At 63.9% G+C, this 57,671-nt stretch carries 47 protein-coding genes and 1 pseudogene (1 of these 48 cut by a window edge); 34 read left to right on the top strand and 14 right to left on the bottom strand.

Annotated features, from left to right (window positions below; genetic code table 11):
• From aceF to msrA, 3 genes are all read left to right on the top strand, one after another.
• Positions 1-151, top strand: the end of a protein-coding gene (aceF, locus tag C4K38_RS02580; RefSeq protein ID WP_053277154.1) for a dihydrolipoyllysine-residue acetyltransferase. The gene continues 1,784 nt to the left of window position 1, outside the view; only the last 151 of its 1,935 coding nucleotides appear in the window; its start codon lies off the left edge, out of view; the stop codon is at positions 149-151.
• Positions 152-461: 310 nt separating this feature from the next.
• Positions 462-3,155: a putative bifunctional diguanylate cyclase/phosphodiesterase gene (locus C4K38_RS02575; RefSeq protein WP_053277153.1), complete on the top strand. Its 2,694-nt coding sequence runs from the start codon at positions 462-464 to the stop codon at positions 3,153-3,155.
• A gap of 73 nt (positions 3,156-3,228) precedes the next feature.
• Entirely contained in the window at positions 3,229-3,876 is a 648-nt protein-coding gene (msrA, locus tag C4K38_RS02570) for a peptide-methionine (S)-S-oxide reductase MsrA (protein ID WP_007926804.1), read from the top strand.
• A 48-nt stretch (positions 3,877-3,924) separates the two neighbouring features.
• Here msrA and C4K38_RS02565 read toward each other — a convergent pair whose 3' ends face one another.
• Both C4K38_RS02565 and putP read right to left on the bottom strand, forming a co-directional pair.
• Positions 3,925-4,761 (bottom strand): 23S rRNA (adenine(2030)-N(6))-methyltransferase RlmJ, encoded by an 837-nt coding sequence (locus C4K38_RS02565; protein WP_053268078.1) that lies wholly within the window; start codon positions 4,759-4,761, stop codon positions 3,925-3,927.
• Between the two features lie 161 nt (positions 4,762-4,922).
• Positions 4,923-6,407, bottom strand: coding sequence for a sodium/proline symporter PutP (gene putP, locus C4K38_RS02560; RefSeq protein ID WP_053277152.1), 1,485 nt, complete (start codon positions 6,405-6,407; stop codon positions 4,923-4,925).
• 461 nt (positions 6,408-6,868) lie between these two features.
• Here putP and putA point away from each other — a divergent pair, with 461 nt between their 5' ends.
• Both putA and C4K38_RS02550 read left to right on the top strand, forming a co-directional pair.
• Positions 6,869-10,822 carry a trifunctional transcriptional regulator/proline dehydrogenase/L-glutamate gamma-semialdehyde dehydrogenase gene (gene putA / locus C4K38_RS02555; protein WP_053277151.1) on the top strand — a complete coding sequence of 1,318 codons (3,954 nt, stop codon included), beginning with the start codon at positions 6,869-6,871 and terminating at the stop codon, positions 10,820-10,822.
• Positions 10,823-11,058: 236 nt separating this feature from the next.
• Complete coding sequence (locus tag C4K38_RS02550) at positions 11,059-12,861, top strand: acyl-CoA dehydrogenase (RefSeq protein ID WP_053277150.1); 1,803 nt, start codon at positions 11,059-11,061, stop codon at positions 12,859-12,861.
• A gap of 93 nt (positions 12,862-12,954) precedes the next feature.
• Here C4K38_RS02550 and C4K38_RS02545 read toward each other — a convergent pair whose 3' ends face one another.
• Together C4K38_RS02545 and C4K38_RS02540 are read right to left on the bottom strand one after the other, a co-directional pair.
• Complete coding sequence (locus tag C4K38_RS02545) at positions 12,955-13,257, bottom strand: cell division protein ZapA (protein WP_053277149.1); 303 nt, start codon at positions 13,255-13,257, stop codon at positions 12,955-12,957.
• Positions 13,254-13,484 carry a hypothetical protein gene (locus C4K38_RS02540; protein WP_007926810.1) on the bottom strand — a complete coding sequence of 77 codons (231 nt, stop codon included), beginning with the start codon at positions 13,482-13,484 and terminating at the stop codon, positions 13,254-13,256. Before C4K38_RS02540 ends, C4K38_RS02545 begins: the two co-directional genes overlap by 4 nt.
• Positions 13,485-13,765: 281 nt before the next feature.
• On the opposite strand from C4K38_RS02540, the pseudogene C4K38_RS32815 reads away from it, so the two are divergent.
• The 5 genes and pseudogenes from C4K38_RS32815 to selO all read left to right on the top strand — a co-directional run.
• Positions 13,766-14,488 (top strand): annotated as a pseudogene (locus C4K38_RS32815) (MCP four helix bundle domain-containing protein); the annotation flags it as partial.
• 30 nt (positions 14,489-14,518) lie between these two features.
• Positions 14,519-15,391, top strand: coding sequence for a methyl-accepting chemotaxis protein (locus tag C4K38_RS32810; protein WP_414860334.1), 873 nt, complete (start codon positions 14,519-14,521; stop codon positions 15,389-15,391).
• Between the two features lie 208 nt (positions 15,392-15,599).
• Positions 15,600-17,342 carry a potassium/proton antiporter gene (locus C4K38_RS02530; protein WP_025808144.1) on the top strand — a complete coding sequence of 581 codons (1,743 nt, stop codon included), beginning with the start codon at positions 15,600-15,602 and terminating at the stop codon, positions 17,340-17,342.
• Positions 17,343-17,377: 35 nt separating this feature from the next.
• Positions 17,378-20,725 carry a mechanosensitive channel MscK gene (mscK, locus tag C4K38_RS02525; RefSeq protein ID WP_053277147.1) on the top strand — a complete coding sequence of 1,116 codons (3,348 nt, stop codon included), beginning with the start codon at positions 17,378-17,380 and terminating at the stop codon, positions 20,723-20,725.
• A 48-nt stretch (positions 20,726-20,773) separates the two neighbouring features.
• Positions 20,774-22,237 carry a protein adenylyltransferase SelO gene (selO, locus tag C4K38_RS02520; RefSeq protein ID WP_053277146.1) on the top strand — a complete coding sequence of 488 codons (1,464 nt, stop codon included), beginning with the start codon at positions 20,774-20,776 and terminating at the stop codon, positions 22,235-22,237.
• Between the two features lie 4 nt (positions 22,238-22,241).
• Here selO and C4K38_RS02515 read toward each other — a convergent pair whose 3' ends face one another.
• Positions 22,242-22,643: a helix-turn-helix domain-containing protein gene (locus C4K38_RS02515; protein ID WP_053277145.1), complete on the bottom strand. Its 402-nt coding sequence runs from the start codon at positions 22,641-22,643 to the stop codon at positions 22,242-22,244.
• Entirely contained in the window at positions 22,640-22,936 is a 297-nt protein-coding gene (locus C4K38_RS02510; RefSeq protein WP_053277144.1) for a type II toxin-antitoxin system HigB family toxin, read from the bottom strand. Before C4K38_RS02510 ends, C4K38_RS02515 begins: the two co-directional genes overlap by 4 nt.
• Positions 22,937-23,160: 224 nt before the next feature.
• Here C4K38_RS02510 and trxC point away from each other — a divergent pair, with 224 nt between their 5' ends.
• The gene (gene trxC / locus C4K38_RS02505) at positions 23,161-23,595 is read left to right on the top strand and encodes a thioredoxin TrxC (RefSeq protein ID WP_007926827.1); all 435 of its coding nucleotides are present in this window, start codon (positions 23,161-23,163) and stop codon (positions 23,593-23,595) included.
• A 125-nt stretch (positions 23,596-23,720) separates the two neighbouring features.
• On the opposite strand, the gene C4K38_RS02500 is transcribed toward trxC, so the two are convergent.
• Positions 23,721-24,491 carry a ParA family protein gene (locus C4K38_RS02500; RefSeq protein WP_053277143.1) on the bottom strand — a complete coding sequence of 257 codons (771 nt, stop codon included), beginning with the start codon at positions 24,489-24,491 and terminating at the stop codon, positions 23,721-23,723.
• A 334-nt stretch (positions 24,492-24,825) separates the two neighbouring features.
• On the opposite strand from C4K38_RS02500, the gene C4K38_RS02495 reads away from it, so the two are divergent.
• From C4K38_RS02495 to C4K38_RS02390, 22 genes are all read left to right on the top strand, one after another.
• Positions 24,826-25,557, top strand: a complete 732-nt coding sequence (locus tag C4K38_RS02495; RefSeq protein ID WP_053277142.1) for a beta-ketoacyl synthase chain length factor — start codon at positions 24,826-24,828, stop codon at positions 25,555-25,557.
• Positions 25,533-26,348, top strand: a complete 816-nt coding sequence (locus C4K38_RS02490; RefSeq protein WP_053277141.1) for a lysophospholipid acyltransferase family protein — start codon at positions 25,533-25,535, stop codon at positions 26,346-26,348. The genes C4K38_RS02495 and C4K38_RS02490 overlap by 25 nt, the downstream gene beginning before the upstream one ends.
• A complete protein-coding gene (locus tag C4K38_RS02485; protein ID WP_025808152.1) occupies positions 26,323-26,583 on the top strand; it encodes a phosphopantetheine-binding protein in 261 nt (86 codons plus the stop codon). The genes C4K38_RS02490 and C4K38_RS02485 overlap by 26 nt, the downstream gene beginning before the upstream one ends.
• A 9-nt stretch (positions 26,584-26,592) precedes the next feature.
• Complete coding sequence (locus tag C4K38_RS02480; RefSeq protein WP_007926835.1) at positions 26,593-26,847, top strand: acyl carrier protein; 255 nt, start codon at positions 26,593-26,595, stop codon at positions 26,845-26,847.
• Complete coding sequence (locus C4K38_RS02475; protein WP_053277140.1) at positions 26,844-27,389, top strand: COG4648 family protein; 546 nt, start codon at positions 26,844-26,846, stop codon at positions 27,387-27,389. The genes C4K38_RS02480 and C4K38_RS02475 overlap by 4 nt, the downstream gene beginning before the upstream one ends.
• Positions 27,386-29,065, top strand: a complete 1,680-nt coding sequence (locus tag C4K38_RS02470; protein ID WP_053277139.1) for an acyl-CoA synthetase family protein — start codon at positions 27,386-27,388, stop codon at positions 29,063-29,065. Before C4K38_RS02475 ends, C4K38_RS02470 begins: the two co-directional genes overlap by 4 nt.
• 113 nt (positions 29,066-29,178) lie before the next feature.
• A complete protein-coding gene (locus C4K38_RS02465) occupies positions 29,179-29,913 on the top strand; it encodes a glycosyltransferase family 2 protein (RefSeq protein ID WP_053277138.1) in 735 nt (244 codons plus the stop codon).
• Positions 29,910-30,863, top strand: coding sequence for a lysophospholipid acyltransferase family protein (locus C4K38_RS02460; protein ID WP_053277137.1), 954 nt, complete (start codon positions 29,910-29,912; stop codon positions 30,861-30,863). Before C4K38_RS02465 ends, C4K38_RS02460 begins: the two co-directional genes overlap by 4 nt.
• Complete coding sequence (locus tag C4K38_RS02455) at positions 30,844-32,388, top strand: HAL/PAL/TAL family ammonia-lyase (RefSeq protein WP_053277136.1); 1,545 nt, start codon at positions 30,844-30,846, stop codon at positions 32,386-32,388. The genes C4K38_RS02460 and C4K38_RS02455 overlap by 20 nt, the downstream gene beginning before the upstream one ends.
• Complete coding sequence (locus C4K38_RS02450; protein ID WP_038582673.1) at positions 32,381-32,806, top strand: acyl-CoA thioesterase; 426 nt, start codon at positions 32,381-32,383, stop codon at positions 32,804-32,806. The genes C4K38_RS02455 and C4K38_RS02450 overlap by 8 nt, the downstream gene beginning before the upstream one ends.
• Positions 32,803-33,507, top strand: a complete 705-nt coding sequence (locus C4K38_RS02445) for an outer membrane lipoprotein carrier protein LolA (RefSeq protein WP_231998576.1) — start codon at positions 32,803-32,805, stop codon at positions 33,505-33,507. The genes C4K38_RS02450 and C4K38_RS02445 overlap by 4 nt, the downstream gene beginning before the upstream one ends.
• Positions 33,491-35,830, top strand: coding sequence for an MMPL family transporter (locus tag C4K38_RS02440; protein ID WP_053277135.1), 2,340 nt, complete (start codon positions 33,491-33,493; stop codon positions 35,828-35,830). Before C4K38_RS02445 ends, C4K38_RS02440 begins: the two co-directional genes overlap by 17 nt.
• Positions 35,827-37,002, top strand: a complete 1,176-nt coding sequence (locus C4K38_RS02435) for a cation:proton antiporter (RefSeq protein ID WP_053277134.1) — start codon at positions 35,827-35,829, stop codon at positions 37,000-37,002. The genes C4K38_RS02440 and C4K38_RS02435 overlap by 4 nt, the downstream gene beginning before the upstream one ends.
• A complete protein-coding gene (locus C4K38_RS02430; protein WP_053277133.1) occupies positions 36,989-38,236 on the top strand; it encodes an NAD(P)/FAD-dependent oxidoreductase in 1,248 nt (415 codons plus the stop codon). The genes C4K38_RS02435 and C4K38_RS02430 overlap by 14 nt, the downstream gene beginning before the upstream one ends.
• A complete protein-coding gene (locus C4K38_RS02425) occupies positions 38,233-38,979 on the top strand; it encodes a class I SAM-dependent methyltransferase (RefSeq protein WP_053277132.1) in 747 nt (248 codons plus the stop codon). The genes C4K38_RS02430 and C4K38_RS02425 overlap by 4 nt, the downstream gene beginning before the upstream one ends.
• A complete protein-coding gene (locus C4K38_RS02420) occupies positions 38,976-39,461 on the top strand; it encodes a DUF3261 domain-containing protein (protein WP_053277131.1) in 486 nt (161 codons plus the stop codon). Before C4K38_RS02425 ends, C4K38_RS02420 begins: the two co-directional genes overlap by 4 nt.
• On the top strand, positions 39,458-40,654 hold the full coding sequence (locus tag C4K38_RS02415; RefSeq protein ID WP_053277130.1) for a beta-ketoacyl-[acyl-carrier-protein] synthase family protein: 1,197 nt from the start codon (positions 39,458-39,460) through the stop codon (positions 40,652-40,654). The genes C4K38_RS02420 and C4K38_RS02415 overlap by 4 nt, the downstream gene beginning before the upstream one ends.
• Positions 40,651-41,124, top strand: a complete 474-nt coding sequence (locus tag C4K38_RS02410; protein ID WP_053277129.1) for a hotdog family protein — start codon at positions 40,651-40,653, stop codon at positions 41,122-41,124. Before C4K38_RS02415 ends, C4K38_RS02410 begins: the two co-directional genes overlap by 4 nt.
• A complete protein-coding gene (gene fabG, locus C4K38_RS02405; protein ID WP_038582689.1) occupies positions 41,121-41,849 on the top strand; it encodes a 3-oxoacyl-ACP reductase FabG in 729 nt (242 codons plus the stop codon). Before C4K38_RS02410 ends, fabG begins: the two co-directional genes overlap by 4 nt.
• On the top strand, positions 41,849-43,078 hold the full coding sequence (locus C4K38_RS02400; RefSeq protein ID WP_025808171.1) for a beta-ketoacyl-ACP synthase: 1,230 nt from the start codon (positions 41,849-41,851) through the stop codon (positions 43,076-43,078). The genes fabG and C4K38_RS02400 overlap by 1 nt, the downstream gene beginning before the upstream one ends.
• A gap of 23 nt (positions 43,079-43,101) precedes the next feature.
• The gene (locus C4K38_RS02395; RefSeq protein ID WP_025808173.1) at positions 43,102-43,548 is read left to right on the top strand and encodes a hypothetical protein; all 447 of its coding nucleotides are present in this window, start codon (positions 43,102-43,104) and stop codon (positions 43,546-43,548) included.
• Between the two features lie 40 nt (positions 43,549-43,588).
• Positions 43,589-44,035 carry a hypothetical protein gene (locus C4K38_RS02390; RefSeq protein WP_025808174.1) on the top strand — a complete coding sequence of 149 codons (447 nt, stop codon included), beginning with the start codon at positions 43,589-43,591 and terminating at the stop codon, positions 44,033-44,035.
• 418 nt (positions 44,036-44,453) lie between these two features.
• On the opposite strand, the gene C4K38_RS02380 is transcribed toward C4K38_RS02390, so the two are convergent.
• Positions 44,454-45,347 (bottom strand): LysR family transcriptional regulator, encoded by an 894-nt coding sequence (locus C4K38_RS02380; RefSeq protein ID WP_007925832.1) that lies wholly within the window; start codon positions 45,345-45,347, stop codon positions 44,454-44,456.
• Positions 45,348-45,468: 121 nt separating this feature from the next.
• Here C4K38_RS02380 and C4K38_RS02375 point away from each other — a divergent pair, with 121 nt between their 5' ends.
• A complete protein-coding gene (locus C4K38_RS02375; protein ID WP_053277128.1) occupies positions 45,469-46,737 on the top strand; it encodes an MFS transporter in 1,269 nt (422 codons plus the stop codon).
• 91 nt (positions 46,738-46,828) lie between these two features.
• On the opposite strand, the gene C4K38_RS02370 is transcribed toward C4K38_RS02375, so the two are convergent.
• The 6 genes from C4K38_RS02370 to aroB all read right to left on the bottom strand — a co-directional run bounded on the left by C4K38_RS02370 (position 46,829) and on the right by aroB (position 57,587).
• Positions 46,829-47,176, bottom strand: coding sequence for a YgiW/YdeI family stress tolerance OB fold protein (locus tag C4K38_RS02370; RefSeq protein WP_009046606.1), 348 nt, complete (start codon positions 47,174-47,176; stop codon positions 46,829-46,831).
• A gap of 143 nt (positions 47,177-47,319) precedes the next feature.
• On the bottom strand, positions 47,320-48,387 hold the full coding sequence (gene hemE, locus C4K38_RS02365; RefSeq protein WP_053277127.1) for a uroporphyrinogen decarboxylase: 1,068 nt from the start codon (positions 48,385-48,387) through the stop codon (positions 47,320-47,322).
• 251 nt (positions 48,388-48,638) lie between these two features.
• Positions 48,639-50,057, bottom strand: a complete 1,419-nt coding sequence (locus C4K38_RS02360; protein WP_007925837.1) for an FAD-dependent oxidoreductase — start codon at positions 50,055-50,057, stop codon at positions 48,639-48,641.
• A 33-nt stretch (positions 50,058-50,090) separates the two neighbouring features.
• Positions 50,091-54,536: a glutamate synthase large subunit gene (gene gltB, locus C4K38_RS02355; RefSeq protein ID WP_053277126.1), complete on the bottom strand. Its 4,446-nt coding sequence runs from the start codon at positions 54,534-54,536 to the stop codon at positions 50,091-50,093.
• Positions 54,537-54,886: 350 nt separating this feature from the next.
• Positions 54,887-56,476 (bottom strand): SPOR domain-containing protein, encoded by a 1,590-nt coding sequence (locus tag C4K38_RS02345; protein WP_053277125.1) that lies wholly within the window; start codon positions 56,474-56,476, stop codon positions 54,887-54,889.
• A gap of 10 nt (positions 56,477-56,486) precedes the next feature.
• Positions 56,487-57,587, bottom strand: a complete 1,101-nt coding sequence (gene aroB / locus C4K38_RS02340) for a 3-dehydroquinate synthase (protein WP_053277124.1) — start codon at positions 57,585-57,587, stop codon at positions 56,487-56,489.
• Between the last annotated feature and the right edge of the window lie 84 nt (positions 57,588-57,671).

Below are 57,671 nucleotides of genomic sequence, written 5' to 3'. Positions count from 1 at the left end.
GCCAGTCTGGGACGGCAAAGCCTTCCAGCCGAAGCTGATGCTGCCGCTGTCGCTGTCCTACGATCACCGTGTGATCAACGGCGCCGCTGCCGCACGCTTCACCAAGCGTCTGAGCGATCTGCTGGCGGATATCCGCACCATCCTGCTGTAAGACTCGGCCGGCTTCCCTGCCATGGGGAAGCCGGCCGTTGCACCCTTTTCGAGCGCCACGCTCGTACCTCAACCCCGTCGATTTGGCGGGGCTTTTTTTTGCCGAAAAAACGCTATAACCAGCGGCCAAAGCCCGGTAAAACACCAGGAAATATTAGTTTTCAGAAATCTCTCGTTCTGCCGATAGATTCTTATAGCACTTAGCCTTCATCTCACTTGTCAGTCAGTGCCGCATGATGCAACCTTGCCGCAGGCAACAGTAAAGAGGGCGCGAGCCCGGCGCGATCAGCATTTACCAAGCGAGTTTCCCCATGAAAAGCCAACCCGATGCCGCCAGCCGTATGGTGGCCGAGGTAGTGACGCAGTTGCCCGTGCCCTCGCGGCTCGGCATGCTGCGTTTCGAACGGCTGAATGAAGCGAGCTGGGCCCTGCTGTTTCTCGACCCGAACTGTGAACGCCAATTCGGCCTGCCCGCCGTCGAGCTCTGCGCCCTGGTCGGCTCGCCCTATGCCAGCCTGATGGAACCGGAAGCCCGCTACCAGCTGCACGATGCGATCCAGCAGCAACTGACCCACAGCCCGCATTACCTGATTCGCTATACCCTGCACACCGCCAAGGGCTCGCTCAGCCTGCTGGAGCTCGGCGAAGCCTACAAACAGCACAATCGACACCTGTTGCGTGGTTATTTCCTGGTGGTCGACGGCCTGCTCAACGACGATCAGCCGCTCTCCGCGCCCGACCTGGAAACCCAGAACAGCCGCCTGCAAATCGCCCTGGAACTCAACCAGCGTGCCCAGCAGGAACAACTCCAGCACCTCGAACGGGTGCGTGCCCAACAAGACCTGATCCTGCTCCTGGCCCGCCAGCGCTACAGCACCAACAACCCCCTGCTGGAAGCCGCGGAGCTGATTACCCGCAGCGCCTGCGACATCTACGAAATCGACTGTGCCAGCATCTGGAACCTGGAAGGCCAGTTGCTGGTGCCGATCTGCGCCTATCACCGCGACCTGCAGGAATACATCCTGCCGGAGGCGATCGACGCCAGCGATTTCCCCGACTACCTCGAAGCCCTGCACACCAGCCGGGCCATCGATGCGCACAACGCCATGCGCGACCCGCGCACCCGGGAAATGGCCGAAAGCCTGCGCCCGCGCAATATCAACGCCATGCTCGACGCCAGCATTCGCATCGACGGCCAGGTAGTCGGCGTGCTGTGCCTGGAGCAAGTGGGCAACACCCGCGCCTGGCAATCCGATGAAATCGCCTTTGCCGGCGAGCTGGCGGACCAGTTCGCCCAGGTCATCAACAACCACAACCGCCGTACCGCCACCAGCGCCCTGCACCTGTTCCAGCGCGCGGTCGAGCAAAGCGCCAATGCCTTTCTGCTGGTCAACTGCGACGGCGTGGTGGAGTACGTCAACCCGAGCTTCACCGCGATCACCCAGTACAGCACTGAAGAAGTCCACGGCCACCGGCTGGCGGAACTGCCGGCGCTGGAGAACCTCAGCGAACTGCTGTTCGACGCGCCCTCCAGCCTGGCCAAGAGCAACAGCTGGCAGGGCGAGTTCAAGAGCCGGCGCAAGAACCTGGAACCGTACTGGGGCCAGCTGTCGATCTCCAAGGTCTATGGCGACAACCGCGAACTGACCCACTACATCGGCATCTACGAAGACATCACCCAGACCAAGCTCGCCCAGCAGCGCATCGAACGCCTGGCCTACACCGACAACCTGACCAACCTGGGCAACCGTCCGGCCTTCATCCGCAACCTCGACGAACGCTTCGCCCGTGACAGCGACAGCCCCATCAGCCTGCTGCTAGTGGACATCGACAACTTCAAGCGGATCAACGACAGCCTTGGCCACCAGACCGGCGACAAACTGCTGATCAGCCTGGCCCGGCGCCTGCGCAACAGCCTGAGCCCGAGCGGCAGCCTGGCGCGCTTCGCCAGTAACGAGTTCGCCGTGCTGCTGGACGACACCGACCTGGAAGCCGGCCAACAGATCGCCAGCCAGCTGCTGATGACCCTCGACAAGCCGATGTTCGTCGACAACCAGCTCATCAGCGTCACCGGCTCCGTGGGCCTGGCCTGTGCACCGCTGCACGGCCGCGACCCGCAGACCCTGATGCGCAACGCCGGCCTGGCGCTGCACAAGGCCAAGGCCAACGGCAAGCATCAGGTGCAGGTGTTTACCGAGGCCTTGAACGCCGAAGCCAGCTACAAGCTGTTCGTGGAAAACAACCTGCGCCGCGCCCTGACCCAGAACGAGCTGGACGTGTTCTACCAGCCCAAGCTGTGCCTGCGCAGCGGACGCCTGCTGGGCATGGAAGCGCTGCTGCGCTGGAACCATCCGGAAAAGGGCATGATCCGCCCGGACCAGTTCATCAGCGTCGCCGAAGAGACCGGCCTGATCATCCCGATCGGCAAATGGATCGCGCGCCAGGCCTGTCGCATGAGCAAGCGACTGACCGCCGCTGGCCTGGGTAACCTGCAGGTGGCCATCAACCTGTCGCCCAAGCAGTTTTCCGACCCGGACCTGGTGGCCTCCATCGCCAGCATCCTCAAGGAAGAACAGCTGCCCGCCTCGCTGCTGGAGCTTGAGCTGACGGAGGGCCTGCTGCTGGAGGCCACCGAAGACACCCACCAGCAACTCGACCAGCTGAAAAAGCTCGGCCTGACCCTGGCCATGGACGACTTCGGCACCGGCTATTCGTCGCTGAGCTACCTGAAAAAATTCCCGATCGACATCATCAAGATCGATCGCAGCTTCATCCATGAAATCCCCGCCAACCAGGACGACATGGAAATCACCTCGGCGGTGATCGCCATGGCCCACAACCTGAAAATCCAGGTGGTGGCCGAGGGCATCGAAACCGCGGAACAGTTGTCCTTCCTGCGTCGCCACCGCTGCGATGTCGGCCAGGGCTACCTGTTCGACCGGCCGATCCCCGGCTCGGAGCTGATCGACAAGCTCAAACGTTATCCGCGCGGCCCAATCGCCTGACAGCGCTGTAACACTCGGGCAAACTGCAAGTCTGGTTAATTACTCAATCCCACCCTGACTGAGAGGACTGATCATGGTTCTGCGCTCGGAAATTCTGGTGAACAAAAACGTGCTACCTACCAAAGAACAAGCTCTGCCTGGCCGCGAAACCCCGATGACCGTGCCAGCCGAACACTTCGTCAACGGCAACCCGCTGCTGGGCCCATTCCCGGGCAACGTGGAATTCGCCATCTTCGGCCTGGGTTGCTTCTGGGGTGCGGAACGCAAGTTCTGGCAGCGCGAGGGCGTGTTCAGCACGTCGGTGGGCTACGCCGGCGGCTTTACCCCGAACCCGACCTACGAAGAAGTCTGCTCGGGCCTGACCGGCCACAGCGAAGTGGTGCTGGTGGTCTACGAACCGGAGAAAGTCAGCTACCAGGAACTGCTGGCGATGTTCTGGGAACTGCATAACCCGACCCAGGGCATGCGCCAGGGCAACGACATCGGCACCCAGTACCGCTCGGTGATCTATGCCACCAACCCGACCCAGCTGGAGCAGGCCAAGGCCAGCGAAAAAGTGTTCCAGGCCGAGCTGACCAAGGCCGGGCTGGGCGCCATCACCACGGAAATCGAAGAAGCCCCGACCTTCTACTATGCCGAGGCCTACCACCAGCAGTACCTGGCGAAGAATCCGGAAGGCTACTGCGGGATCGGCGGCACAGGCGTGACCTGCCCGATCTGACCTGTGTAGCCGCTGCCGAGCAGCCTCGGCAGCGGCTACAACCTCACATCATTCGGCGATCAGCCAATCCATCTGCCAGCCGCCCTGGGTCTGGCCCAGTTTCTGTGCCAGCCACGGCAGCAGCTCGCGCAACTCCTCTTCCAGCCCCCACGGCGGGTTGGCAATCGCCAGGCCCGAGCCGTTCAGGCTGTTCGGGGTATCCAGCGGGTGCACCAGCAACTCCACACGCAGCAGCTTCGGCGCGCCGGTACCGGCCAGGTCCTGGTAGAAGCGGCGTAGCGCCCGCTGATCCTTGACCGGGTACCAGATGGCCGCCACGGTCTGGCGCATCCGGCCGATGGCTTCTTTCAGCGACGCGGCGCAACGCTGCATCTCGTCGAGCTGTTCGAACGGCGGGTCGATCAGCATCACCGCGCGCTTCTCGGCCACCGGCAACAATGCCCGCGCCACATGCCAGCCCTCGCCCAGGTGGACCGCCACCCGGCGATCGCCCTTCATGTTGTCCTTGAGCAGCAGCCCGTCTTCCGGATGCTTTTCGTTGAGCAACACCCGGTCCTGGGGGCGGGTCAGGCGCCGCGCCAGCTCGGGCGAACCCGGGTAATAACGCAGTTCGCCGTCGGGGTTCATCTTGTGCAGCACCGCCATGTAGTCGGCGGTCAGCGCTGGCAGGTCCTGCTCGCCCCACAGGCGCGCGATGCCTTCCAGGTACTCGCCGGTGCGGTTGGCCTGATCGCCCTGGAGGTCGTACAGGCCGATGCCGGCATGGCTGTCGAGGTAGGCGAACGGCTGCTCCTTGCGCGACATCAGGGCGATGAGGCGGGTCAGGGTCAGGTGTTTGAAGACGTCGGCGTGGTTGCCGGCGTGGAAGGCGTGACGATAGTTCATGGTTGCTCCTGCGCAGGGGGCGAAGTTTACCCTGTGCCACGGCCGGCGTCAGGTCGTGTCGGGAACGTCCACAGGGCAAACGCGCCCACAAAAAAAGCCCGCATCCCAGGGAATGCGGGCTTTTCGAGTCACTGCAAGGGCGCCGCCTCAGCGGCTCCCGATCAGTGGTTGAGCTTGAAGTCTTTCTCGGCCGCTTCGAAACGCTGGACCATGCCAGCGCTCGGTGCGCTCATCTTGCTCACCAGCAGGATGGCCACGCTGGCGAAGATGAAGCCCGGGATGATTTCGTACAGGCCCAGCAGGTTGAAGTGTTTCCACAGGATCACGGTCAACGCGCCGACGATGATGCCGGCCAGCGCGCCGTCGCGGGTCATGCCTTTCCACATCACCGAGATCAGTACCACAGGGCCGAAGGCCGCGCCGAAACCGGCCCAGGCGTAGCTGACCAGGCCCAGTACGCGGTTTTCCGGGTTGGCGGCCATGGCGATAGCGACCAATGCGACCACCAGCACCATGGCGCGACCGACCCACACCAGCTCCAGCTGGGAGGCATTTTTTCGCAGGAAGGACTTGTAGAAGTCTTCGGTCAGGGCACTGGAGCACACCAGCAGCTGGCAGCTCAAAGTACTCATCACCGCCGCCAGGATGGCCGACAGCAGCACACCGGCGATCCATGGATTGAAGAGAATTTTTGCCAGCTCGATGAACACCCGCTCGTGGTTCTCGCTCACAGGCATCGCCACCGCCGGGTTCGCTGAGAAGTAGGCGATACCGAAGAAGCCCACGGCCACGGTGCCGCCCAGGCACAGGATCATCCAGGTCATGGAGATGCGACGGGCGTTGGCGATCGACTTGACCGAATCCGCAGCCATGAAGCGCGCCAGGATGTGCGGCTGGCCGAAGTAGCCCAGGCCCCAGCCCATCAGCGAGATGATGCCGATGAAGGTGGTGTTTTTCAGCATGTCGAAGTTGCTTGGGTCCTGGGCTTCGATCGCCAGGAAGGTGGTGTCGACGCCACCGGTGGCCAGCAGCACGATGACCGGCGTCAGCAGCAGGGCGAAGATCATCAGGGTGGCTTGCACGGTGTCGGTCCAGCTTACCGCCAGGAAACCACCGACGAAGGTGTAGGCGATGGTCGCCGCGGCACCGGCCCACAGCGCGGTCTCGTAGGACATGCCGAAGGTGCTTTCGAACAGACGGGCACCGGCGACGATGCCGGAAGCGCAGTAAATGGTGAAGAACACCAGGATCACGATCGCGGAGATGATCCGCAGCAGCCCGCTCTTGTCCTCGAAGCGGCTGGAGAAATAGTCCGGCAGCGTCAATGCATCGCCGTTGTGTTCGGTTTGTACTCGCAGACGACCGGCGACGAACAGCCAGTTCAGGTAGGCACCGACGATCAGGCCGATGGCGATCCAGCTCTCGGACAGGCCGGACATGTAGATGGCGCCCGGCAGGCCCATCAACAACCAGCCGCTCATGTCGGAAGCACCGGCGGAAAGCGCGGTCACCACGCTACCCAGGCTGCGGCCACCGAGGATGTAGTCAGAAAGGTTGTTGGTCGAGCGATAGGCCATGAAGCCGATCAGCACCATAGCTGCGATGTAGATCACGAACGTGATCAAGGTTGGATTGCTTGCACTCATTGAGTTACGCCCTGGCTTTGTTTTTATGTAGCGGCGGTCAGCACCACCGCTATCAAACGGCTACGTTTGAAGGACGACTTGGCACTCCGCGCATTTATGACTGATGTTTCCCCAGGAAAGCCATCAGCCGATGAACCGGTCGCGAGGACAGGTTGCACCTTGGGCGCGAATGCTATTCAACAACTCAAAGAAGGTGCAACCTGTTTCGTGAGAATAAGTTGCACCTAAGCGATTTTTCCGGCGAACGCCCCGTTTTTGCTCCTTTTTGGAGCAAAAACCCATCGCAACCGAATTAAAAGCACCAAGCAGAAGCACCGCCCCGGAACCGGAAATTAATTCCTGATGAGCTGCCGATTATTCCGATAAAAAACAGGTTGCACCCGGTTGCACCTCTTTCGGCTCGCGGCTAATCTTGCCGCCAGCTGATGCCACGCAACCGTGGTAAACATGAGGATAAAAATATGGCTACCACCACCCTTGGGGTCAAACTCGACGACCCAACCCGCGAACGCCTGAAGGCTGCCGCGACCTCGATCGATCGCACGCCGCACTGGCTGATCAAGCAGGCAATTTTCAATTACCTGGAAAAACTCGAGGGTGGTGCAACCCTGACCGAGCTGAGCGGTTCGACCCGCACCGACGGCGATGACGCCGGCGAAGTGCAGACCGATCACGCCCACCAGTGCTTCCTCGAATTCGCCGAAAGCATCCTGCCGCAATCGGTGCTGCGCGCCTCGATCACCGCCGCTTACCGCCGCCCGGAACCGGAAGTGGTACCGATGCTGCTGGAGCAGGCGCGCCTGCCGGCCACCATGGCCGAAGCCACCAACAAGCTGGCCGCGACCATCGCCGAAAAACTGCGCAACCAGAAGAGCGCCGGCGGCCGTGCCGGTATAGTCCAGGGCCTGCTGCAGGAGTTCTCCCTGTCGTCCCAGGAAGGCGTGGCCCTGATGTGCCTGGCCGAAGCCCTGCTGCGGATTCCGGACAAAGGCACCCGTGACGCGCTGATCCGCGACAAGATCAGCACCGGCAACTGGCAGCCGCACCTGGGCAACAGCCCGTCGCTGTTCGTCAACGCCGCCACCTGGGGCCTGCTGCTGACCGGCAAACTGGTCGCCACCCACAACGAAGCCGGCCTGACCTCGTCCCTGAGCCGCATCATCGGCAAGAGCGGCGAGCCGATGATCCGCAAGGGCGTCGACATGGCCATGCGCCTGATGGGCGAGCAGTTCGTCACCGGCGAAACCATCGCCGAAGCCCTGGCCAACGCCAGCAAGTTCGAAGCCAAGGGCTTCCGTTACTCCTACGACATGCTCGGCGAAGCGGCACTGACCGAGCACGACGCGCAGAAATACCTGGCGTCCTACGAACAGGCCATCCACTCGATCGGCAAGGCTTCCCACGGTCGCGGCATCTATGAAGGCCCGGGCATCTCGATCAAGCTCTCGGCCCTGCACCCGCGCTACAGCCGCGCCCAGTACGAGCGCGTGATGGACGAGCTGTACCCGCGCCTGCTGTCGCTGACCCTGCTGGCCAAGCAATACGACATCGGCCTGAACATCGACGCCGAAGAAGCCGACCGCCTGGAGCTGTCGCTGGATCTGCTCGAGCGCCTGTGCTTCGAGCCGCAACTGACCGGCTGGAACGGTATCGGTTTTGTGATCCAGGCCTACCAGAAGCGCTGCCCGTACGTGATCGACTACGTGATCGACCTGGCGCGCCGCAGCCGCCACCGCCTGATGATCCGCCTGGTGAAAGGCGCCTACTGGGACAGCGAGATCAAGCGCGCCCAGGTCGAAGGCCTGGAAGGCTATCCGGTCTACACCCGCAAGGTGTACACCGACGTTTCCTATATCGCCTGCGCCCGCAAGCTGCTGTCGGTACCGGAAGTCATCTACCCGCAATTCGCCACCCACAACGCCCACACCCTGTCGGCCATCTACCACATCGCCGGTCAGAACTATTACCCGGGCCAGTACGAGTTCCAGTGCCTGCACGGCATGGGCGAACCGCTGTACGAACAGGTAGTCGGCAAGGTCGCCGATGGCAAGCTGAACCGTCCGTGCCGCGTGTATGCGCCGGTCGGCACCCACGAAACCCTGCTGGCCTACCTGGTACGCCGCCTGCTGGAAAACGGCGCCAACACCTCGTTCGTCAACCGCATCGCCGACCAGTCGATCTCCATCCAGGAACTGGTGGCCGACCCGGTCAGCCAGATCGAGCAGATGGCGACCCTGGAAGGTGGCTTCGGCCTGCCGCACCCGCGCATTCCATTGCCGCGTGACCTGTACGGCAGCGAGCGCGCCAACTCCGCCGGCATTGACATGGCCAACGAACACCGCCTGGCGTCGTTGTCCTGCGCCCTGCTGGCCACCGCCCACAACCACTGGAAAGCCGCGCCGATGCTCGGTTGCGCTTCCAGCAGCGAAACTCCGGCGCCAGTCCTGAACCCGTCCGATCACCGCGACGTGGTCGGCCATGTCCAGGAAGCCACGGTCGAAGACGTCGACAACGCCATCCAGTGCGCGCTGAACGCCGCGCCGATCTGGCAGGCCACGCCGCCGGCCGAGCGCGCCGCGATCCTCGAACGCGCCGCCGACCTGATGGAAGGCGAGATCCAGCCACTGATGGGCCTGCTGGCCCGCGAAGCCGGCAAGACCTTCGCCAACGCCATCGCCGAAGTGCGTGAAGCCGTGGACTTCCTGCGCTACTACGCGGTGCAGGCACGCAACGATTTCAGCAACGACGCGCACCGCCCGCTGGGCCCGGTAGTCTGCATCAGCCCGTGGAACTTCCCGCTGGCGATCTTCAGCGGCCAGGTCGCCGCCGCCCTGGCCGCCGGTAATCCGGTACTGGCCAAGCCGGCCGAACAGACACCATTGGTTGCCGCGCAAGCCGTGCGCCTGATGCTCGAAGCCGGCATTCCGGAAGGCGTGCTGCAACTGCTGCCGGGCCGTGGCGAAACCGTCGGTGCCCGCCTGGTGGGCGACGATCGGGTCAAAGGCGTGATGTTCACCGGCTCCACCGAAGTCGCGCGCCTGCTGCAACGCAACGTCGCCGGCCGCCTGGACGCCCAGGGCCGACCAATCCCGCTGATCGCCGAAACCGGTGGCCAGAACGCGATGATCGTCGACTCCTCGGCCCTGACCGAACAAGTGGTGATCGACGTCGTTTCCTCGGCCTTCGACAGCGCCGGCCAGCGTTGCTCGGCCCTGCGCGTACTGTGCCTGCAGGAAGACTCCGCCGACCGCGTGATCGAAATGCTCAAGGGCGCCATGGCAGAAAGTCGCCTGGGCAACCCCGAGCGCCTGTCCGTGGACATCGGCCCGGTGATCGACGCCGAAGCCAAGGCCGGCATCGAGAAACACATCCAGGCCATGCGCGACAAAGGCCGCAGCGTGTATCAGGTGGCGATCGCCGATGGCGAAGAAATCAAGCGCGGCACCTTCGTGATGCCGACCCTGATCGAACTGGAAAGCTTCGACGAGCTGCAACGGGAGATCTTCGGTCCGGTGCTGCACGTGGTGCGCTACAAGCGCAAGGACATCGACCAGCTGATCGCGCAGATCAACGCTTCCGGCTACGGCCTGACCCTGGGCGTGCACACCCGCATCGACGAGACCATCGCCAAGGTAATCGACAACGTCAACGCCGGTAACGTCTACGTCAACCGCAACATCGTCGGTGCCGTGGTCGGCGTGCAGCCGTTCGGCGGCGAAGGCCTGTCGGGCACCGGCCCGAAAGCCGGTGGCCCGCTGTACCTGTACCGCCTGCTGTCGACCCGTCCGACCGACGCCATCGAGCAGTCGTTCGCCCGTGGCGATGCCCTGAACGCACCGGACGTGCGCCTGCGCGATGCCATGAGCAAGCCGCTGAGCGCCCTGCAAGCCTGGGCCGACAGCAACAAGCTGGCGGACCTCGGCGCCCTGTGCGCGCAGTTCGCGGCGCAGTCACAGAGCGGTGTCACCCGCGTCCTGGCCGGCCCGACCGGCGAACGCAACAGCTACGCCATCCTGCCGCGCGAACACGTGCTGTGCCTGGCGGAAGTCGAGGGCGACCTGCTGAGCCAACTGGCTGCCGTCCTGGCGGTGGGTGGTTCGGCGGTCTGGCCGGAAGGCGAGCCGGGCAAGGCGCTCTACGCCCGCCTGCCGAAGGAAGTGCAAGCGCGCATCCAGCGCGTGGCCGACTGGACCAAGGACGAAGTGGTGTTCGATGCGGTCCTGCATCACGGCCACTCCGACCAGCTGCGCGCGGTCTGCCAGCAAGTGGCCAAGCGTGCCGGCGCCATCGTCGGGGTTCACGGCCTGTCGCAAGGCGAAACCGCGATTGCCCTGGAACGCCTGGTGATCGAGCGCGCCTTGAGCGTCAACACCGCGGCGGCCGGCGGTAACGCCAGCCTGATGACCATCGGCTGAGGCTGTCAGTCAGCGGCATGAAAAAGGGCGCCCTTACCGGCGCCCTTTTTTTGTCCGGGGTTTTTCTGTGCCTGGCAGATCGTCATCGCGGGCAAGCCTCGCTCCTACAGAATCATGCGTTGTAACTGACACACCCTACCCCCTCGTTTGGCCCCTCCATCACCGCAATCAATCTTGCTATCCAGAGTTTATTCACCCACCTAGACTCGGCTGAGTCCAATCACAGGTAGGCCGCCATGTCCGAGACGTTGCTCAGTTCCCGCAATCTGGCTTTCGAGCTGTATGAAGTCCTCGATGCCGAGGGCCTGACCCAGCGCGAACGGTTCGCCGAGCACAACCGGGAAACCTTCGACGCCGCCCTTGGCACCGCGCGCAGCATTGCGGAGAAGTTCTTCGCCCCGCACAACCGCAAGGGCGATGAAAACGAGCCACGTTATGAAGACGGCCAGGCGATCCTGATTCCGGAAGTCAAACCCGCGGTCGATGCCTTTCTCGAAGCCGGCTTCCTCAACGCCGCGCGCAGCTTCGAGGCCGGTGGCATGCAGTTGCCGACGCTGTTGTCCCAGGCCTGCTTCGCTCACTTCCAGGCGGCCAACGCGGCCTCCACCTCCTACCCCTTCCTGACCATGGGCGCGGCCAACCTGATCGAAAGCTTTGGCACCGCCGAACAGAAGCAGCGCTTCCTGCAGCCGATGATCGACGGGCGCTTCTTCGGCACCATGGCCCTGACCGAGCCCCATGCCGGCTCGTCGCTGTCGGATATCCGCACCCGCGCCGAACCGGCGGCGGACGGCACCTACCGGCTCAAGGGCAACAAGATCTTCATCTCCGGCGGCGATCACCCGCTGTCGGAGAACATCGTGCACATGGTGCTGGCCAAGCTGCCGGACGCGCCGGCCGGGGTGAAGGGCATTTCGCTGTTTATCGTGCCCAAGTTCCTGGTCAACGACGACGGTAGCCTGGGCCCGCGCAACGACGTGCTGCTGGCCGGGCTGTTCCACAAGATGGGCTGGCGCGGCACCACCTCAACGGCGCTGAACTTCGGCGATAACGGGGAGTGTGTCGGCTATCTGGTAGGCAAGCCGCACCACGGCCTGAGCTACATGTTCCAGATGATGAACGAGGCGCGGATCGGCGTCGGCATGGGCGCGGTGATGCTCGGTTACGCCGGCTACCTGTACTCCCTGGAATACGCCCGCGAACGCCCGCAAGGCCGCCTGCCGGACAACAAGGACCCGACTACCGCGCCGGTGTCGATCGTCCAGCACGCCGACGTCAAGCGCATGCTGCTGACCCAGAAGGCCTATGTCGAAGGCGCCTTCGACCTGGGCCTGTACGCTGCGCGGCTGTTCGACGACACCACCACCCTGCCCACCGAGGATGAGCGCAAACAGGCCCACGAACTGCTGGACCTGCTGACTCCCATCGTCAAATCCTGGCCCTCGGAGTTCTGCCTGAAGGCCAACGAACTGGCAATCCAGATCCTCGGCGGCCACGGCTACACCCGTGAATACCCGGTGGAACAGTATTACCGCGACAACCGCCTGAACCCGATCCATGAAGGCACCCACGGCATCCAGTCACTGGACCTGCTGGGGCGCAAGCTGGCGCAGAACGGCGGCGCGGGGTTGAAACAACTGATTCGCCTGATCGCCGATACCAACGCGCGGGCCCAGGCCCACGATGCCCTGACAGCGCTGCGCCAACCGCTGGAAAAACTGGTGACGCGCCTGCAAGGCGTGACCATCGGCCTGCTCACCGACCTGGCCCAGGGCAAGGTCAACAGCAGCCTGGCCAACTCGGCGCTGTACCTGAAAGCCTTCGGTCATGCGGTGATCGGCTGGCGCTGGCTGGAACAGGCGATTCGGGCACAGAAAGGCCTGGCCAGGGGCAACGCGGCGGATGTGGGTTTCTACAAGGGCAAGCTGCAGGCGGCGCGTTACTTCCTGACCTGGGAAGTGCCGGCCTGTCATCACGAACTGGACCTGCTGGAAGCGCGGGACGATACCTGCCTGAGCATGCAGGACGAGTGGTTCTAAAAGCATCGCGAGCAATCGAGCGCCGCTCGGCTGCTCGCGAAAACAATCAGTCCGACACAACCGCAACGGCGTTGCAGGTTGCGGGCAAATCCATCAGTTCTGGCTGATGGTCTTGGAGATCACTTCGACCGTGGCGCTGACTTGCTCTTGGTAACGGTCGAGCTCCTGCTGATGACGCTTTTGCATCTCGAGCTGCTGGGAGCACAGGTTCATCGCCGCCAGCACCAGCAAGCGGTCACCGATCAGCGTCGGGTATTTCTTCTTGGTCTCGGCCAGGGCGGCCTTCAACATCAACGCGGCATCCAGCAGGGTCTGCTCTTCCCCGGCCGGCGCCTTGATCGAATAGTCCTCACCGAGAATCGAGACGACTTTTACCCCGTCGGCACCCTGCCTCATGCGCTGACAGGACCGGCGCTGACGCGCTCGACCAGGGCCTGGATACGGGCCGCGGTAGCGCCTTGCTTCTCTTCCTGTTCCATCAGGCTCAGTTGCAGGCTTTCGTTCTCATCCTTGGCCTGGGCCAGTTCTGCCTTGAGGGTTTCGTTCGTGCCCGACAGCTCCTGGTTCTGTTGCACCAGGTCACTGACAAGCTGTTCCAATTGGCTTAGGGATGCTTCCAACATTTTGATTTTCCGAGCATTTTTCAAAGGGCGCGTACGATAAAGAAAAGTCACCCTGGATGCCAGGGTTATCCCGGCGCAACGCCTTGATTTACCTGGCGGGTGACCTTGCCTGCGAACTTTAAAGACTGTCATTCCCCCATCTGGTTCCTGACACTTCGTCGTTCATCAGATCTTTCTGAAACTCTCGCTCCTGCTTCAAGAATCCATTTTTCCGCGCGATAGGTCAGGGGAGCCCTATTAATCACCGCGGCATGGATTGCGCATTCTTGAGGTAGATCCCCATGTCTCTTCGCAACATGAACATCGCACCGAGGGCATTTCTCGGCTTTGCATTCATCGGCTGCCTGATGCTGTTCCTGGGCATTTTCGCCCTGAACCAGATGAGCAAGATTCGCGCGGCGACCGTCACCATCTCCACCGACAACATGCCCAGCATCCAGAGCATCGACGAGTTCACCCAGCAGATGCTGCGGCTGCAGGTGCTGTCCTATCGCCTGGTGATCAACCGCGGTCCCGAGGTACAGGCCAAGACCCGCGAGTCGCTCGAGCTGGGCAACCAGCAGATCGAAAAGATCCGCACCACCTATGAAAAGCTGGTCAGCAGCCCGGAGGAGAGCGAGGCCTACGACCACTACCTCAAGCTGCTGGCCGAATACCGCAAGCTCGAGGAGCGCATCAAAGAGCTGTCGCGCAACAATCAGTTGGGTGAACTGCAAGAGATGCTGAACAACGAGCTGATGAAGAACTCGCAGCAGATCAACAAGGTTCTGAACCAGCTGGTGCAGATCAACAGCCAGCGCTCCCATGACGCCAACGAACAAGCCGCCGAGGAATACGCTTCGGCGTTCAACCTGGTGGTCGCCCTGCTGGTCCTGTCCACCACCCTGACCGTAGTGTTTGCCTGGTTGCTGACCCGCAGCATTACCCAGCCCATCGCCAGCGCCTTGCATGCCGCGGAAAACATCGCCGAAGGCGACCTCACCCAAAGCATCCGGGTCAACGGACGTGACGAACCTGGGCGCCTGTTGCAAGCCATGGCGAGCATGCAGGAAAAACTGCGCCAGACCCTGCTGCATATTTCCGGCTCCGCCAGCCAGCTGGCCTCGGCCGCGGAAGAGCTGAACAGCGTCACCGACGAAAGCGCCCGCGGCCTGACCCAGCAGAACAACGAAATCGAACAGGCGGCCACCGCCGTGAACGAAATGACCTGCGCCGTCGAAGAAGTCGCACGCAACGCCGTGAGCACCGCCGAGGCCTCGAACGACGCCACCCAGTCGGCCAGCGAAGGCCGCAACCTGGTGCGGGAAACCGTCAGCGCCATAGAGCTCATGAGCAGCGAAGTGCAGAGCTCGGCCAACAGGATCAGCGAGCTGGCCGAGGAGTCGCGGGACATCGGCAAGGTGTTGGACGTAATCCGCGGCCTGGCCGACCAGACCAACCTGCTGGCCTTGAACGCCGCGATAGAAGCGGCCCGGGCTGGCGATGCCGGACGCGGTTTCGCCGTGGTCGCCGATGAAGTGCGCGCCCTGGCCCACCGCACCCAGCAGTCCACCAGCGAAATCGAACGCATGATCGGTAGCATCCAGAGCGGCACCGAACACGCTGTCGAGTCGATGCGCACCAGCACCGAGCGCGCCGACTCGACCCTGAGCATCGCCCGTGGCGCCGGCGGTGCCCTGGATACCATCAACACCGCGGTCAACGAGATCAACGAGCGCAACCTGGTCATCGCCAGCGCCGCCGAGGAGCAGGCCCTGGTGGCCCGAGAAGTGGACCGCAACCTGGTAAACATCCGCGACCTGTCGGTGCAATCGGCCACCGGCGCCAACCAGACCAGCGACGCCAGCCACGAGCTGTCCCGCCTGGCCGTGGACCTGAACAGCATGGTGGCGCGGTTCACGCTGTAGTTCGCCAACAGCACCGATCGTCGCCTGCGCCAGCCGCTACGGATCGCCATGAAGTCCGTCAGCAGTCGGCGCCGGGCGACGTTTTTTCGCCGCCTGTAAACAGGCGCAAAAGCTTTTTGACAGCATCGTATTTCAACAGGTTAGAATCGCTGGCACGCAGACTGCATGGTCAGTTTGTGCCCGCCTTTCTGCTTCTGGAGTACTGCCTTTGAATGCGACGACCATCAACAGCCTGTTCTTGATCGGCGCGTTGCTGGTAGGTGCGAGCATTCTGGTGAGTTCCCTTTCGTCCCGCCTCGGTATCCCGATCCTGGTGATCATCCTGGCCGTGGGCATGGCCGCCGGCGTCGACGGTGGCGGCATCATTTTCAACAACTACCCGACCGCCTACCTGGTGGGCAACCTCGCGCTCGCGGTGATCCTCCTCGACGGCGGCCTGCGCACCCGGGTCTCGAGCTTCCGCGTGGCTTTGTGGCCCGCGTTGTCGCTGGCCACCGTCGGCGTGATGATCACCACCGGCCTGACCGGCATGGCGGCCGCCTGGCTGTTCGACCTGAACCTGATCCAGGGCCTGCTGATCGGCGCCATCGTCGGCTCCACCGACGCCGCGGCGGTGTTCTCGCTGCTGGGCGGCAAGGGCCTGAACGAACGGGTCACCGCCAGCCTGGAGATCGAGTCGGGCAGTAACGATCCGATGGCGGTGTTCCTCACCGTGACCCTGATCGACATGCTCGCCAGCGGCCAGACCGGCCTGCACTGGAGCCTGCTGGGGCATCTGCTGCGCGAGTTCGGCATCGGCGGCCTGGTCGGCTTGGGCGGCGGCTGGCTGATGCTGCAACTGGTGAACCGCATCAACCTGGCCACCGGCCTGTACCCGATCCTGGTGATCGCTGGCGGCCTGGTGGTCTTCGCCCTGACCAACGCCCTGCATGGCAGCGGCTTCCTCGCGGTGTACCTGTGCGGCCTGGTGATCGGCAACCGCCCGGTGCGCAGCCGACACGGCATCCTGCACATGCTCGACGGCATGGCCTGGCTGTCGCAGATCGGCATGTTCCTGGTACTCGGCCTGCTGGTCACGCCCCACGACCTGCTGCCCATCGCCCTGCCGGCGCTGGGCCTGGCGCTGTGGATGATCCTGTTCGCCCGGCCGCTGTCGGTGATGGTCGGCCTGTTGCCGTTCAAGGCCTTCCACGGGCGCGAGAAAGCCTTTATTTCCTGGGTCGGCCTGCGCGGTGCGGTCCCGATCATTCTCGCGGTGTTCCCGCTGATGGCCGGGCTGCCCGAGGCCCAGCTGTACTTCAACCTGGCCTTCTTTATCGTGCTGGTGTCCCTGCTGGTGCAAGGCACCAGCCTGCCGTGGGTCGCCAAGCTGCTGAAAGTCACGGTGCCACCGGAGCCGGCGCCAATCTCCCGCGCCGCCCTGGAAGTGCATGTCACCAGCGAATGGGAGCTGTTCGTCTATCGCCTCGGCGCGGAAAAATGGTGCATCGGCGCAGCGTTGCGCGAGCTGAAAATGCCCGAAGGCACTCGTATCGCCGCCCTGTTTCGTCACCATCAACTGCTCCATCCGTCGGGTAGTACGGTGCTGGAAGCCGATGATTTGCTCTGCGTCATCGGCCATGAACACAACCTGCCGGCCCTCGGAAAACTCTTCAGCCAGGCACCGCAACGGGGCCTCGATCTGCGCTTCTTCGGCGACTTCGTTCTCGAAGGCGACGCCCAGCTGGGCGCGGTTTCGGCGCTGTACGGGCTGAAGCTCGAAGGGCTCGATCCGGACATGCCGCTGAGCCGCTTCATCACCCAGAAAGTGGGGGGCGCTCCGGTGGTCGGCGACCAGGTGGAATGGAACAACACCATCTGGACCGTTGCCGTGATGGAGGGGAACAAGATCAGCAAAGTGGGCGTCAGATTCCCCGAAGGAAGTCGCCCGGGCCCCGGACTCTTCCTCTAAACTGCCTAACTTCTCATCCAGCTTGACCGGTCTCTATGCCAACCCTGCGTACCTTTTTCGCCATTGCCCTGCTGGGCCTGAGCCTTTCTGTCGGCCCTCTGCAAGCGGCCGAACCGCCCAGTGCCGAGTCCGTCCAGCAGAGCCTGGATAAAATCGCCGAGCGCAAATTGCCGGAGGCCGATCAAAAGGCCCTGCAAGCGGTGCTGCAACAGACGCTGACCCAGCTGTCGAACAAGCAGGATTACGAGCAGCGCCTGAACGACCTCAAACAGCAGCTGAGCAATGCACCGCGCCAGACCAGCGAGAACCAGCGCGAGCTGACCCGCCTGAAGGCCACCAAGGTGGTGCCAGTGGCCCAGCGCTACGCCAACCTGCCGGTGTCGCAGCTCGAACAACTGCTGACCGAGCGCACCACCCAGCAGGGTGACATGCAGAAAGCCCTGGCCGAGGCCAACAGCCTGGCGATTACCGCGCAGACCCGCCCCGAGCGCGCCCAGGCCGAGATCAGCAGCAGCCAGACCCGCACCCAGCAGATCAATACGATCCTCAAGAACGGTAAAGACGCCGGCAAACCGATCAACGCCGACCAGCGCAATCAGCTCAACGCCGAACTGGCGGCGATCAACGCGCTGATCCCGCTGCGCCGCCAGGAACTGGCCGGCAACAGCCAACTGCAGGACCTGGGCAACAGCCAGCACGATCTGCTGATGGAAAAGACCGCGCGCCTGGAGCAGGAAATCCAGGACCTGCAGACCCTGATCAACCAGAAGCGCCTGGCCCAGTCCCAGGAAACCGTCACCCAGCAATCGATCGAAGCGCAAAAGGCCGGCAGCAGCAGCCTCCTGGCCACCGAAAGCGCGGCCAACCTGAAGCTCTCCGACTACCTGCTCAAAAGCACCGACCGCCTCAACGAGCTGACCCAGCAGAACCTGCAGACCAAGCAGCAACTCGACAGCGTGACCCAGAGCGATGCCGCGCTGGACGAGCAGATCGGCGTGCTCAAGGGCAGCCTGCTGCTGTCGAAGATTCTCTATAAACAGAAGCAGGCGCTGCCGCACTTGCGGCTCGATCGCGACCTGGCCGACCAGATCGCCGACATCCGCCTGTACCAGTTCGAGATCAACCAGCAGCGCGAGCTGATCAGCAGCCCCAGCAGTTACGTCAACAACCTGCTGGCCAGCCAGCCGTCCGAGCAAGTCACCCCGCAACTGCGCAAGACCCTGCTGGACCTGGCCATCACCCGCGCCGACCTGCTGGAGCGCCTGAGCCGTGAGCTGAGCGCGCTGCTCAACGAATCCATCACCCTGCAGCTCAACCAGAAGCAACTGCTGAGCACCTCGCAAAGCCTGCGCGCGACCCTTGATGAGCAGATGTTCTGGATTCCCAGCAACAAGCCGCTGGACGGCGAATGGCTGCAAGCGGTGCCGCTGCGCCTGGCCAAACAGGTCACTACCCTGCCCTGGTCGTCCAGCCTGAGCGAGCTGGCCGACGGCCTGGCGCAACGGCCGCTGCTGTTCCTGCCCTTGCTGTTGCTGATCGCGGCCCTGCTGTGGCGGCGCAAGAACCTGTACCTGCGCCTGAACAAGGTGCACAAGGACATCGGCCACTTCAAGCGCGACAGCCAATGGCACACGCCGCAGGCGATCCTGGTCAACATCCTGCTGGCGATGCCGGTCTCCCTTGGCCTGGCGCTGTGCGGCCTGGCCTTGCAGATCGACGCCCGCGGGCAGAACGCCAACCTCGGCGCGGCACTGTTGCAGATGGCCCAGGCCTGGCTGGTGTTCTATACCGCCTACCGGATCCTCGCCCCCGGCGGCGTGGCGGAACTGCATTTCCGCTGGGAAAAGCCCCAGGTCGAATTCCTCCAGGGCTGGGTCCGTCGCCTAGGGCTGGTGGTCATGGCCCTGGTGGCCGTGGTCGCCGTGGCCGAACACCAACCGGCGGCGCTGGCCGATGACGTACTCGGTATCGTCGTGGTCCTGGCCTGCTACGCCCTGATGGCCTGGTTGCTCAGCCGCCTGCTGAGCAGCCCGACGCACCAGAACGCCTCACTGTTCCGCAAGGCGGTGGCGGTGCTGTTCACTGCGCTGCCGATCGCCTTGTTCATCGCCGTGTGCTTCGGCTACTACTACACCGCGCTGAAGCTCAGCGACCGCCTGATCAATACCCTGTACCTGCTGATGTTCTGGCTGGTGATCGAAGCCACTTTCGTCCGCGGACTGGGCGTCGCCGCCCGGCGCCTGGCCTACCAGCGAGCCCTGGCCAAACGCCAGGCCGCCAAGGAGAGCGGCGACGGCGAAGCGGTGGTCGAAGAGCCGACCCTGGATATCGAGAAGGTCAACGAACAGTCCCTGCGCCTGATCCGCCTGGCCCTGCTCGGCGGCTTCATGGCCGGGCTGTACTGGGTCTGGTCGGACCTGATCAGCGTGTTCTCCTACCTGGACAACATCACCCTCTACGAATACACCAGCGGCGCTGGCGCCAACATGAGCATGGTGCCCATCAGCATCGGCGACATGCTCGGCGCGCTGATCATCGTCGGCATCACCTTCGCCCTGGCGCGCAACCTGCCGGGGCTGCTGGAGGTGCTGGTACTGTCCAGGCTGAACCTGGCCCAGGGCAGCGCCTACGCGACCACCACGCTGCTGTCCTATGTGATTGCCGGCGTCGGCTTCGTCTCGACCCTGTCGACCCTCGGCGTCAGCTGGGACAAGTTGCAGTGGCTGGTGGCTGCACTGTCAGTGGGCCTGGGTTTCGGCATGCAGGCGATCTTCGCCAACTTCATCTCCGGCATCATCATCCTGTTCGAGCGGCCGGTGCGTATCGGCGACACCATCACCATCGGCAACCTGTCGGGCACGGTGAGCAAGATCCGCATCCGCGCCACCACCATCACCGACTTCGATCGCAAGGACATCATCGTCCCGAACCAGACCTTCATCACCGGGCAACTGATCAACTGGTCGCTGACCGACACCGTCACCCGGGTGACTCTCAAGCTCGGCGTTGACTACGGCTCGGACCTGGACCTGGTCAAGGAGCTGCTGCTCAAGGCGGCCCGCGATAACCCGCGGGTACTGAAAGAACCCGAGCCCCATGTGTACTTCCTCAACTTCGGCGAAAGCACCCTGGACCACGAACTGCGCATGCACGTGCGCGAGCTGGGGGACCGCAACCCGGTGCTCGACGAGGTCAACCGCTTCATCAACCGTGAGTTCAAGAAGCAGCACATCAACATCTCGTTCCGCCAGATGGAGGTCTATCTGAAGAACCTCCATGGCCAGGAATACAAGATGGTGCCCATCGAGCCGGAGACCAAGACCATAGTCCCGCCGCCCGACGGCAAACCGCTGCAAGAACCGCCCTCCAGCAAGCTCGACTAAGGGCGCTATCCCTAGCAGAATGCTCGGACATTCTGCTGGAGATGGCCGTTGAAAGCCCTCGACGAACTGACCTTCGACAATCGCTTCGCCCGCCTGGGCGACGCGTTCTCAACCCATGTACTGCCCGAGCCGATCGACCATCCACGCCTGGTGGTGGCCAGTCCGGCAGCCATGGCGCTGCTGGACCTGGACCCCCTGGCCGCCGAAAGCCCGGTGTTCGCCGAGCTGTTCGGCGGGCACAAGCTGTGGGCCGAGGCCGAGCCCCGGGCGATGGTCTATTCCGGGCATCAGTTCGGCTCCTACAACCCCCAGTTGGGCGATGGTCGCGGCTTGCTGCTGGGCGAGGTGTACAACGCCGCCGGCGAACACTGGGACCTGCACCTCAAGGGTGCCGGCCAGACCCCCTACTCGCGCATGGGCGACGGCCGCGCCGTACTGCGTTCGTCGATCCGCGAATTCCTGGCCTCCGAGGCGCTGCATGCCCTGGGTATTCCGACCACCCGGGCGCTGTGCGTGATCGGCTCCGACACCCCGGTCTGGCGCGAGAAACAGGAGCGCGCGGCGATGCTGCTGCGCATGTCGCCCAGCCATGTCCGCTTCGGCCACTTCGAATACTTCTATTACACAAAACGCCCCGAGCAGCAGAAACAGCTGGGCGAGCACGTGCTGGCCATGCACTTTCCCGAGTGCCTGGAGCAGCCGGAACCCTACCTGGCGATGTTCCGCGAGGTGGTGGAGCGTAATGCCGAACTGATCGCCAAGTGGCAGGCCTACGGTTTCTGCCACGGGGTGATGAACACCGACAACATGTCGATCCTCGGCGTGACCTTCGACTTCGGGCCGTTCGCCTTTCTCGACGACTTCGATGCGCATTTCATCTGCAACCATTCCGATGACCAGGGGCGCTACTCGTTCAGCAACCAGGTGCCGATCGGCCAGTGGAACCTCAGCGCCCTGGCCCAGGCGCTGATGCCCTTCATCAGTGTCGAGGCCCTGCGGGAAACCCTCGGTCTGTTCCTGCCGCTGTTCCAGGCCCATTACCTGGACCTGATGCGCCGCCGCCTCGGCCTGACCAGCGCCGAAGACGAGGATCAGAAGCTGGTGGAGCGCCTGCTGCAACTGATGCAAGGCAGCGGCGTGGACTACAGCCTGTTCTTCCGTCGCCTGGGGGATGAATCTGTTGAACTGGCCGTAGCCCGGCTGCGCGACGACTTCGTCGACCGCCAGGGCTTCGATGCCTGGGCCGATCTGTACAAGGCCCGGGTCGCCCGCGAGCAGGACGACACTCAAGAACAGCGCCGCGCGCGCATGCACGCGGTCAACCCGCTGTACATCCTGCGCAATTACCTGGCGCAGAAGGCCATCGATGCCGCCGAGCAAGGGGATTACTCCGAGGTGCGCCGCCTGCACGCAGTGCTGAGCAAGCCGTTCGAACAACAGGCCGGCATGGACAGCTACGCCGAACGACCGCCCGAATGGGGCAAGCACCTGGAAATCAGTTGTTCATCCTGAGGGGTCAGGTAAAGGTCTCCATCGATACCTTGAAACGTGCGGCCAACCAACGGACCTGCCGCAGGTTGAGCTGACGCTTGCCACTCAGGATCTCCGAGACCACCGACTGCGCACCGACACCGGGCAGGTCGCTCTGGGTCAGGCCGTGTTCGCGCATCATGTAGCGCAACACATCTACTCCGCTGGCGACAGGCATCGGGCGATGCTCAAGATCGTAGGCTTCGATCCAGTCCCCGATGATGTCCACCAGGCTGTTGAGAGGATGGGCCTCGTCTTCCCCTGTCAGGTCCAGCAACTCGTCAAGGGCCTGAACCAACCTGTCGTAGTCCGCCTCGGTTTTCGGCTTGCGCAGCAACGGCGCAACGAACTGCCAGTGTTCGGCCACTTGCTCGATCAACGCACTCATCCTCGATCCTCCTTCCACTTACCCCGGTCATATTCACGGTGGTCCAACACATGGCGGATATAGAGCTTTTGCGTCGTGTAACGGACCAATGCAATCAGCCGTATCTTGTTGCCACCGATATCGAACACATGTAGCGGTCCGGCCTTGTCCACCGCCGGAAACATCGCCTTCATCGCGGCAAAATCCGCAAGCCGATTGCGCTTAAGCACGCGATACCAATCATCCAACGCCTTGGCCGAGTGCGGCCATTTTTCCTTGGCATCCCAAATTCGTTTAGCCGTGATTACCCGCATGCAAAGTCCTTATCGCATACTGCTATGGCAGCCTAGAGGGTGAAGCAACTTATCGCAAGTTGCTATAAATGCTCTCGGACCAATGGCACGGAGCATCGCCTCTCTCCAGCCTAGAACCGAGCAGAGGGTTGCCGCGCAAAGATGTATGAGCACATGCAACAGCTTGATAAACCAGCCCACAGACTCCAGATCGAGGCTATTGACCACTTATCCCGGAGCCCCTCATGTCCGATCCACTGTTGATCCCCTGCCCCCATTGCAACGGTTTGAACCGCATCCCCGCCGAGCGCCTGGGCGACCAGCCCAAATGCGGGCGCTGCAAAGGCCAGGTATTGCTGAACCAGCCTTTCGAACTGAAACAAGGCGACTACGCCAGCCAGATCAAGGGCGACCTGCCGTTGCTGGTGGATGTCTGGGCGGATTGGTGCGGGCCGTGCAAATCCTTCGCGCCGGTATTCGAGCAGGCGGCCGCGCAACTGGCGGGCAAGTGCCGGCTGGCCAAGCTCGACAGCGAGGCCAATCAGCAATTGTCGGCGCAGTTGGGAATTCGCTCGATTCCGAGCCTGATTCTGTTCAAGAACGGACGGGAAGTGGCACGCCAGAGTGGCGCCTTCCCGTTACCGCAGCTGATGAGCTGGTTGCGCAGCCAGGGCATCTGACCGCTATTTCAAAATCGCCTTGATCTGTAGGAGCGAGGCTTGCCCGCGATGAGTGCCTGACATTCAACATCGTCGTCGGTTGTCAGACCGTTATCGCGGGCAAGCCTCGCTCCTACAGAAGAGGGTCAGGCGCTTTCCAGCAGGTTATGCAGGTCGACGAACTGCTGGGTCAGCTTGTGCCGGGGGTCGAGGTGGATCAGTGGCAGGCTGGCCTGGTGGGATTCACGCATGCGCACCGAACTGGCCAGGTACACCGGCAATACCGGCAGGCCTTCGGCGATCAGCTCATCGAGAATTTGCTGGGGCAGGCTGGCGCGGGCCTGGAACTGGTTGACCACGATACCCTCGACCTGCAAGTCCTCGTTGTGGTCGTCCTTGAGCTCTTCGATTTCAGCCAGCAGGCCGTACAGCGCCTGGCGGGAGAAGCTGTCACAGTCGAAGGGAATCAATACGCGATCGGCGGCAATCAGCGCCGAAACCGCATAGAAGTTCAGGGCCGGCGGGGTATCCAGATAGATCCGGTCGTAGTCCTCGGCCAACTCGTCCAGCAGTTTGCGCAGCTTGTTGATCTTGTGCTTCGCCTCAAGCTTGGGCTGCAGATCCGCCAGTTCGGCGGTGGCCGTCACCACATGCAGGTTGTCGAACGGCGTTTCGTAGATATCGACCTGGTTCTTTTTCGAGAACGGTCCGGAAGACAGGGTCTGTTTGAAGAAATCGGCGATCCCCATGGGAATGTCGTCGCCGGTCAGGCCGGTGAGGTATTGAGTGGAGTTGGCCTGGGCATCCAGGTCCACCAGCAGCGTGCGATACCCCTCGCTGGCGCTCACAGCCGCCAGATTGCAGGCAATGCTCGACTTGCCGACTCCCCCTTTCTGATTGAACACCACGCGCCGCATGTCAGAACCTCCCTGCATCAAAGATCACCGAGTGTAGTAGCCAGCAGCGCTGCTTCGCTACCTCGCCGACGGCGGACTGCCAAGTCAGTTCCAATGGCCGGAATCAGCCTAAACTTTCTAATAGTTTCCGCGCCTTCGACCTGCCCCCACTCAATAATGGCCAAATGACACCTTTCACCTGTCGAATTTTGTCATTTCCACTGAGCGAAACATAACCAATGTTTGCTACCAGCCAGTCACACCGGGATAATGCGCGCCACTCGGCTGTAGCTTCGTGCCAGGTAAGTCTCCGATCGAAACGCCTGACCACGTCAAGGAAGCCCGCAGGGGCGGGATGAATTTTCAAGTGATCAACTTCAACATCGCTCAATGGCGCGCGTGGGCCCCTGGGCTCGAAAGCGTGGACGATTGGCAGGCCTGGAGCCGACAGCCGGTCGTGCTCGAGAGCAGTGATGCTGCCCCTGACGTGTCGTTTCTTCCGGCCATGCAGCGCCGGCGCCTCAGCCGTCTGGCCCGCATGGCCTTCAGCGTAGGCTGGCCCCTGGCCGAAGGCCTGGAACAGCTACCGTTGGTCTTTATTTCCCGGCATGGCGAAACGCCGCGGACCTTCGACATCCTCAGCGACCTGGCGGCCGACCAGCCGTTGTCCCCGACCCAGTTCAGCCTCTCGGTGCACAACGCGGTGATCGGCCTGTGGTCGATCATGCGTGGCGAAACCAGCGAAATGACCGCCCTCGCCGCCGCCGGCGACGGCCTTGAACACGGCATGCTAGAGGCCGCGGCGCTGCTTGAGGAAGGCGCCCCGGCGGTGCTGCTGGTGGTCACCGAAGAGCAGCCACCCGAAGCCTATGCCACCTGGATCGACGACGTGCCTTTCCCCTATGCGGTGGGCCTGTTGCTGACCCCCGGCAAAGAGTGGCAACTGACGCTTGGTACCGCCACCGAGGAAGCACCCCGCGCCAAGTGGCCCCATGCCCTGAATCTCTTGCGTACCCTGCTCGGCGAGCAGACCTCCTGCCAACATGCCTGGAAGAACCGTGTATGGAACTGGCAACGCAACCTGTAAACACAAAACCCCGCGACGCCTACTACTGGCGCCTGGTCGCCACGGCAGCGAGCTTCGCCTTGTTCGGCCTGGTCGGCCTGGGCCTGCGCCTGGTGATTTTCCCGCTGCTCGCCTGCCTGCCCGGCAATGCCGAAGCGCATCGCCAGCGCGCGCGGCGCACCATCGGCCGGCTGTTCTGGCTGTTCATCCGTTTCATGGCCCGTAGCGGCGTGCTGACCTATGAAGTCGAAGGCGCGGAAAAGCTCGGCCGCCCCGGACAAATAATCATCGCCAACCACCCGTCGCTGATCGACGTGGTGTTCCTCATCGGCCTGGTGCGCAACGCCAACTGCGTGGTCAAGCAGAGCCTGTGGCAGAACCCCTTTACCCGCGGCCCGATACGCGAAGCCGAATACATCAGCAACGACGGCAGCATGGATATGCTCGACGCCGCCGGCGAAGCCCTGCGCAATGGCCAGACCCTGGTGATCTTCCCCGAGGGCACCCGCACCCAGCCGGGCAAGGCCCCGGCCTTTCATCGGGGGGGCGCGGCAATCGCCTTGCGGGGTGCGAGAATCATCACCCCGGTGGTGATCAAGGTCAGCCCGACCACCCTGACCAAGGCCGAACCCTGGTACCGCATCCCGATGCGCCGCGTGCACTTCAGTTTTCGCGTCGGAGCCGATATAGACCCGTATGCCTTTGCCGCCCAAGGCCCCGCACCGCAGGCCTCGCGCAAGCTCAACGATTATTTGCATCACTACTTCATTAAGGAGCTCGCCGAAGATGAGCGATCTGCACCTAGAAATTAAAATGTTGATCATCGATGCCCTGGGCCTCGAAGACATCAGCGTGCAAGACATCGGCAACGAGCAGACGCTCTTCGGTGAAGGCCTGGGCCTGGACTCGGTCGACGCCCTGGAACTGGGCCTGGCGATCCAGAAACGCTACGGCATCAAGATCGACGCCGATGCCAAGGACACCCGCAACCACTTCACCAACGTGGCGAGCCTTGCGGCGTTCGTCACTGCAAAACAGGCAGCTTGAGACCGGACCATGCAAACTCGCGACGACATCTTCAACACCTTGCGTGATGCCCTGGTGGAACTCTTCGAACTGGAACCGGAACGCGTAAGCCTGGAATCCAACCTGTATCAAGACCTGGAAATCGACAGCATCGACGCCGTCGACCTGATCGATCACATCAAGCGCAAGACCGGCAAGAAAATCGCCGCCGAGGAATTCAAGTCGGTGCGTACCGTCAATGACGTGGTCGAGGCGGTGTACCGTCTGGTCCAGCCGGCCGCATGAGCCGGCTGATCGGCCTTGGCCTGCTGCTGGCGGGCCTGTTGTATCCCTTTGCGGTGTATTTCGGCATGGAGCGTTTCGCGCCATGGCAGTTCGGCCTGTTGCTCGGCAGCCTGTGGCTGGCCCGGGTCCTGACTGGCGAACGGCGCCCCGGCAGCCTGTTGATGGCGGGCGCCGCCCTGGTCTTCTGCCTGCTGCTGGCGTTGTTCGACAGCCCATCGTTATTGCGCTGGTACCCGGTACTGGTCAGCGGCTTCATGCTCACGCTGTTCGGCCTGAGCCTGAAATTCGGTCCGCCGGTGGCCGAGCGCCTGGCCCGCCTGAGCGAGCCGGAACTGCCGGAAAAGGCGATTCGCTATACCCGCCAGGTGACTGTCGCCTGGAGTGTGTTTTTCCTCTGTAACGGATTGCTCGCCGCCGCCCTGACCCTGTGGGCGCCGCTGAGCTGGTGGACGTTGTACAACGGCCTGATCGCCTACGGGTTGATGGGTTTGCTGTTTGCCATTGAATGGCTGTTACGACAACGCGTACGAGGCCGCGCATGAATTGGATAAAACTTGAGCACCTGCTGCTCAAGTCGCTGCCGGAACGGGCCATCACGCTCGAACCGGCACTCGATCACAGCAAGCTGCAGCACCAGGCCCTGAGCCTGGCCGCAGGCTTGCAGGCCAGGGGCGTACAGCGCCTGGCCCTGCACCTGGAAGATGCCGCCGAGCTGGCCATCGCCCTGCTCGGCGCCTGGCGCGCCGGGGTCAGCGTGCTGCTGCCCGCCGACCTGCAACCCCAGACCCGGCAACGCTGGGCGACACAGATCGATCTGTGGCTGACCGACCAGCCCGGCGATGCTCACTTGGCCGACTTCGACCAGCCGCCATTGCCCGCCGCCGAACTCGATCTCGACACCTGCCGCCTGAGCCTGTGCACCTCCGGCTCCAGCGGCGAACCCAAGCGCATCGACAAATCCCTGCGCCAGCTGGCCAACGAAGTCGAGGCCCTGGAGCAACTGTGGGGCGAGGGATTGGGCCAGGCCTGCATCATCGGCAGCGTCGCCACCCAACATATCTACGGCCTGCTGTTCCGTGTGCTCTGGCCGCTCTGCGCCGGGCGCACCTTCGTCCGTCGGCAGTTGCCGTTCCCGGAAGACCTGCAGCGCGCCAGCCGCGAACACCCGGCCTTTGCCTGGGTCGCCAGCCCGGCATTGCTCAAGCGCATGGGCGACAACCTCGACTGGCCGGCCCTGAGCCCGGTGCGCCGGGTGTTTTCCTCCGGAGGCGCGTTGCCCGCCGACGCCGCGCAAGGCCTGCACCAGCGCCTGCAACAATGGCCAACGGAGATCCTCGGCAGCTCGGAAACCGGCGGCATCGCCTGGCGCCAGGGCGACAGCCTGTGGCAAGCCTTCGCCGGGGTCGAACTGAGCCAGGACAGCGACGGTGCCCTGCTGATCGCCTCGCCCTACCTGCCGGCCGGGCATGTCGAACACACCGCCGATGCCGCGCGCATCGCCGCCGATGGGCGTTTCGAGCTGCTCGGGCGCCTGGACCGGATCGTCAAGCTGGAAGAAAAACGCATTTCCCTGCCGATGCTGGAACAGGCCCTGGCCGGGCATGCCTGGGTCGCCGAAGCGCGCCTTGGGGTGGTCCGGGAAAACCGCGCCTCCCTCGGCGCGCTGCTGGTCCTCAGCGAACAAGGCCTGCACGCCTTGCGCAATCAGGGGCGTCGGGCCCTCACCCAAGCGCTGCGCCAGCACCTGAGCCAGCATTGCGAGGCCCTGGCGCTGCCACGCCGCTGGCGCCTGCTGCGCCAGTTGCCCCTGAACAGCCAGGGCAAGCTGCCCCAGGCCGACGTCGAAGCCCTGCTGCTGGCCCCGCGTCCACGGACGCCGGAAGTGCTGGAACAACTCGAGGCCGACGGCGAATGGAGCCTGCAACTGGCGATCCCGCCGGACCTGGCCTACTTCAGTGGCCACTTCCCCCAGACCCCGGTGCTGCCGGGCGTGGTCCAGGTGGACTGGGCATTGGCCCTGGGCCAGCAGTTCCTCGGTCTGCCGGGCCGCTTTGCCGGCATGGAAGTGCTGAAGTTCCAGCAACTGGTACGCCCCGGAGACCAGGTGCAACTGCACCTGCGCTTCGATCATGAGCGCGGCAAACTCTACTTCGCCTATCGCAATGACACCGCCGCCTGCTCCAGCGGCCGCATCCTGCTGGAGAACGCCTGTGGATAAGTTATTGGCCCCAGGCAAGCGCAGCCCCCATCTGCTGCCAGCGTTGCGGGCTTTTGTAGCCGCTGCCGAAGGCTGCGATCGGCCGCGTAGCGGACGCCTGGGAGACAACCCCCATGCATAACCCCTGCGCCGTGATCCCGGTCTACAACCATGAAGCCGCCGTGCCGGCGGTGGTCGAGGCCCTGCTCGCCAGCGGCCTGCCCTGTGTGCTGGTGGACGACGCCAGCAGTCCGGCCTGTGCTGCCGCGCTGGAGCGACTTGCCAAGCGTGAACAGGTGTTCCTGGTCAAGCTCGCGGTCAACCAGGGCAAGGGTGGCGCGGTCATGGCCGGGCTGCGCGAAGCCTCGCGCCTGGGCTTCAGCCACGCCCTGCAAGTGGACGCCGACGGCCAGCACGACCTGCGCGATGTGGATAACTTTATCGCCACCTCCCGCACCCACCCCGAAGCGCTGGTCTGCGGTTATCCACAGTACGACGCCAGCGTGCCCAAGGGCCGTTTTTACGCGCGCTACCTGACCCACGTCTGGGTCTGGATCAATACCCTGTCGTTGCAGATCCCCGACTCCATGTGCGGCTTCCGGGTCTACCCCCTGCCACCCGTCCTGGCGCTGATCGACTCGGTGAAGATCGGCCGGCGCATGGACTTCGACACCGACATTCTGGTGCGCCTGGCCTGGCGCAATCAGCCGATGCGCTGGTTGCCGACCAAGGTCCGTTACCCGGTGGATGGCCTGTCGCACTTTCGCCTGTTCCACGACAACCTGCTGATTTCCAGCATGCACGCCCGGCTGTTCTTCGGCATGTTGCTGCGCGCGCCGCTGATCCTCTGGCGACGGTGGCAGGCATGACGGCGCTACCAGACAAGCAGGACAAGCAACATTGGGCCGAGCACAAAGAGCGCGGCAGCTTCTGGCTGATGAAGCTCACCGCCTTCGGCGTGCGTGTGCTCGGGCGCCGGGTGTTGAGCCCGGTGCTGTACATCATCGTTTTCTATTTTTTCCTGTTCGGCCGCGGCGCCCGCCGCAGCGCCTGGTTGTACCAGCAGCGCCTGGCCGACTGGAGCGGCAAGGCCGAGCTGCGTCCCAGCCACTGGCGGGTCTTCGGCCAGTTCATGGCGTTCGCCGACTCCCTGCTGGACAAGCTCGACGTGTGGAACGGCAAGCTGCGCCTGGAACAGATCGAGATCGTCGACCCGGCCCGGCTGCGCGACCAGTTGCGTGGCGCCCGCGGACAGATGCTGGTGGGTGCGCACCTGGGTAACCTCGAAGTCTGCCGCGCCCTGGCCGAGCTGGGCGAGAAGGTCACCATGAACGTGCTGGTGCACACCAAGCACGCCGAACGTTTCAATCGCCTGCTGGGCGAGGCCGGGGCCACCAACCTGCGGCTGATCCAGGTCAGCGAGCTGGATCCGGCGGTCATGCTGCAGCTGAGCCAGCGCCTGGATCGCGGCGAGTGGCTGGCGATTGCCGGCGACCGTGTACCACTGCATGGCGGGCGCAACGTGCGGGTGGATTTCCTTGGCCATCCGGCGCCCTTTCCCCAGGGGCCATGGCTGTTGGCGGGCCTGCTGAAATGCCCGGTCAACCTGCTGCTGTGCCTGAAAAACAATGGCCGCTATCGAGTGTTCCTCGAACCCTTCACCGAGACCGTGGCGTGGAAGCGCAGCGATCGCGAACAGGTTATCGCCCAGTGGACTGCCCGCTACGCCGAGCGCCTGGGCCAGTACTGCCTCGAAGCGCCCCAACAATGGTTCAACTTTTACCCTTTCTGGAAGACCGATGACGACGCATCCGCTTGAGCCGGTAACCTTCGGCGAACTCCCTTTGCGCATCGAAGACGTGCTGGCCCTGGCCAACCGTCAGGCGCCGACCCGACTGCAGGACGACAGCGCATTCCGTCAGCGCATCGCCAAGGGCGCGCAATTCCTCGATTCGCTGCTGGACAAGGAAGGCGTGATCTACGGCGTGACCACCGGCTACGGCGACTCCTGCGTGGTCGCGGTGCCGCTGCAACACGTCGAGGCGCTGCCCCGTCATCTGTACACCTTCCACGGCTGCGGCCTGGGCAAGCTACTGGACGCGCAAGCCACCCGCGCGGTGCTGGCGGCGCGCTTGCAGTCGCTGTGCCATGGCGTGTCCGGGGTGCGCGTGGAGTTGCTGGAGCGCCTGCAGGCATTCCTCGAACACGACATCCTGCCGCTGATTCCCGAAGAAGGTTCGGTGGGCGCCAGTGGCGACCTGACGCCGCTGTCCTACGTGGCCGCGACCCTGTCCGGCGAGCGTGAGGTGATGTTCCGCGGCGAGCGCCGGACCTCGGCCGAGGTGCACCGCGAGCTGGGCTGGGAACCGCTGGTACTGCGGCCGAAAGAAGCCCTGGCGCTGATGAACGGCACCGCAGTGATGACCGGCCTGGCCTGCCTGGCCTTCGCCCGCGCCGACTACCTGCTGCAACTGGCCACGCGCATCACCGCGCTGAACGTGGTCGCCTTGCAGGGCAACCCGGAGCACTTCGACGAGCACCTGTTCGCCGCCAAGCCGCATCCGGGGCAGATGCAGGTCGCCGCCTGGCTGCGCCAGGACCTGGCCATCGACGCACCGACCGCGCCGCTGCACCGCCTGCAGGACCGTTACTCGCTGCGTTGCGCGCCCCATGTACTGGGCGTGCTGGCCGACAGCCTGGGCTGGCTGCGCGGTTTCATCGAAACCGAGCTGAACAGCGCCAACGACAACCCGATCATTGACGCCGAAGCCGAACGCGTGCTGCACGGCGGGCATTTCTACGGCGGGCACATCGCCTTCGCCATGGACAGCCTGAAGAACCTGGTGGCCAACGTCGCCGACCTGCTGGACCGCCAGCTCGCGCTGCTGGTGGACGAACGCTACAACCATGGCCTGCCGAGCAACCTGTCCGGCGCCCCGGCGGACCGCGCCATGATCAACCACGGCTTCAAGGCGGTGCAGATCGGCACCAGTGCCTGGACCGCCGAAGCCCTGAAAAACACCATGCCGGCCAGCGTGTTCTCGCGCTCCACCGAATGCCACAACCAGGACAAGGTGAGCATGGGCACCATCGCCGCCCGCGATGCGATCCGCGTGCTGGAGCTGACCGAACAGGTTGCCGCCGCCACCCTGCTGGCCGCCAACCAAGGCGTCTGGCTGCGTGGCCAGGCCGAGGATGCACGGCCATTGCCACCGGCCCTGGCAGCCATGCACCAAGAGCTGGCCAAGGACTTCCCGCCGGTGATCGAGGACCGCGCCCTGGAAGGCGAGCTGCGCCTGTGCCTGCAACGTATCGCCGAGCAACACTGGAGGCTGCATGCGTAGTCGGGGCGTGCTGCACGCGGACACCGAGATCCAGGTGCCGTTTTTCGACGTCGACACCATGCACGTGGTCTGGCACGGGCATTACGTGAAGTACCTGGAAGTGGCCCGTTGCGCCCTGCTCGACAAGCTCGGCCACAACTACAACCAGATGCTCGAATCCGGCTACGCCTGGCCGGTGATCGACCTGCAGCTGCGTTATGTGCGCGGCGCGGTATTCGGGCAGAAGCTCAATGTCCGCGCCAGCCTGGTAGAGTGGGAAAACCGCCTGAAGATCAACTACCTGATCAGCGACCTGGAAACCGGCGAACGCCTGACCCGCGCCAGCTCGGTGCAGGTGGCGGTGGAGATCGCCAGCCGCGAGATGCAGTTGGCCTCGCCCAAGGTGTTCACCGATGCCGTGGAAAGGATGCTGCCATGAGAGCCCTTTGTAGCCACTGGCGCAGCCTGCGATCGGCTGTGCAGTACCCGCAAACCCTGAGTACCGAAACGCCACGCCCGCTACGCGCTCGATCGCAGCCTCGCGGCGTCTACAGGCTGTTGGGACTGCTGTTGGCGCTCGGCTTCAGCTCGTTGGCCAATGCCTTCGACCTGCAACAGCTCAGCGACCAGTTGGCCAAACCCGAGGTGATCCACGGCAGCTTCGTCCAGGAGAAACACCTGCGCGCCCTGCCCCAGCCGCTGACCAGCAAGGGCAACTTCGTCCTGGCGAAGAACCATGGCCTGCTGTGGCTGCTGAAAACACCGCTGCAACAGGACTACCGCATCACCGGCAAAGGCATCGCCCGCCGGGATGGCAGCGGCTGGCAAATGCTGCCGAACAAGAGCGCCGGGGCCGAACAGAACCGCCTGTTCCTCGCCGTGCTGCAAGGCGACAGCAGCGGCCTGCAACGGGACTTCGAGCTGGCCCTGGCCGGCGACGCCAAGGCCTGGAAACTGACCCTGACCCCACGTTCGCTGCTGCTCAAGCAGGTGTTCAACCAGATCAACATCGACGGTGGCGAACTGGTGCAGCGCATCGAACTGCTGGAAACCCAGGGCGACAGTACCCTGCTGAAAATGTATGACAGCATCAGCAACCAGCCCTTGAGCGACGCGGAGCAACATGACTTTGCCGAGTGAACGCTGGTGGCCGCGCCTGTTCCTGCTCCTGCTGGTGGCCGTGCTGGCCCTGGCCGGCTGGCAATGGCGCCACGGCGCGCCACTGTCGGCCAACCTCATGGAACTGGTGCCAGGCACCGACCCCGATGCCCTGGAGCTCAAGGCCGAGCAGCGCATGCAGGAACCGCTGAACCGCGAAATGCTGGTGCTGGTGGGCCACGCCGAGCGCCAGCAGGCCATCGCCATGGCCCAGCGCCTGGGTGAGCAATGGCAGGCCAGCGGGCTGTTCGAAAAGGTCCAGTGGAACCTGCAGGCCGACCTGCCGGCACTGCGCACGCAATTGCTGCAAGGGCGCCTGGCAATGCTGGGCGCCGCCGATCGCCAGCAACTGATCGAGCACCCCGACGCCTTTATCCAGCAGCGCGTACAGGCGCTGTTCGACCCCTTCAGCGGTTTCAGCCTGGTCCCGAGCCAGGACGACTGGCTGGGCCTGACCGGGCGCATCCAGAATAGCCAGCCGCAACGCGGCGCGGTGCAACTGGACATCGGCAGCGGCACCCTGATCGCCGATGCCGACGGCAAGAGCTGGGTGCTGCTGCGAGCACGCACCACCGGCAACGCCTTCGACATGCAGCTACCGCTGCAGGTGGCGGCCTTGCTCCAGCGCAGCCGCGAACAGGCCGCCCAGGCCGACGTCCAGCTGCTGGCCGCCAGCGGCCTGCTCTACGCCGCCAACGGCCAGCAGCAAGCCTCCCGCGAGATCACCTGGGTCGGCGGCGGCGCCACCGTCGGCATCCTCTTGCTGCTGTTGCTGGCCTTCCGTCGCTGGCGAGTGTTGCTGGCGTTCGTGCCAGTGCTGGTGGGCATGCTGTTCGGCGCGGTGGCCTGCGTGGCCTTCTTCGGCCACATGCACGTGATGACCCTGGTGCTGGGTTCAAGCCTGATCGGCGTCGCCGTCGACTACCCCCTGCACTACCTGTCCAAGAGCTGGAGCCTGCGTCCCTGGCACAGCTGGCCGGCCCTGCGCCTGACCCTGCCCGGGCTGAGCCTGAGCCTGGCCACCAGTTGCATCGGCTACCTGGCATTGGCCTGGACACCGTTCCCGGCCCTGACCCAGATCGCCGTGTTCTCCGCCGCCGGGTTGCTGGGCGCCTACCTGAGCGCGGTGTGCCTGCTGCCGGCGCTGCTGCGCGGCGTCGAGCTGCAACCGGCGCAATGGCCGCTGCGCGTCGCCGAATGGCTGCTGAACCTGCGCACCCAGTTGCTCAAACGCGTGTCCAGCCCCTGGCTGCTGGCACTGGTGATCGCCTTCTGCGCCGGTGGCCTGTGGCAGCTCGACAGCAAAAACGATATCCGCCAGTGGATCGGCGCGCCGCCACAACTGCTCAACGAAGCCCAGGCCATCGCGCGGATCACCGGCTACCAGCCCACCAGCCAGTTTTTCCTGGTGCGCGGCGCCGATCAGCAACAGCTGCTCGAACGCCTCGGCGCCCTGAGCGAGCGCCTGGAGCAACTGGTCAACCTGGAGAAACTCCAGGGCTACCTGTCGCTCAACCAGCTGGTGAGCCTGCCCAGCGAGCAACAGCGCCTGCGCCAGGCCCTGGACGCGCTGCCGCGGTACTGGCAGCCGCTGCTGGATCTCGGAGTCCCGGTCACGGCCCTGAACGCTGAACTCGCGCAACTGCGGGCGCTGCCCGACGAAGACATCGACAGCGCCCTGCAAGGCCCGCTGGCCGAGCCTTACCGCACCCTGTGGCTGGGCCCCACCGACAACGGCGTGGCGGCGATGGTCAGCCTGCAGGGGCTGAACAACCCACAGCTGCTGCGGATACAGGCGCAGGATCTGCCGGGGGTGCAACTGGTGGACCGCCTGGGCGACCTGAACCAAGTGTTCGCCGCCACCCAGGTCAGCGCCGCCGAGCTCAAGCTCGCCTCCTGCGTGCTGATCGTCTTGCTGCTGATCCTGCCGTTCGGCCTCGGCGGCGCCCTGCGTCTCGTCGCCCTGCCGCTGCTGGCGGCCCTGTGCAGCCTCGCCAGCCTGGGCTGGCTGGGGCAACCGCTGACCCTGTTCAGCCTGTTCGGCCTGTTGCTGGTGACCGCCATCAGCGTCGACTACGCCATCCTCATGCGCGAACAGGTCGGCGGGGCCGCCGTGAGCCTGCTCGGCACCTTGCTTGCAGCGGTGACCACCTGGCTGTCGTTCGGCCTGCTGGCGATTTCCAGCACTCCGGCGGTCAGCAACTTCGGCCTGTCGGTGAGCCTGGGCCTGGCCTTCAGTTTTATCCTGGCGCCCTGGGCCGGTCGCCAGCGCCATCGCCAGCCCGTTACGGAGCCCGTCCTGTGATGATTGCCCTGTTCTGGCTCATGGCGCTGCTGCTGTTCGCGCTCGCCACCCGCATCGGCAGCCGTTTCGGCCTGATCCCGATCGTCAGCCAGTTGCTGCTGGCGACCTTCGGCCTACCGCTGCTGATGCTGTTCTGGATCGAACCGCACTGGCAACTGAGTGGCGCCCAGCTGGTCTCGCCGGGCTGGCTGAAGAACCTGTACGGCCTGAGTTTCGCCCTGCTGCTGGGGCATATCCTCAGCGACGTGATCGACCTGCGCCTGGACCGCCAGAGCCTGAAGATCGCCCTGCCGAGCTTCGCCATTCCCTTCGCCTGCGGCCTGGCCACGGCGGTCTGGCTGTTGCCGGCGCAACCCTGGCTGAGTTCCCTGGCGGTCGGCCTGCTGTTCGCCATTACCGCGATTCCGGTGCTGTACCTGTACCTGCGGCACATCGACTACCCGCCGCTGGCCACCCGGCGCCTGGTGCAGACCGCGATCCTCATCGACCTCGGCTGCTGGACCCTATTCGGCGTCGCCCAGGGCAGCCTGCACCTGAGCAGCCTGCTGCTGCCGCTGGCCGGCGCCTGCCTGCCGCTGCTCCTGCGCGGCCTCGGCCTGCGCCAGCCGTTGCTGCACAGCCTGGGCTTCTTCGGCCTGCTGGTGGTGGCCGAGCATTACAAGCTCAACGCGCTGATTTTCGGCATCGGTTACCTGCTGTGCATGGCCGCCCTCAAGGTGCCGCTGGTGCTGCCGTTAAAGGCAGCCTGGATGAGCCGTTTGCAGACCTTTATCGCCATCCCGCTGATCCTCACGTTCGGCATCGTGCAGATCAATGTGCACAGCGCCATGGACAGCCTCGGCTGGGTGCAGCTGGGGGCGTTGCTGCTGTTGCCGATTGCCAGCAAGCTGCTCGGCAACTGGCTCGGCCTGGGCTGGGCCGGCGCCTCCTTCAAGGGCGCCAGTCGCTGGCGGGAAAGCCTGCTGCTGAACATTCGCGGGCTGAGCGAGATCGTCTTTCTTAACCTGCTGCTGCAACAACGGCTGATCAGCCCGGCGCTGTATTTCGCGCTGATGCTCATGGGCCTGATCGCCACCCTGATGCCGGCCCTGGCCGGGCTGCACCGAACACCTTTGGTCCCTTCGAACCTGAACATCGCCGAACCGGCAAGGAGCCCCAGTGCCAACAGTTGAAATGGAACGCCGCCGGATTGTGGTGATCGGCGCTGGCCCATCGGGCGCCATCGCCGCCGCGCTGCTCAAGGGCAAAGGCCACGACGTGCTGATCGTCGAGCGCCAGCATTTCCCACGCTTTTCGATCGGTGAAAGCCTGCTGTCCCACTGCCTGGATTTCGTCGAAGAGGCCGGCATGCTCGAGGCGGTCAAGGCTGCGGGCTTCCAGCTGAAGAACGGCGCCGCGTTCGCCTGGGGCGAGCGTTACAGCGCCTTCGATTTCGGCGACACCTTCAGCAACGGCAAGCCCACCACCTTTCAGGTGCAACGCGCCGACTTCGACAAGCTGCTGGCCGATCAGGCCGCCCTGCAAGGCGTTGAAGTGCGTTATGGCGAGGCCATCGTCAGCGCCGACTTCAACCTGGCCAGGCCGCAGCTGCAGGTGCTGCGCGAAGACGGCAGCGAGTACCGCGTGGAGGCCGACTTCGTCCTCGACGCCAGCGGCTACGGCCGTGTGCTGCCACGCCTGCTGGACCTGGAAGCGCCCTCGAACTTCCCTGTCCGCCAGGCGGTGTTCACCCATATCGAAGACCATATCGACAGCCCGGCTTTCGAGCGGGAAAAGATCCTCATCACCACTCACCCCAGCAAACGCGATGTGTGGTTCTGGACCATCCCGTTCAGCAACGGACGCTGCTCGATCGGCGTGGTGGCGGCCAAGGAGCACTTCGACGGCCGTGACGACGACCTGGACCAGTGCCTGCACGGTTTCATCGAGGAAACCCCAAGCCTGGCCAAGGTCCTGCACAACGCCGTCTGGGACACCCCGGCGCGGACCATCGGCGGCTACTCGGCCAACGTCAAGACCCTGCACGGCCCGGGCTTCGCGCTGCTGGGCAACGCCGCGGAATTCCTCGACCCGGTGTTCTCCTCCGGAGTGACCATTGCCATGCGTTCGGCGAGCATGGCCGCCGCCGTGCTGCATCGGCAGTTGCAGGGCGAAAGCGTGGATTGGGAAAAAGAGTTCGCCGCCCCCCTCAAGCGCGGCGTCGACACCTTCCGCTGCTACGTCGAGGGCTGGTACGCCGGCACCTTCCAGGACGTGATTTACCACCCGGGCAGCTCGCCGGAAATTCGCCGGATGATCAGTTCGATCCTCGCCGGTTATGCCTGGGACGAACGCAACCCGTTCGTCAGCGAACCCAAGCGCCGGCTGCGCATGCTCTCGGAAATCTGCGCCATGGAGGCTCCATGAACGACACCCAGCCGCAATACCTGAGCGCCAGCTACATCGAGGAAACCCGCTTCGGCTTCTGGTTCCTGCGCAGCCATACCTGGCAGCATCATGTGCTGCGGGTGGCGATCAACGACCTGCGCCGCCTGTTCGACAAGGAACCGCCGGCCAACCCGGTGCTGCTGGATGCCGGCTGCGGCCAGGGCAAGTCGTTCCAGTACCTGAGCCAGGTGTTCGCCCCGCGGCGCCTGATCGGCCTGGACGCCGACCCGCACAGCCTCAGGCTCAGCAGCGAAGAGGCGGCGCGCCAGGGCCTGCAGGTCGAGCTGATCGGCAGCGACTGCGCGACCCTGGACGTGGCCGATGCCAGCGTCGACCTGCTGTTCTGCCACCAGACCTTTCATCACCTGGTGGAACAGGAAAAAGCCCTGGCCGAGTTCTATCGCGTGCTCAAGCCGGGCGGTTACCTGCTGTTCGCCGAATCCACCGAGGCCTACATCGACACCTGGGTGATCCGCTGGCTGTTCCGCCACCCGATGCACGTGCAGAAAAGCGCGGCGCAGTACCTGGAAATGATCCGACGACAGGGTTTTGAATTTACCCCGCGCAATGTGTCTTATCCCTATCTGTGGTGGAGCCGCGCCAAGGATTTCGGGCTGCTCGAACGCTTCGGCCTGCGCCGCCCGAAACCCTTTGGCCAACGGGAAGAAACCCTGGTCAATGTGGTCGCCCGCAAACCCTTGCACGAAGGTGCCGCTGGATGATCCGTGCCCTGCTCGTCGGCTGCCTGTTGTTGCTGAGCGCCTGCGCCAGCCAGCCGCCGCTGCCCGAGAAAACCCCGAGCCTGGCCCTGCCGCTGCAACTGCATATCGAGCGGCAACAGGCCGGGCAGCGCCAGGACTGGCTGCTGGTGATCCAGGCCGAAGGGCCGGGCATCCGCTGGTCGCTGCTCGACCCGCTGGGCATTCCCCTGGCGCGCCAGCAACTGATCGAGGGTCGCTGGCAGGCTGACGGCCTGCTGCCGCCGAACCCGGAGGCCCGCGAACTGTTCGCCGCACTGCTGTTCGCCCTCACGCCCGCGGGCGAACTGCGAGATAATTATCCAGCCGCCCGGCAGCACGGCGCGCAGCGTGACCTCGCCCCGCACTGGCAGGTCCGCTATCGCCAGGCCCTGGATTTTCGCCTGGAGCTGCCCCAGGGCTTGTACTACCACATCAGCCCGCTGACCGCCGAGAACGCCTCATGACGGCCTACCTGAATGCCCTCGGGGTGATCTGTGCCCTTGGGCGCGACAAGCAGCAAGTGGCCCGCAGCCTGTTTGCCGGCGACTGCTCCGGCATGCGCGCCGCAGCCGGCTGGGTAACGGAGCGCAGCGTGCCGGTGGCCGCTGTCCAGGGGCCGCTGGCAAGCATTCCAGCGGAGCTGGGGCAGCAGAGCAGCCGCAACAACCAGCTGCTGCTGGAGGCCGCCCTGCAGATCCGTGGCGACATCGACCAGGCCATCGCCCGCTACGGCCACAGCCGCATCGGCATCGTCCTCGGCACCAGCACCTCGGGCATCGACGAAGCCAGCCGTGGCATCGCCCATTACCTGCGCGACCGGCACTTCCCGGCCGACTACGACTACCGGCAGCAGGAACTGGGCGCGCCGGCGAACTTTCTCGCCGACTGGCTCGACCTCAGTGGCCCGGCCTACGTGATTTCCACCGCCTGCACCTCCAGCGCCCGGGCGCTGATGAGCGCCCGCCGCCTGCTCGACCTGGGCCTGTGCGACGCGGTGCTGTGCGGCGGCGTCGACAGCCTGTGCAAGCTGACCCTCAACGGTTTCTCGGCCCTGGAAGCGGTGTCCGCCCAGCGCTGCAATCCGTTCTCGGTCAACCGCGATGGCATCAATATCGGCGAAGCCGCCGTGCTGTTCCTGATGAGCAAGGAAACCCTCGGCGCGCAACCGATCGCCTTGCTCGGCGCCGGCGCCAGCTCCGACGCGCACCATATTTCCGCCCCCGAACCCAGTGGGCGCGGCGCCCTGCAAGCCATGCAGAAGGCCTTGCACAACGCCGGCCTGCAAGCCGCACAGATCGGCTACCTGAACCTGCACGGCACGGCCACCCAGCACAACGACGCCATGGAAAGCCTGGCGGTCGACCAGTTGTTCCCGGCCGGCGTGCCCTGCTCGTCGACCAAACCCATGAGCGGCCATACCCTGGGCGCCGCCGGTGCCCTGGAAGCGGCATTCTGCTGGCTGAGCCTGTCCGCCGCGAACAGCGCGCACGCCCTGCCGCCCCACGTCTGGGACGCCCAGGCCGACCCGCAACTGCCGCCGCTGCATTGGGTCACCGCCACCACACGTCTGGAGCAGACTGCTCCGCGCTGCCTGATGAGCAACTCCTTTGCCTTCGGCGGCAACAACGTCAGCCTGATTATCGGAGACGCCCCATGATTGACTGGCCGCTCGCCGAACTGCTGCCCCACGCGGGCGACATGATCCTGATCGATCAGGTCCTGGCGTTCGATGAAGAGCAGATCCGCACCCGCCTCACCGTCCGTCCCGGCGGTCTGTTCAACCGTGCCGACGGCAGCCTGCCGGCCTGGGTCGGCATCGAACTGATGGCCCAGAGCATCGCCGCCTACGCCGGTTGCCATGCGCGCCAGAAAGGCCAGGCCGTCGAGCTGGGGTTCCTGCTCGGCACACGCAAGTTCGAATGCAATGTGGAGCACTTCCCGGTCGGCAGCGAACTGCAGATTCACGCCTTGCGCTCCCTGCAAGACGACAACGGCATGGGCGTATTCGAATGCCACCTGACTGCCCCCGGCATCCAGGCCGTCGCCCGCCTCAACGTGTTCTGTCCGCCACAGGCGGACAGCTACCTGAACGAATCACCCGCTTTATCAACAGGAGTCCAGCCATGACTGAATCCATATTGGTCACCGGCTCCAGCCGTGGTATCGGCCGCGCCATCGCCCTGCGCCTGGCCCAGGGCGGCTATGACCTGATCCTGCATTGCCGCAGTGGCCGCAGCGAAGCCGAGGCCGTGCAGGCCGAAGTCGAGGCCCTGGGGCGCCAGGCGCGCATCCTGCAATTCGATGTGACCGACCGCGCCAGCTGCAAGGCCGTTCTCGAAGCCGACGTGGAAGCCCACGGCGCCTACTACGGCGTGGTGCTCAACGCCGGCCTGACCCGCGACGGCGCCTTCCCGGCCCTGAGCGAAGACGATTGGGACACCGTGCTGCGCACCAACCTCGACGGTTTCTACAACGTGCTGCACCCGGTGATGATGCCGATGATCCGCCGCCGCGCCGCCGGGCGTATCGTCTGCATCGCCTCGGTGTCCGGGCAGGTCGGCAACCGTGGCCAGGTCAACTACAGCGCGTCCAAGGCCGGCCTGATCGGCGCCGCCAAGGCCCTGGCCATCGAGCTGGGCAAACGCAAGATCACCGTCAACTGCGTGGCGCCAGGCCTGATCGACACCGCCATGCTCGACGAGAACGTGCCGGTGGACGAGCTGCTGAAGATGATCCCGGCCCAGCGCATGGGCACCCCGGAAGAAGTCGCCGGCGCGGTGAACTTCCTGATGTCCGCCGAGGCCGCCTACATCACCCGCCAGGTGCTGGCGGTCAACGGAGGCCTGGTCTGATGAAACGTGTGGTCGTCACCGGCATGGCCGGCATCACTTCGCTGGGCAGCGACTGGGACACCATCGCCGCCAACTTCAGCGCCAACCGCAGCGGCATTCGCCGGATGGACGAGTGGGATCGCTTCAGCGAACTCAATACCCGCCTGGCCGGCCCCGTGGACGACTTCAAGGTGCCGGACCACTGGACCCGCAAGCAGCTGCGCAGCATGGGCCGGGTGTCGCGGCTCGCCGTGGGCGCCGCCGAGCAAGCCCTGGCCGATGCCGGTCTGTTGGGTGACGAATCGATCAAGGACGGGCGCATGGGCGTGGCCTGTGGCTCGTCCACCGGCAGCACCGACGAGATCAAGGCGTTCGGCAACATGCTGCTGAACTCGGTCGCCGAAGGCCTCAACGCCAACTCCTACGTGCGCATGATGCCGCACACCACCGCGGCCAATATCAGCATCTTCTTCGGCCTCACCGGCCGGCTGATCCCGACGTCCAGCGCCTGCACCAGCGGCAGCCAGGGCATCGGCTACGCCTACGAGGCGATCAAGTTCGGCCGCCTGCCGCTGATGCTCGCCGGCGGCGCCGAAGAGCTGTGCCCGACCGAAGCCATGGTGTTCGACGCGCTCTACGCCACCAGCCTGAAAAACGATGCCCCGCACACCAGCCCGCGCCCCTACGACAGCGACCGCGACGGCCTGGTGATCGGCGAGGGCGGCGGCATGCTGGTGCTCGAAGAGCTGGAACACGCCCTGGCCCGTGGCGCGCATATCCATGCCGAGATCGTCGGTTTCGGCAGCAACGCCGACGGCCAGCACACCACCCGTCCGGAACAGGCCACCATGCGCCGGGCCATGGAGCTGGCCCTGGAAGACGCCGGCCTCGAGCCTTCGGCCATCGGCTACGTCAATGGCCACGGCACCGCTACAGAACAGGGCGACATTGCCGAAACACTGGCCACCAGCAGCCTGTTCGGCAGCCGGATGCCCATCAGTTCGCAGAAGAGTTTCCTCGGCCACACCCTGGGGGCCTGTGGCGCGCTGGAGTCCTGGTTCAGCATCGAGATGCTCAACCACGACCTCTACGTGCACACCCTCAACCTCGATACGGTGGACCCGCGTTGCGGCGAGCTGGATTACCTGCGCGGCGAGTTCCGGCAGATGAGCTGCGAATACGTGATGAACAACAACTTTGCCTTTGGCGGCGTCAACACTTCGCTGATCTTCCGCCGCTGGCCTCAATGACGTTACCCGCTGGAGAAAATGGAATGCCCTCCCTGCTTCGCGCATGCCTGATCGTGCTGGCCCTGCTGACCTGCGTCTCGTGCACCAGCAAGCGCATGTACACCCCGGACCGTGTCCTGCCCGCCACCATCAAGGCCGACCATGAGGAAATGAAACAGGCGATCCTGAAAAACCTGGTCGCCCGCAAGTGGACCGTGCAGCGCATCAGCCCGGAGCTGATCCAGGCCGAGATCACCGTGCGTGAGCAATACCACGTGGAAATCGACATCCAGTACACACCGACCCACTACAAGATCCTCTACCGCGACAGCCGTGGCATGAGCTACGCGGACGGCAAGATCCACAAGAACTACATCCGCTGGGTGCGCCTGCTGGACAAGGGCATCCTGCGCGAGCTGAAGGACAACCAGAACGAACGGACCGCGCAACAGCTGTCCAGCTCGGCCCAGGCGATTGCCGCGCCTAATTGAGCGCCAGCCGCCACCCGCTTTCTACGTCAAGGAGACCACCATGCAATTGAAGACCCTGGCCGCCACCGCCACCCTGCTGCTCTGCACCCTGCCCGGCGTCAGCCAGGCCCGTGATACCGCGCTGTACCTGCCGTTCGACAAGGTGGTCGCCGAAGCCATCAGCACCGGCAAGATCGACGGCAGCGTGAAGTTCTACCTGGCCGGCAACAAGCCCGCCGGCAAGGTCACGGTGGTCAGCGCGGGCGCGGTCACCAACAAGAAGACCAACGCCTTCAACAAGAGCGACGAAGTGGCCTGCGAATGGGTCCTGCAATCGGCGCTGATCACCCTGCACCAGGCCGCCAAGAAAGTTGGCGCCAATGCCGTGACCGACATCGCCAGCTTCTACAAGAGCAACGAGCGCAAGGACGCGAAAACCTACGAATGCCACGCAGGAGCCCTGATGGCAGGCGTCGCGCTGCGCGGCGATCTGGCGAAGGTGCAATAAGGCGCCTGCCGGTGAAATCGGCATGACCTGATCCCAGTTTCCGTCCCCCGGAAACGACAAAGGGCGCCTTTCGGCGCCCTTTCACAAACAGGCTGGCTTGTCATCGCGCTCTGCCTGTCTGGCTCTGCGATGGCTGGTTGCCCAGGATTCTCAGAGTCTCACAAGTCCCTTTCGGGTACGCGCGCAGTGTTGCTCGAAGCGGGTCGTCCGGCAACCGTGGCCAATTGCCTTTTCCTCGAAAACGGTCGACTTCAGATCCCCAAAGCCTTGCGTACAGCGGCTTTGACGGCAGCGAACTCTTCGTCTGTAAGTTGCAAGACTTCGTAAACTCGTCGGCCATGGCGGTCTTTGCGCCTGATCCGATCGAGTCGCGGCAAGCCAACCGTGGCGAGCATGTCGCATTTCGCCCAGCAGACCGTTACAGCTCCGCCTTGCGGGTCAGCAGCTCGACAAAAGCCTTGGCCATTGGCGAGCGCTGGTCGGTGCGCTGCGCCAGCCACACCGCCGAAACCGCCTCGGGGTCGAGCAGCGGTCGATAGACCACACCGTCGATGCGCATGCGCTGGTAGGACGCCGGCAACACCGAGACACCCAGCCCCGCCGCCACCAGGCCGATGATGGTCATGGCCTCGCCTGCTTCCTGGGCAAAATGCGGGGTGAAACCGACATCCCGGGCCAGGGTCAGCAGCTGCGCATACAGGCCACTGCCGTAGCTGCGCGGGAAGAACACAAAGGGCTCGTGGGCCAGGGCCGACAGCGCCAGGCCAGCTTCGCTGCCAGCCACCAGCGGATGCTTGGAGCCGAGCACCGCCACCAGCGGCTCGCGCAGCAACTCCACCACGCTCAGGGAATCCGGCAGCGGCAACGGCCGCATGATCCCGACCTGGATCGACTCGTCCAGCAGCGCCTCGGCCACCTGGGTGCTGCTCATTTCCCGCAACTTCAGGTGCACGTCGGGAAAGCGCTGGCGAAAGGCAAAGATCGCCTGGGGAATGCTCGAGTTGAAGGGTGCCGACGAGGTGAAGCCGATTTTCAGCTCGCCCAGCTCCCCCCGTTGCGCCCGCCGGGCTACATCCGCGGCCTTGTCGACCTGGGCCAACACCTGTCGTGCCTCGTCGAGGAACAGCCTGCCAGCCTCGCTGAGCTCGACCCGACGATTGGTACGCTCGAACAGGCGCGCGCCCACCTCCTGTTCCAGCACCTGGATCTGTTGGCTCAAGGGCGGCTGGGAGATGCCCAGGACCTGGGCGGCGCGGCCGAAATGCAGCTCTTCGGCCACCGCGATGAAGTAACGCAGATGACGCAGTTCCATGAACGCCTCATTAGGTCGTGAAACATATCAATCAGGTCGAACAATATATTGGAAAGAAACATTAGCCAGCTATATGCTTTTTTCCATTGCCTGACCGGCTGCGCTCCCCCCGAGGTCCCCCGTGAAAACCGCTGTCGCTCCACTCGCCCACGAACTCCCTCCCACCGCCCTCGACGGGGTCGTCGCGCAACTGAACGAGGTCTACATCGAAAAAGGCACGCCGATGTTCATGCGCACGGTGCTGGCGCTGTTCTCCGGCGGTTTCGCCACCTTCGCCCTGCTCTACTGCGTGCAACCGATGATGCCGCTGCTGTCCCAGGAATTTTCCATCAACGCCGCGCAGAGCAGCCTGATCCTCTCGGTCGCCACCGGCCTGCTGGCCATTGGTCTGCTGGTCACCGGGCCGATTTCCGACCGCATCGGCCGTAAGCCGGTGATGGTGGCCGCCCTGTTCGCCGCCGCGCTGTGCACCATTGCCAGCGCCCTGATGCCGAGCTGGCACGGCGTGCTGCTGATGCGCGCGCTGGTGGGGCTGTCCCTGAGCGGCCTGGCGGCGGTGGCGATGACCTACCTGAGCGAGGAGATCCACCCGCAGCACATCGGCCTGGCCATGGGCCTGTACATCGGTGGCAACGCCATCGGCGGCATGAGCGGACGCTTGATCACCGGGGTGCTGATCGACTTCGTCAGCTGGCACACGGCGATGCTGGTGATAGGTGGCCTGGCACTGATCGCCGCGGCGGTGTTCTGGAAAATCCTCCCCGAATCGCGCAACTTCCGCGCCCGCTCGCTGCACCCGCGCAGCCTGCTGGACGGCTTCACCATGCACTTTCGCGATGCTGGCCTGCCGCTGCTGTTCCTCGAAGCCTTCGTGCTGATGGGCGCGTTCGTCACGCTGTTCAACTACATCGGCTATCGCCTGCTGGCCGAGCCATATCACATGGATCAGGCCTTCGTCGGCCTGCTGTCGGTGGTGTACCTGTCGGGGATCTACAGCTCGGCGAAAATCGGCGCCCTGGCCGACCGCCTCGGCCGCCGCAAAATGCTCTGGGCCACCATTTCGCTGATGCTCGCTGGCCTCGCCTTGACCATGCTCAGTTCGTTGCCGGTGGTGATCGTCGGCATGCTGATCTTCACGTTCGGCTTCTTCGGCGCTCACTCGGTCGCCAGCAGCTGGATCGGCCGGCGCGCCCTCAAGGCCAAGGGCCAGGCCTCATCGCTGTACCTGTTCAGCTATTACGCCGGGTCGAGCATCGCCGGGACGGCGGGCGGGGTGTTCTGGCACATGGCCGGGTGGAACGGCATCGGCCTGTTTATCAGCGCATTGCTGGTGGTGGCGCTGCTGGTGGCGTTGAAGCTGGCCAAACTGCCACCGCTGACCACTCAGTAGTCGCTAAACCAACATGCCGGCGACCAGCCCCCGCGATCCATACGCAGGGGTCGGTCGCCGGCATGGGCGATAGCCGAGGCTGTCGATCGGCTTACTTGACGATTTCCACCAGGTCGACATCGATCTCGCGCTTCATCAGCCCCTTCTCGACCTCACCGGTCAGCCTGACCTGGGTCTTCTCGTTGAATGCCACCGGCGGCAGGTCTTCGTCGTCGATCTCGACGGTGATGGTGCCACTGGCATCCTTGAATTCGTACTTGTCGTCGTTGTTCAGCTTCTTGACCACATGGCCCTGCAACACCACTGGCGTATCGTCCGAGGCATCGTTGGCCGCCGCGACGGTGGTGACGGCCTGGGCGCCAGGACCGGTGTAGCCGACAGCCAGGGCGGCGGTGCTGAACAGCGGAGCGAGCAACAGAACGAGGTAACGGGTTTTCATGGCAGTGATCCAATGTGGGTTTCGATAGCGCCAGATTAACCAGTCAGGCTGAATTGAAACTTAATCCGCCAGGCCCTTCCCGGGATTGAGTGAAGAGCCCAAAAAAAGCCCGGCGAATGCCGGGCCTGATTATCGGGTCGCGATCACTGGTGATACTGCGCCGACAGTTCGTGCACCGCGCGCAGGAAGGCGCCAGCGTGTTCCGGGTCGACTTCCGGGGTGATGCCGTGGCCGAGGTTGAACACATGGCCGCTGCCCTTGCCGTAGCTGGCGAGGATGCGCCCGACTTCGGCACGGATCGCTTCCGGCTTGGCGTAGAGCACGGTCGGGTCCATGTTGCCTTGCAGCGCGACCTTGTTGCCGACCCGCTGGCGCGCTTCGCCGAGGTCGCAGGTCCAGTCCAGGCCCAGGGCGTCGGCACCGGCGTCGGCAATGCTTTCCAGCCACAGGCCGCCGTTCTTGGTGAACAGGATTACCGGCACCTTGCGCCCTTCGTGCTCGCGGATCAGGCCGCTGACGATCTTGCGCATGTAGGCCAGGGAGAACTCCTGGTAGGCCGCCGCCGACAAGTTGCCGCCCCAGGTATCGAAGATCTGCACCGCTTGCGCGCCGGCCTTGATCTGGCCGTTGAGGTAGCTGGTGACCGACTGCGCCAGCTTGTCCAGCAGCAGGTGCATGGCTTGCGGGTTGTCGTAGAGCATCGCCTTGGTCTTGCGGAAGTCCTTCGACGAGCCGCCTTCGACCATGTAGGTAGCCAGGGTCCAGGGGCTGCCGGAGAAGCCGATCAGCGGCACGCGGCCGTTGAGTTCGCGGCGGATGGTGCTGACCGCGTCCATCACGTAGCCCAGGTCCTTGTGCGGATCCGGGATCGGCAGGGCCTCGATGTCGGCCAGGGTGCTGACGACCTTCTTGAAACGCGGACCTTCGCCGGTTTCGAAGTACAGGCCCTGGCCCATGGCGTCGGGGATGGTCAGGATGTCGGAGAAGAGGATGGCCGCATCCAGCTGTGGATAACGGTCCAGTGGTTGCAGGGTGACTTCGCAGGCGAACTCCGGGTTCATGCACAGGCTCATGAAGTCACCGGCGCTGGCACGGCTGGCGCGGTATTCAGGCAGGTAGCGCCCAGCCTGACGCATCATCCACACCGGGGTGACGTCTACGGGTTGCTTGAGCAGGGCACGAAGGAAACGGTCGTTCTTCAGGGCAGTCATGTCGGCATCCGGAAAAAAAGTGCGGGCATTTTCTCAGAGCGCGACGCAAAAGGCACGGCGAGAGCCGTGCCTTTTATCTATCGGGTCAATTTGTCGCGGACTATAAACAGCCTTTTAAGCGTCGCGAGCGAAGGCTAGGCAAGGCGAAAACAGACGAGGAAGCGGAGTTGACAGCTGTCAATGAGCATTCCGAGTCTGTTTCTGCGTAGCGCCGCAGGCGTACAGCGCGCAGCATAGCCGAGCGCAGTAGCTTAAACGCCCAGGTAGTCGAGGATGCCTTCGGCGGCGTTACGGCCTTCGAAGATCGCCGTCACCACCAGGTCGGAACCGCGCACCATGTCGCCACCGGCGAAGATTTTCGGGTTGCTGGTCTGGTGCTTGTACTGGCCCTGCTCCGGCGCCACGACGCGGCCCTGGCTGTCGGTCTGGATGCTGAACTGCTCGAACCACGGCGCCGGGCTCGGGCGGAAACCGAAGGCGATGACCACGGCGTCGGCCGGGATGACCTCTTCGGAACCCGGGATCGGCTCGGGGCTGCGACGGCCACGGGCGTCCGGCTCGCCGAGACGGGTCTCGACCACCTTCACGCCTTCGACCTTGTCTTCGCCGACGATGGCGATCGGCTGGCGGTTGTAGAGGAACTTCACGCCTTCTTCCTTGGCGTTCTTCACCTCTTTGCGCGAGCCCGGCATGTTCGCCTCGTCACGACGATAAGCGCAGGTCACCGCCTTGGCGCCCTGGCGGATCGACGTGCGGTTGCAGTCCATCGCCGTGTCGCCACCACCGAGGACCACGACCTTCTTGCCCTTCATGTCGACGAAGTCTTCCGGCGACTTTTCAAAGCCCAGGTTGCGGTTGACGTTGGCGATCAGGAAGTCCAGGGCGTCGTGCACGCCCGGCAGGTCCTCACCGGCAAAGCCGCCCTTCATGTAGGTGTAGGTGCCCATGCCCATGAACACGGCATCGTATTCTTCGAGCAGTTGCTCCATGGTCACGTCCTTGCCCACCTCGGTGTTGAGGCGGAACTCGATGCCCATGCCGCTGAAGACTTCGCGACGATTGCTCAGCACGGTCTTTTCCAGCTTGAACTCGGGGATGCCGAAGGTCAGCAGACCGCCGATTTCCGGGTTCTTGTCGAACACCACCGGGGTCACGCCACCACGTACCAGCACGTCGGCACAGCCCAGGCCCGCCGGGCCCGCGCCGATCACCGCGACACGCTTGCCTGTCGGCTTGACCTTGGACATGTCCGGACGCCAGCCCATGGCGAAGGCGGTGTCGGTGATGTACTTCTCCACCGAACCGATGGTCACCGCGCCGAAGCCATCGTTGAGGGTACAGGCACCCTCGCACAGACGGTCCTGCGGGCACACCCGGCCGCAAACTTCCGGCAGGGTGTTGGTCTGGTGCGACAGCTCGGCGGCAGCGAGGATGTTGCCCTCGGCCACCAGCTTGAGCCAGTTGGGAATGAAGTTGTGCACCGGGCACTTCCATTCACAGTACGGGTTACCGCAACCCAGGCAGCGATGGGCCTGATCGGCCGACTGCTGGGGTTTGAAGGGTTCGTAGATTTCCACGAACTCTTTCTTGCGTTGACGCAACAGTTTCTTCTTCGGATCCTTGCGCCCGACCTCGATGAACTGGAAGTCATTATTCAGACGTTCAGCCATAGTTAAAACCTCATCAAACTCTTCAGGCGCATATCACTGCGGGTTGGCACGGGTGCTGGAAAGCAACGATTTCAAGCTGGCAGCCTTCGGCTTGACCAACCAGAAACGACGCAGGTAGTCATCGAGGTTCTCGGCCAGGTTACGGCCCCACTCGCTACCGGTTTCCTCGACGTATTCGTCCAGCACGCGCTGCAGGTGGCTGCGATAGGCTTCCATCGCTTCGCCGCTGATCCGCTGGATTTCCACCAGCTCGTGGTTGACCCGGTCAACGAAGGTGTTGTCCTGGTCGAGCACATAGGCGAAACCGCCTGTCATGCCTGAGCCGAAGTTGTAACCGGTCTTGCCCAGCACGCAGACGAAACCACCGGTCATGTATTCGCAGCAGTGATCGCCAGTGCCTTCCACCACGGTGTGGGCACCGGAGTTGCGCACGGCGAAACGCTCGCCCGCGGTGCCGGCGGCGAACAGCTTGCCGCCGGTAGCGCCGTACAGGCAGGTGTTGCCGATAATCGCGCTGTCCTGAGTCTTGTAGGCGCTGCCTTTCGGCGGAACGATCACCAGCTTGCCGCCGGTCATGCCCTTGCCCACGTAGTCGTTGGCGTCGCCTTCGAGGTAGAGGTTCAGGCCGCCGGCGTTCCACACACCGAAGCTCTGACCGGCAGTGCCCTTGAAGCGGAAGGTGATCGGCGCCTTGGCCATGCCCTGGTTGCCGTGGACCTTGGCGATTTCGCCGGAGATCCGCGCACCGATGGAACGGTCGCAGTTGCAGATGTCGAGCGCGAACTCGGCACCGCTGAGGTCGGCGATCGCAGGCTTGGCCATGGCGACCATTTTCTCGGCCAGCAGGCCCTGGTCGAACGGTGGGTTGCGATCGACCTGGCAGAACTGCGGCTTGTCCGCCGGGATATGGTCGCTGCCCAGCAGCGGGGTCAGGTCCAGATGATGCTGCTTGGCGGTCTGGCCTTCGAGGATTTCCAAGAGATCGGTGCGACCGATCAGCTCTTCCAGCGAGCGCACGCCCAGCTTGGCCAGCCACTCACGGGTTTCCTCGGCGACGTAGGTGAAGAAGTTCACCACCATCTCGACGGTGCCGATGTAGTGGTCCTTGCGCAGCTTCTCATTCTGAGTCGCGACACCAGTGGCGCAGTTGTTCAGGTGGCAGATACGCAGGTATTTGCAACCCAGGGCGATCATCGGCGCGGTGCCGAAGCCAAAGCTTTCGGCGCCGAGGATCGCTGCCTTGATCACGTCGAGGCCGGTTTTCAGGCCGCCGTCGGTCTGCACCCGGACCTTGCCGCGCAGGTCGTTGCCACGCAGGGTCTGGTGGGTTTCCGCCAGGCCCAGTTCCCACGGCGCACCGGCGTACTTGATCGAGGTCAGCGGCGAGGCGCCGGTACCACCGTCGTAGCCGGAGATGGTGATCAGGTCGGCGTAGGCCTTGGCCACGCCAGCGGCGATGGTGCCGACGCCGGCTTCCGCCACCAGCTTCACCGAAACCAGCGCCTGCGGGTTGACCTGCTTCAGGTCAAAGATCAGCTGCGACAAGTCTTCGATGGAATAGATGTCGTGGTGCGGCGGTGGCGAAATCAGGGTCACGCCAGGTACCGCGTAACGCAGCTTGGCGATCAGGCCGTTGACCTTGCCGCCAGGCAGCTGGCCGCCTTCACCGGGCTTGGCGCCCTGGGCCACCTTGATCTGCAGCACTTCGGCATTGACCAGGTATTCCGGGGTCACGCCGAAACGGCCGGTGGCCACCTGCTTGATTTTCGAACTCTTGATGGTGCCGTAGCGCGCCGGGTCTTCGCCGCCTTCGCCGGAGTTGGAACGCGCGCCCAGGCGGTTCATGGCTTCGGCCAGGGCTTCGTGGGCTTCCGGCGACAGCGCGCCCAGGGAGATACCGGCGGAGTCGAAACGCTTGAGGATCGATTCCAGCGGCTCGACTTCACTGATGTCCATCGGCGTGTCCAGGGTCTTCACCTTGAACAGGTCGCGGATCATCGACACTGGGCGGTTGTCCACCAGCGCGGTGTATTCCTTGAACTTGGCGTAGTCGCCCTGCTGCACGGCGGCTTGCAGGGTGTTGACCACGTCCGGGTTGTAGGCGTGGTACTCACCACCGTGGACGAACTTCAGCAGGCCGCCTTGCTGGATCGGCTTGCGCGGGCTCCAGGTTTCGGTCGCCAGGGCTTTCTGCTCGGCTTCGATGTCGACGAAACGCGCGCCCTTGATGCGGCTCGGCACGCCACGGAAGCTCAGCTCGCAGACTTCCTCGGACAGGCCGATGGCCTCGAACAGCTGCGCACCGCGGTAGGACGCGATGGTCGAGATACCCATCTTCGACAGGATCTTCAGCAGGCCCTTGGTGATGCCCTTGCGGTAGTTCTTGAACACCTCGTAGAGGTCGCCCAGTACTTCACCGGTACGGATCAGGTCGCCCAGCACTTCGTAGGCCAGGAACGGATAGACCGCCGAGGCACCGAAACCGATCAGCACTGCGAAGTGATGCGGATCGCGCGCGGTGGCGGTTTCCACCAGGATGTTGGAGTCGCAGCGCAGGCCCTTCTCGGTCAGGCGGTGGTGCACCGCGCCGGTGGCCAGGGAAGCGTGGATCGGCAGCTTGCCCGGGGCGATATGGCGGTCGCTGAGCACGATCTGGGTGCGACCGGCGCGCACGGCTTCTTCGGCCTGGTCGGCCACATTGCGGATCGCTGCTTCCAGGCCGAGGCTTTCGTCGTAGTTCAGATCGATGACCTGACGCTCGAAACCCGGACGGTCGAGGTTCATCAGCGAGCGCCACTTGGCGGGCGAGATCACTGGCGAGCTGAGGATCACGCGGGAAGCGTGCTCAGGCGATTCCTGGAAGATGTTGCGCTCGGCACCGAGGCAGATCTCCAGCGACATGACGATGGCTTCGCGCAGCGGGTCGATCGGCGGGTTGGTGACCTGGGCGAACTGCTGGCGGAAGTAGTCGTACGGCGTGCGCACACGCTGGGACAGCACGGCCATCGGCGTGTCGTCGCCCATGGAGCCGACCGCTTCGTAGCCTTGCTCGCCCAGAGGACGCAGCACCTGATCACGCTCCTCGAAGGTGACCTGGTACATCTTCATGTACTGCTTGAGCTGGTCGACGTCGTAGAACGCCGAACCGTGGTCGTTGTCTTCCATGGTCGCCTGGATGCGCAGGGCATTCTTGCGCAGCCATTGCTTGTACGGATGACGAGACTTCAGGCGGTTATCGATAGCGTCGGTATCGAGGATCTGCCCGGTTTCGGTGTCCACGGCGAAGATCTGGCCCGGGCCGACCCGGCCCTTGGCGATCACGTCTTCGGGCTGGTAGTTCCAGACGCCGATTTCCGAAGCCAGGGTGATGAAGCCGTTCTTGGTGGTGACCCAGCGCGCCGGGCGCAGGCCGTTACGGTCGAGCAGGCAGACGGCGTAGCGACCGTCGGTCATGACCACGCCCGCGGGGCCGTCCCACGGCTCCATGTGCATCGAGTTGTATTCGTAGAACGCGCGCAGGTCGGCGTCCATGGTTTCGACGTTCTGCCACGCAGGCGGAATGATCATCCGCACGCCACGGAACAGGTCGATGCCACCGGTGACCATCAGCTCCAGCATGTTGTCCATGCTCGAAGAGTCGGAACCCACGCGGTTGACCAGCGGGCCGAGTTCTTCCAGATCCATCAGGTCGTTGGTGAACTTGGTGCGCCGGGCCTGGGCCCAGTTGCGGTTGCCGGTGATGGTGTTGATCTCGCCGTTGTGGGCGAGGAAGCGGAACGGCTGCGCCAGCGGCCATTTCGGCAGGGTGTTGGTGGAAAAGCGCTGGTGAAACACGCAGATCGCGGTTTGCAGGCGCGGGTCACCCAGGTCCGGATAGAAGGCGGCCAGGTCGGCCGGCATCATCAGGCCTTTATAGATGATGGTCTTGTGGGAAAAGCTGCAGATGTAGTGGTCGGTATCGGCGGCGTTGGCCACCGACGAACGACGACGGGCACTGAACAGCTTGACCGCCATGTCCTGGTCGCTCAGGCCTTCGCCGCCGATGTAGATCTGTTCGATCTGCGGCAGGCGCTCCAGGGCCAGGCGGCCGAGAACGCTGGTATCGATCGGCACTTTGCGCCAGCCGATCAGTTGCAGGCCTTCGGCCAGGATCTCGCGGTTCATGTTCTCGCGAGCGGCTTCGGCCTTGGCCGGATCCTGGTTGAAGAAGACCATGCCCACGGCATATTGCTTGGGCAATTCGACACTGAAGGTTTCCTGGGCAATGGCTCGCAGGAACGCGTCAGGCTTCTGAATCAGCAGACCGCAACCGTCGCCGGTCTTGCCGTCCGCGTTGATCCCACCGCGGTGGGTCATGCAGGTCAGGGCCTCGATGGCCGTTTGCAAAAGGGTATGACTGGGTTCGCCCTGCATATGGGCTATCAGACCGAAACCACAGTTATCCTTGAATTCATCTGGTTGGTACAGACCTGCTTTCATAGACACTTTCTCACCAGGCTGCCTCTTATCGAGACAAATTTCTTTTCAATTCAACCAGTTACCATCCACGCCGAACGTACGCCGGCTTTGCGGGGGCAAAAGGGAGGTCATTGTACACACCGACACAGACGCCCACAAATTTGACGACGAAATGTCGCAAATCTATGTCGCATTCATGAAAGGTTTAAAGCGATATGCTGTGCTAGTCAAAACTTTTTTAGTTCGGACCGCGACGACTCAAAAGCTACTGTGACGCAGACACCACAAGGCACGCGGCCTTGAAGGCAGCATGCGCATGCGGATTTTTTTGAGGTGCTGGGAGAGGCGGCCTGGGTAAGGCCGCCGAATCTTCAGCGAGTTGCTGCCAGTTCCTGTTGGACGCTGGCGACAGTGCGAGGCCAAGGTTTACCAGCCTGAACCTTCGCTGGCAAGGCCTTGATAGCGGTAACGGCTGCATCACGGCTGCTGAAGCTGCCATAAGTGATCACATACAGCGGTTTGCCGTTGAGGACTTTCTTGAAATAACGGTACTGAGCGCCCTGCTCCTTGACGAAGTTCTGCGCTGTGGCTTCGGAACTGGTGCCAAGGATCTGCACGACGTAGTTACCTGGCGCCTGACCGGCGTACCAGCTACCGCCGGTGGCGGCCTTGGCCACGGTGACAGGCTTCTCGGCTGGCTTGGCGGCCGGTGCAGCCGGCTTGCTGACCGGAGCAGGAGCAGGCTTGACCACCGGAGCCGGCTTGGCGGCAGCGACCTGGGTCGGAGCCGGGGTCGGACGAACCTCAGGGGTCGGCGCCGGGCCGGCCGGCACGCCCGCTGGTGGCGCGATGGTGGTCACGGTCGGCGGCGTGGCGCTGGAGCCTTCCACCGGCACGCCATCGTCACCCTCGGTGATCCCGCCGGCCGCTTCAGCCAGAGGGCCGCGCATCACCGGTTGCGACTGACCGACCAATGGCAGCGGCATTGGCTGGGAAGAACCGGCGAACTCGACAGCCGGGCTGCCATTGCTGTTCGGTTGCGGCGTCTGGCCCAGTGGCAGCTGAGCCTGTTCGTTGGCTGGCGCACCAGCAGTACTTGGCGCCTTGCTGCGACCCGGCATCAGCCAGGCAGCGGCAACGGCTACCACTACGACTGCGGATATCGCCAATACGTGTTTCTTCGGCATATTGAACCCCATACTTGGACGCTTGACCGCTGAGCGGCTGGCAATCATGGCTTCGATCATTGCATCCCGGGCGACCTGGTTGATGTTGCCAGGCCAGCCATCGGAGCCTTCGTGAATATCACTGATCTGATCCGCGGAGAAAAGTTCGATACCGCGCCCTGCGCCTTCGAGACGCTGCGCCAGGTATTCACGGGTTTCTTCTTCGGTGTAGGGCTGCAGTTCGATGACATGGAAGCGCTCTTCTTCCGCGCTCAGCAGCTCCAGACCGGCAATCAGCGACGACTCGCCGAACAGGAACACGTGCGGACGACCTTCCGGTGCGCCGGCGGCGAGCGCCAGCAGCGCTTCGAGCGCCGACTCATCGAGCTGCTCGGCGTCATCCACCAGCAGATAGACTTCCTGGCCGGTCAGGGCCAGTTGCACCACTTGCGCCAGGATCGGGCCGATCTCGGCCTGCTCGACGTTCAGCGCCTGGGCCACCTGCCGCAGCACGCCTGCCGCGTCGCCGGCACCACGGGCGGAAACCACCACGCTCTGTACCGACTGTTTGTTGGTGCTGGCGACCAGCGCCTGACGCAGCAGCGTCTTGCCGCTGCCCTGCGGGCCGGTCACCACCAGCAACAGCTGGCTGTAGCGTGCCAGATGGTGCAGTTGCCCCAGCACCGGCTTGCGCTGGGCGGGGAAAAACTTGAAGCCGGGCACCCGTGGAGCGAAAGGGTCATGGCTCAACTGATAATGGCCGAGGAAGGCCTCGTCGGCATGCAAACTAGTCATGGGAATCTTATTAACCTTTAAGCTGAGCCAGGGCGCGGTAATCCGCTCCCAGCGTGGCCTGTAAAACCTCTTTCGGATAATCGTCGGTCACTACGGCTTCGCCCATGCGGCGCAACAGCACCAGACGCAAACGACCATCGATCACTTTCTTGTCAATTGCCATGTGTTCGAGAAAATCCGCTTCGGTCATTTCCTCAGGTGGAATGACCGGCAAGCCCGCGCGCTGGAACAGGCGAATACCGCGGTCACGCTCCTCGGCGGTGATCCAGCCAAGGCGTGCGGACATCTCCAGCGCCATTACGGTGCCAGCAGCGACCGCTTCACCATGCAGCCAGACACCATAGCCCATGTGGGTTTCGATGGCGTGGCCGAAGGTATGCCCCAGGTTCAGCGTGGCGCGTACGCCGGACTCACGTTCGTCGGCGCCAACCACGGCCGCCTTGGCCGCGCAGGAGCGCTCGATGGCATAGGTCAGCGCCTGCTGGTCCAGGGCTCGCAAGCGGTCGACGTTGTCTTCGAGCCAGGTAAGGAAGGGTTCGTCGCAGATCAGACCGTACTTGATGACTTCCGCCAGGCCAGCCGACAGCTCGCGAGCCGGCAGGGTATTGAGCGAGGCGGTATCGATCAGCACCACGTTGGGCTGATAGAAAGCGCCGACCATGTTCTTGCCCAGCGGATGGTTGATACCGGTCTTGCCACCCACCGACGAATCGACCTGGGACAGCAAGGTGGTAGGAATCTGGATGAAATCGACACCGCGCTGATAGCAGGCCGCGGCAAAACCGGCCATGTCGCCGATCACACCGCCACCGAGGGCGATGATCGTGGTCCGGCGGTCGTGCCGTGCAGTCAGCAGGCCATCGAAAATAAGCTGCAGGGTTTCCCAGTTCTTGAATGCTTCGCCGTCGGGCAGAACCACCGAGATCACCGAGAACTGCGCAAGGCTGCGTTTCAGACGCTCAAGGTACAGCGGTGCTACGGTTTCATTGGAAACGATCGCCACTTGCCGCCCGGCGATGTGGGGAACCAGCAACTCGGGCCGGTCCAACAAACCTTCGCCAATATGAATCGGGTAGCTGCGCTCGCCTAGATCGACCTTAAGTGTCTGCATGTGTCCCCACAGTGAAGATGGAAGCTGGTGTCCTGCCTTACGTTAACGACTGGCATCGCCTGGCTTTCTGACGCCGCGCAATAG

The organism is Pseudomonas chlororaphis subsp. piscium (assembly GCF_003850345.1).
Classification (GTDB): domain Bacteria; phylum Pseudomonadota; class Gammaproteobacteria; order Pseudomonadales; family Pseudomonadaceae; genus Aquipseudomonas; species Aquipseudomonas piscium.
This window is presented reverse-complemented; position numbering and strand designations above follow the sequence as displayed.

What these genes read in the sequence shown, in the direction of transcription:
- C4K38_RS02575 (WP_053277153.1), top strand. Translation starts at nt 462, where the DNA reads ATGAAAAGCCAACCCGATGCCGCCAGCCGTATGGTGGCCGAGGTAGTG.
- msrA (WP_007926804.1), top strand. Translation starts at nt 3,229, where the DNA reads ATGGTTCTGCGCTCGGAAATTCTGGTGAACAAAAACGTGCTACCTACC.
- C4K38_RS02565 (WP_053268078.1), bottom strand. Translation starts at nt 4,761, where the DNA reads ATGAACTATCGTCACGCCTTCCACGCCGGCAACCACGCCGACGTCTTC.
- putP (WP_053277152.1), bottom strand. Translation starts at nt 6,407, where the DNA reads ATGAGTGCAAGCAATCCAACCTTGATCACGTTCGTGATCTACATCGCA.
- putA (WP_053277151.1), top strand. Translation starts at nt 6,869, where the DNA reads ATGGCTACCACCACCCTTGGGGTCAAACTCGACGACCCAACCCGCGAA.
- C4K38_RS02550 (WP_053277150.1), top strand. Translation starts at nt 11,059, where the DNA reads ATGTCCGAGACGTTGCTCAGTTCCCGCAATCTGGCTTTCGAGCTGTAT.
- C4K38_RS02545 (WP_053277149.1), bottom strand. Translation starts at nt 13,257, where the DNA reads ATGAGGCAGGGTGCCGACGGGGTAAAAGTCGTCTCGATTCTCGGTGAG.
- C4K38_RS02540 (WP_007926810.1), bottom strand. Translation starts at nt 13,484, where the DNA reads ATGTTGGAAGCATCCCTAAGCCAATTGGAACAGCTTGTCAGTGACCTG.
- C4K38_RS32810 (WP_414860334.1), top strand. Translation starts at nt 14,519, where the DNA reads ATGGCGAGCATGCAGGAAAAACTGCGCCAGACCCTGCTGCATATTTCC.
- mscK (WP_053277147.1), top strand. Translation starts at nt 17,378, where the DNA reads ATGCCAACCCTGCGTACCTTTTTCGCCATTGCCCTGCTGGGCCTGAGC.
- C4K38_RS02515 (WP_053277145.1), bottom strand. Translation starts at nt 22,643, where the DNA reads ATGAGTGCGTTGATCGAGCAAGTGGCCGAACACTGGCAGTTCGTTGCG.
- C4K38_RS02510 (WP_053277144.1), bottom strand. Translation starts at nt 22,936, where the DNA reads ATGCGGGTAATCACGGCTAAACGAATTTGGGATGCCAAGGAAAAATGG.
- trxC (WP_007926827.1), top strand. Translation starts at nt 23,161, where the DNA reads ATGTCCGATCCACTGTTGATCCCCTGCCCCCATTGCAACGGTTTGAAC.
- C4K38_RS02500 (WP_053277143.1), bottom strand. Translation starts at nt 24,491, where the DNA reads ATGCGGCGCGTGGTGTTCAATCAGAAAGGGGGAGTCGGCAAGTCGAGC.
- C4K38_RS02495 (WP_053277142.1), top strand. Translation starts at nt 24,826, where the DNA reads ATGAATTTTCAAGTGATCAACTTCAACATCGCTCAATGGCGCGCGTGG.
- C4K38_RS02490 (WP_053277141.1), top strand. Translation starts at nt 25,533, where the DNA reads ATGGAACTGGCAACGCAACCTGTAAACACAAAACCCCGCGACGCCTAC.
- C4K38_RS02485 (WP_025808152.1), top strand. Translation starts at nt 26,323, where the DNA reads ATGAGCGATCTGCACCTAGAAATTAAAATGTTGATCATCGATGCCCTG.
- C4K38_RS02480 (WP_007926835.1), top strand. Translation starts at nt 26,593, where the DNA reads ATGCAAACTCGCGACGACATCTTCAACACCTTGCGTGATGCCCTGGTG.
- C4K38_RS02475 (WP_053277140.1), top strand. Translation starts at nt 26,844, where the DNA reads ATGAGCCGGCTGATCGGCCTTGGCCTGCTGCTGGCGGGCCTGTTGTAT.
- C4K38_RS02470 (WP_053277139.1), top strand. Translation starts at nt 27,386, where the DNA reads ATGAATTGGATAAAACTTGAGCACCTGCTGCTCAAGTCGCTGCCGGAA.
- C4K38_RS02465 (WP_053277138.1), top strand. Translation starts at nt 29,179, where the DNA reads ATGCATAACCCCTGCGCCGTGATCCCGGTCTACAACCATGAAGCCGCC.
- C4K38_RS02460 (WP_053277137.1), top strand. Translation starts at nt 29,910, where the DNA reads ATGACGGCGCTACCAGACAAGCAGGACAAGCAACATTGGGCCGAGCAC.
- C4K38_RS02455 (WP_053277136.1), top strand. Translation starts at nt 30,844, where the DNA reads ATGACGACGCATCCGCTTGAGCCGGTAACCTTCGGCGAACTCCCTTTG.
- C4K38_RS02450 (WP_038582673.1), top strand. Translation starts at nt 32,381, where the DNA reads ATGCGTAGTCGGGGCGTGCTGCACGCGGACACCGAGATCCAGGTGCCG.
- C4K38_RS02445 (WP_231998576.1), top strand. Translation starts at nt 32,803, where the DNA reads ATGAGAGCCCTTTGTAGCCACTGGCGCAGCCTGCGATCGGCTGTGCAG.
- C4K38_RS02440 (WP_053277135.1), top strand. Translation starts at nt 33,491, where the DNA reads ATGACTTTGCCGAGTGAACGCTGGTGGCCGCGCCTGTTCCTGCTCCTG.
- C4K38_RS02425 (WP_053277132.1), top strand. Translation starts at nt 38,233, where the DNA reads ATGAACGACACCCAGCCGCAATACCTGAGCGCCAGCTACATCGAGGAA.
- C4K38_RS02420 (WP_053277131.1), top strand. Translation starts at nt 38,976, where the DNA reads ATGATCCGTGCCCTGCTCGTCGGCTGCCTGTTGTTGCTGAGCGCCTGC.
- C4K38_RS02415 (WP_053277130.1), top strand. Translation starts at nt 39,458, where the DNA reads ATGACGGCCTACCTGAATGCCCTCGGGGTGATCTGTGCCCTTGGGCGC.
- C4K38_RS02410 (WP_053277129.1), top strand. Translation starts at nt 40,651, where the DNA reads ATGATTGACTGGCCGCTCGCCGAACTGCTGCCCCACGCGGGCGACATG.
- fabG (WP_038582689.1), top strand. Translation starts at nt 41,121, where the DNA reads ATGACTGAATCCATATTGGTCACCGGCTCCAGCCGTGGTATCGGCCGC.
- C4K38_RS02400 (WP_025808171.1), top strand. Translation starts at nt 41,849, where the DNA reads ATGAAACGTGTGGTCGTCACCGGCATGGCCGGCATCACTTCGCTGGGC.
- C4K38_RS02395 (WP_025808173.1), top strand. Translation starts at nt 43,102, where the DNA reads ATGCCCTCCCTGCTTCGCGCATGCCTGATCGTGCTGGCCCTGCTGACC.
- C4K38_RS02390 (WP_025808174.1), top strand. Translation starts at nt 43,589, where the DNA reads ATGCAATTGAAGACCCTGGCCGCCACCGCCACCCTGCTGCTCTGCACC.
- C4K38_RS02380 (WP_007925832.1), bottom strand. Translation starts at nt 45,347, where the DNA reads ATGGAACTGCGTCATCTGCGTTACTTCATCGCGGTGGCCGAAGAGCTG.
- C4K38_RS02370 (WP_009046606.1), bottom strand. Translation starts at nt 47,176, where the DNA reads ATGAAAACCCGTTACCTCGTTCTGTTGCTCGCTCCGCTGTTCAGCACC.
- hemE (WP_053277127.1), bottom strand. Translation starts at nt 48,387, where the DNA reads ATGACTGCCCTGAAGAACGACCGTTTCCTTCGTGCCCTGCTCAAGCAA.
- C4K38_RS02360 (WP_007925837.1), bottom strand. Translation starts at nt 50,057, where the DNA reads ATGGCTGAACGTCTGAATAATGACTTCCAGTTCATCGAGGTCGGGCGC.
- gltB (WP_053277126.1), bottom strand. Translation starts at nt 54,536, where the DNA reads ATGAAAGCAGGTCTGTACCAACCAGATGAATTCAAGGATAACTGTGGT.
- C4K38_RS02345 (WP_053277125.1), bottom strand. Translation starts at nt 56,476, where the DNA reads ATGACTAGTTTGCATGCCGACGAGGCCTTCCTCGGCCATTATCAGTTG.
- aroB (WP_053277124.1), bottom strand. Translation starts at nt 57,587, where the DNA reads ATGCAGACACTTAAGGTCGATCTAGGCGAGCGCAGCTACCCGATTCAT.